47 protein-coding genes, 2 tRNA genes and 2 pseudogenes (1 of these 51 running past the window's edge) are annotated in these 57,671 nt (G+C 46.7%); 11 read left to right on the top strand and 40 right to left on the bottom strand.

All coding sequences use genetic code 11. The annotated features are described in order from the left end of the window. Positions 1-270: the beginning of a hypothetical protein gene (locus E7027_03775; GenBank protein ID MBE6421233.1), read on the bottom strand. 492 nt of this gene lie to the left of the window's left edge; 270 of the gene's 762 nt are visible here — the first part of the coding sequence; the start codon lies at positions 268-270; its stop codon lies beyond the left edge, outside the window. 139 nt (positions 271-409) lie between these two features. Between E7027_03775 and recO the strand changes: the two genes are divergently transcribed. Then, on the top strand, positions 410-1,105 hold the full coding sequence (gene recO / locus E7027_03770) for a DNA repair protein RecO (GenBank protein ID MBE6421232.1): 696 nt from the start codon (positions 410-412) through the stop codon (positions 1,103-1,105). A 64-nt stretch (positions 1,106-1,169) separates the two neighbouring features. Here recO and E7027_03765 read toward each other — a convergent pair whose 3' ends face one another. Further along, a complete protein-coding gene (locus E7027_03765; protein MBE6421231.1) occupies positions 1,170-1,829 on the bottom strand; it encodes an HAD family phosphatase in 660 nt (219 codons plus the stop codon). 89 nt (positions 1,830-1,918) lie between these two features. Here E7027_03765 and E7027_03760 point away from each other — a divergent pair, with 89 nt between their 5' ends. The 4 genes from E7027_03760 to E7027_03745 all read left to right on the top strand — a co-directional run bounded on the left by E7027_03760 (position 1,919) and on the right by E7027_03745 (position 6,445). Continuing rightward, positions 1,919-2,782, top strand: a complete 864-nt coding sequence (locus tag E7027_03760; protein ID MBE6421230.1) for a glycine--tRNA ligase subunit alpha — start codon at positions 1,919-1,921, stop codon at positions 2,780-2,782. Continuing rightward, complete coding sequence (locus E7027_03755; GenBank protein ID MBE6421229.1) at positions 2,782-4,872, top strand: glycine--tRNA ligase subunit beta; 2,091 nt, start codon at positions 2,782-2,784, stop codon at positions 4,870-4,872. Before E7027_03760 ends, E7027_03755 begins: the two co-directional genes overlap by 1 nt. Before the next feature lie 162 nt (positions 4,873-5,034). After that, positions 5,035-5,604, top strand: a complete 570-nt coding sequence (locus E7027_03750; GenBank protein MBE6421228.1) for a hypothetical protein — start codon at positions 5,035-5,037, stop codon at positions 5,602-5,604. A 154-nt stretch (positions 5,605-5,758) separates the two neighbouring features. Then, the gene (locus E7027_03745) at positions 5,759-6,445 is read left to right on the top strand and encodes a hypothetical protein (GenBank protein MBE6421227.1); all 687 of its coding nucleotides are present in this window, start codon (positions 5,759-5,761) and stop codon (positions 6,443-6,445) included. A 930-nt stretch (positions 6,446-7,375) separates the two neighbouring features. Here E7027_03745 and E7027_03740 read toward each other — a convergent pair. Together E7027_03740 and lipA are read right to left on the bottom strand one after the other, a co-directional pair. Beyond that, positions 7,376-7,744 carry a hypothetical protein gene (locus E7027_03740; protein MBE6421226.1) on the bottom strand — a complete coding sequence of 123 codons (369 nt, stop codon included), beginning with the start codon at positions 7,742-7,744 and terminating at the stop codon, positions 7,376-7,378. 15 nt (positions 7,745-7,759) lie between these two features. After that, positions 7,760-8,650, bottom strand: coding sequence for a lipoyl synthase (gene lipA / locus E7027_03735; protein ID MBE6421225.1), 891 nt, complete (start codon positions 8,648-8,650; stop codon positions 7,760-7,762). Positions 8,651-8,717: 67 nt separating this feature from the next. On the opposite strand from lipA, the gene E7027_03730 reads away from it, so the two are divergent. Then, positions 8,718-10,793: a SpoIID/LytB domain-containing protein gene (locus tag E7027_03730; GenBank protein MBE6421224.1), complete on the top strand. Its 2,076-nt coding sequence runs from the start codon at positions 8,718-8,720 to the stop codon at positions 10,791-10,793. A gap of 97 nt (positions 10,794-10,890) precedes the next feature. Here the strand turns inward: E7027_03730 and E7027_03725 are convergent, their stop codons facing one another. The 6 genes from E7027_03725 to E7027_03700 form a co-directional block, all read right to left on the bottom strand. Further along, entirely contained in the window at positions 10,891-12,687 is a 1,797-nt protein-coding gene (locus E7027_03725) for a hypothetical protein (protein MBE6421223.1), read from the bottom strand. Between the two features lie 3 nt (positions 12,688-12,690). Then, entirely contained in the window at positions 12,691-13,743 is a 1,053-nt protein-coding gene (locus E7027_03720) for a hypothetical protein (GenBank protein MBE6421222.1), read from the bottom strand. Between the two features lie 164 nt (positions 13,744-13,907). Continuing rightward, complete coding sequence (gene aspS, locus E7027_03715) at positions 13,908-15,656, bottom strand: aspartate--tRNA ligase (protein ID MBE6421221.1); 1,749 nt, start codon at positions 15,654-15,656, stop codon at positions 13,908-13,910. Then, on the bottom strand, positions 15,653-16,882 hold the full coding sequence (locus E7027_03710) for a histidine--tRNA ligase (GenBank protein MBE6421220.1): 1,230 nt from the start codon (positions 16,880-16,882) through the stop codon (positions 15,653-15,655). Before E7027_03710 ends, aspS begins: the two co-directional genes overlap by 4 nt. A 93-nt stretch (positions 16,883-16,975) precedes the next feature. Then, positions 16,976-19,336, bottom strand: a complete 2,361-nt coding sequence (locus E7027_03705; GenBank protein ID MBE6421219.1) for a hypothetical protein — start codon at positions 19,334-19,336, stop codon at positions 16,976-16,978. Between the two features lie 223 nt (positions 19,337-19,559). Next, positions 19,560-19,635, bottom strand: a tRNA-Ala gene (locus E7027_03700). 206 nt (positions 19,636-19,841) lie between these two features. Between E7027_03700 and asnS the strand changes: the two genes are divergently transcribed. After that, complete coding sequence (asnS, locus tag E7027_03695; GenBank protein ID MBE6421218.1) at positions 19,842-21,140, top strand: asparagine--tRNA ligase; 1,299 nt, start codon at positions 19,842-19,844, stop codon at positions 21,138-21,140. 454 nt (positions 21,141-21,594) lie between these two features. Here the strand turns inward: asnS and E7027_03690 are convergent. The 3 genes and pseudogenes from E7027_03690 to E7027_03680 all read right to left on the bottom strand — a co-directional run bounded on the left by E7027_03690 (position 21,595) and on the right by E7027_03680 (position 24,341). Then, positions 21,595-21,672, bottom strand: a pseudogene (locus E7027_03690) (prepilin-type N-terminal cleavage/methylation domain-containing protein). A 111-nt stretch (positions 21,673-21,783) separates the two neighbouring features. Continuing rightward, a complete protein-coding gene (locus E7027_03685; GenBank protein ID MBE6421217.1) occupies positions 21,784-23,046 on the bottom strand; it encodes a type II secretion system protein in 1,263 nt (420 codons plus the stop codon). 83 nt (positions 23,047-23,129) lie between these two features. After that, positions 23,130-24,341 (bottom strand): hypothetical protein, encoded by a 1,212-nt coding sequence (locus E7027_03680; protein ID MBE6421216.1) that lies wholly within the window; start codon positions 24,339-24,341, stop codon positions 23,130-23,132. Between the two features lie 138 nt (positions 24,342-24,479). Here E7027_03680 and E7027_03675 point away from each other — a divergent pair, with 138 nt between their 5' ends. Beyond that, complete coding sequence (locus E7027_03675) at positions 24,480-25,835, top strand: acetate kinase (GenBank protein MBE6421215.1); 1,356 nt, start codon at positions 24,480-24,482, stop codon at positions 25,833-25,835. Positions 25,836-25,958: 123 nt separating this feature from the next. On the opposite strand, the gene E7027_03670 is transcribed toward E7027_03675, so the two are convergent. The 4 genes from E7027_03670 to E7027_03655 are packed head-to-tail and all read right to left on the bottom strand — an operon-like array spanning position 25,959 to position 29,519. Then, entirely contained in the window at positions 25,959-27,164 is a 1,206-nt protein-coding gene (locus E7027_03670; GenBank protein MBE6421214.1) for a PLP-dependent aminotransferase family protein, read from the bottom strand. Between the two features lie 18 nt (positions 27,165-27,182). Next, positions 27,183-28,019, bottom strand: coding sequence for a carboxylating nicotinate-nucleotide diphosphorylase (gene nadC, locus E7027_03665; GenBank protein ID MBE6421213.1), 837 nt, complete (start codon positions 28,017-28,019; stop codon positions 27,183-27,185). Beyond that, on the bottom strand, positions 28,016-29,161 hold the full coding sequence (gene nadA, locus E7027_03660; GenBank protein ID MBE6421212.1) for a quinolinate synthase NadA: 1,146 nt from the start codon (positions 29,159-29,161) through the stop codon (positions 28,016-28,018). The genes nadC and nadA overlap by 4 nt, the downstream gene beginning before the upstream one ends. Further along, positions 29,064-29,519: a hypothetical protein gene (locus tag E7027_03655; protein ID MBE6421211.1), complete on the bottom strand. Its 456-nt coding sequence runs from the start codon at positions 29,517-29,519 to the stop codon at positions 29,064-29,066. Before E7027_03655 ends, nadA begins: the two co-directional genes overlap by 98 nt. A gap of 178 nt (positions 29,520-29,697) precedes the next feature. On the opposite strand from E7027_03655, the gene E7027_03650 reads away from it, so the two are divergent. Continuing rightward, the gene (locus E7027_03650) at positions 29,698-31,182 is read left to right on the top strand and encodes a sodium:alanine symporter family protein (GenBank protein ID MBE6421210.1); all 1,485 of its coding nucleotides are present in this window, start codon (positions 29,698-29,700) and stop codon (positions 31,180-31,182) included. 46 nt (positions 31,183-31,228) lie between these two features. On the opposite strand, the gene E7027_03645 is transcribed toward E7027_03650, so the two are convergent. The 8 genes and pseudogenes from E7027_03645 to E7027_03610 form a co-directional block, all read right to left on the bottom strand. Next, positions 31,229-31,708 (bottom strand): prepilin-type N-terminal cleavage/methylation domain-containing protein, encoded by a 480-nt coding sequence (locus tag E7027_03645; protein ID MBE6421209.1) that lies wholly within the window; start codon positions 31,706-31,708, stop codon positions 31,229-31,231. Between the two features lie 196 nt (positions 31,709-31,904). Next, on the bottom strand, positions 31,905-32,183 hold the full coding sequence (locus tag E7027_03640) for a hypothetical protein (GenBank protein ID MBE6421208.1): 279 nt from the start codon (positions 32,181-32,183) through the stop codon (positions 31,905-31,907). A 36-nt stretch (positions 32,184-32,219) separates the two neighbouring features. Next, a complete protein-coding gene (locus E7027_03635) occupies positions 32,220-33,452 on the bottom strand; it encodes a hypothetical protein (GenBank protein MBE6421207.1) in 1,233 nt (410 codons plus the stop codon). 106 nt (positions 33,453-33,558) lie between these two features. Next, positions 33,559-33,632, bottom strand: a tRNA-Met gene (locus E7027_03630). A gap of 74 nt (positions 33,633-33,706) precedes the next feature. Further along, on the bottom strand, positions 33,707-34,306 hold the full coding sequence (locus E7027_03625; GenBank protein ID MBE6421206.1) for a tetratricopeptide repeat protein: 600 nt from the start codon (positions 34,304-34,306) through the stop codon (positions 33,707-33,709). A gap of 285 nt (positions 34,307-34,591) precedes the next feature. Further along, the gene (gene lon, locus E7027_03620; GenBank protein MBE6421205.1) at positions 34,592-37,159 is read right to left on the bottom strand and encodes an endopeptidase La; all 2,568 of its coding nucleotides are present in this window, start codon (positions 37,157-37,159) and stop codon (positions 34,592-34,594) included. Between the two features lie 595 nt (positions 37,160-37,754). Then, positions 37,755-37,862 (bottom strand): annotated as a pseudogene (locus E7027_03615) (prepilin-type N-terminal cleavage/methylation domain-containing protein). A gap of 124 nt (positions 37,863-37,986) precedes the next feature. Further along, entirely contained in the window at positions 37,987-38,574 is a 588-nt protein-coding gene (locus E7027_03610) for an ATP-dependent Clp protease proteolytic subunit (GenBank protein MBE6421204.1), read from the bottom strand. Positions 38,575-38,720: 146 nt separating this feature from the next. Between E7027_03610 and E7027_03605 the strand changes: the two genes are divergently transcribed. Both E7027_03605 and E7027_03600 read left to right on the top strand, forming a co-directional pair. Continuing rightward, the gene (locus E7027_03605) at positions 38,721-39,347 is read left to right on the top strand and encodes a hypothetical protein (GenBank protein ID MBE6421203.1); all 627 of its coding nucleotides are present in this window, start codon (positions 38,721-38,723) and stop codon (positions 39,345-39,347) included. Between the two features lie 21 nt (positions 39,348-39,368). Then, positions 39,369-40,166 carry a hypothetical protein gene (locus tag E7027_03600; GenBank protein MBE6421202.1) on the top strand — a complete coding sequence of 266 codons (798 nt, stop codon included), beginning with the start codon at positions 39,369-39,371 and terminating at the stop codon, positions 40,164-40,166. 247 nt (positions 40,167-40,413) lie between these two features. Here the strand turns inward: E7027_03600 and E7027_03595 are convergent, their stop codons facing one another. From E7027_03595 to E7027_03525, 15 genes are all read right to left on the bottom strand, one after another. After that, the gene (locus E7027_03595) at positions 40,414-42,057 is read right to left on the bottom strand and encodes a hypothetical protein (GenBank protein ID MBE6421201.1); all 1,644 of its coding nucleotides are present in this window, start codon (positions 42,055-42,057) and stop codon (positions 40,414-40,416) included. A gap of 8 nt (positions 42,058-42,065) precedes the next feature. Next, complete coding sequence (locus E7027_03590) at positions 42,066-42,485, bottom strand: hypothetical protein (protein ID MBE6421200.1); 420 nt, start codon at positions 42,483-42,485, stop codon at positions 42,066-42,068. A gap of 8 nt (positions 42,486-42,493) precedes the next feature. Beyond that, entirely contained in the window at positions 42,494-43,186 is a 693-nt protein-coding gene (locus tag E7027_03585; protein MBE6421199.1) for a type II secretion system protein, read from the bottom strand. Continuing rightward, complete coding sequence (locus E7027_03580) at positions 43,183-43,734, bottom strand: hypothetical protein (GenBank protein MBE6421198.1); 552 nt, start codon at positions 43,732-43,734, stop codon at positions 43,183-43,185. The genes E7027_03585 and E7027_03580 overlap by 4 nt, the downstream gene beginning before the upstream one ends. A gap of 8 nt (positions 43,735-43,742) precedes the next feature. Further along, positions 43,743-44,324, bottom strand: coding sequence for a prepilin-type N-terminal cleavage/methylation domain-containing protein (locus tag E7027_03575; protein MBE6421197.1), 582 nt, complete (start codon positions 44,322-44,324; stop codon positions 43,743-43,745). A 12-nt stretch (positions 44,325-44,336) separates the two neighbouring features. Further along, positions 44,337-44,837 (bottom strand): prepilin-type N-terminal cleavage/methylation domain-containing protein, encoded by a 501-nt coding sequence (locus E7027_03570; GenBank protein MBE6421196.1) that lies wholly within the window; start codon positions 44,835-44,837, stop codon positions 44,337-44,339. Positions 44,838-44,891: 54 nt separating this feature from the next. Then, complete coding sequence (locus E7027_03565) at positions 44,892-45,431, bottom strand: prepilin-type N-terminal cleavage/methylation domain-containing protein (GenBank protein ID MBE6421195.1); 540 nt, start codon at positions 45,429-45,431, stop codon at positions 44,892-44,894. Positions 45,432-45,440: 9 nt separating this feature from the next. After that, positions 45,441-46,673 carry a type II secretion system F family protein gene (locus tag E7027_03560; GenBank protein MBE6421194.1) on the bottom strand — a complete coding sequence of 411 codons (1,233 nt, stop codon included), beginning with the start codon at positions 46,671-46,673 and terminating at the stop codon, positions 45,441-45,443. 24 nt (positions 46,674-46,697) lie between these two features. Beyond that, positions 46,698-48,437 (bottom strand): type II secretion system protein GspE, encoded by a 1,740-nt coding sequence (locus E7027_03555; protein MBE6421193.1) that lies wholly within the window; start codon positions 48,435-48,437, stop codon positions 46,698-46,700. 92 nt (positions 48,438-48,529) lie between these two features. Continuing rightward, entirely contained in the window at positions 48,530-50,125 is a 1,596-nt protein-coding gene (locus E7027_03550) for a hypothetical protein (protein ID MBE6421192.1), read from the bottom strand. A 34-nt stretch (positions 50,126-50,159) separates the two neighbouring features. Beyond that, entirely contained in the window at positions 50,160-51,008 is an 849-nt protein-coding gene (locus E7027_03545) for a hypothetical protein (protein MBE6421191.1), read from the bottom strand. Between the two features lie 3 nt (positions 51,009-51,011). Further along, a complete protein-coding gene (locus tag E7027_03540) occupies positions 51,012-51,680 on the bottom strand; it encodes a hypothetical protein (protein ID MBE6421190.1) in 669 nt (222 codons plus the stop codon). Next, positions 51,670-53,286, bottom strand: a complete 1,617-nt coding sequence (locus tag E7027_03535) for a hypothetical protein (GenBank protein MBE6421189.1) — start codon at positions 53,284-53,286, stop codon at positions 51,670-51,672. Before E7027_03535 ends, E7027_03540 begins: the two co-directional genes overlap by 11 nt. A 53-nt stretch (positions 53,287-53,339) precedes the next feature. Then, positions 53,340-55,286: a hypothetical protein gene (locus tag E7027_03530; GenBank protein ID MBE6421188.1), complete on the bottom strand. Its 1,947-nt coding sequence runs from the start codon at positions 55,284-55,286 to the stop codon at positions 53,340-53,342. Between the two features lie 141 nt (positions 55,287-55,427). Continuing rightward, positions 55,428-57,641 (bottom strand): tetratricopeptide repeat protein, encoded by a 2,214-nt coding sequence (locus E7027_03525; protein ID MBE6421187.1) that lies wholly within the window; start codon positions 57,639-57,641, stop codon positions 55,428-55,430. Positions 57,642-57,671: the final 30 nt, after the last annotated feature.

The following is a 57,671-nucleotide window of genomic DNA, read 5'->3' as shown; positions in this document are numbered from 1 at the left end:
AGGTTTTGAGGGAGTAAAAGAAACAATTTGGTTCTGCTTACCGATACCGTTTACCAAAGGAACTTGAGCGGGTTGTACAAAGCGGGCAGAAGGTATACGGGAAAAGTGCGTTTTAGGAAAAGCCCACGCATTTGGCAAAGAAACAACCGGCCGCGCGGGTTGCTTGCCAAAAGCATTTACAACGGGTCGAAAGGTTCTGGGTCCACGGGCCAAAAGGGCTCCCGGTAAAAGTAAGAAAGTTGCAAAAAGCACGAGTGACAGTTTTTTCATCTTTATTTTCCAACAATTTAAGGTTGTATAAAATTTTCCTAAATTTGAATTCAAACTACAAGGGCCAAAAGGCCCAAGAAGATATAGGCCCTTAAATAACCTCACAAAAAACCGGGGAATTTGCTACCCTTTATATAGAATGATTTTTACTGACGCAGGCATTATTCTTTTCCGCCAAGAATTTCGCGAAACCGACCGCATCGTTTCGCTTTACACCCGCGAGCACGGGCGCTTGAACGCGCGTTTGCCCGGGGTGATGCGCCCTGCCGGAAAATTAAAAGCCGTCAGCGAACCTTTTGCCTGCGCAGATTACCGCATTTATGTGCGCCGCGGCGGGGTTATCGGCACGATTACGGGCGGAAAAATGATTTCCGTTTTTCCCGCTATTCGCCAAGACCTGAAACGCACCGCGCTTGCATTTCACTTTTGTGAATTGATGATGCGGCTGACCCCGTTACACCAACCCAGCGAAGGGAAATTTGATTTACTTTTATCGGCCCTTAGCGAACTGGAAAAAGGCCCTGTTAACCCGGCCTTTCAGGCGGCATTTACCCTGCGGTTGATGGAACAAGCGGGTTATGGGTTAGATCACCCCGTGCTTAAAATATCCCCGGAGTTTTGGCAAAAAATGCACGAAGCCCCTTTCACTTCGCTTACTTTCAGCGAACCGGAAGATTTACTTTCGCTTTCCAAGTGCAACAGTGTTTGCAGACGCTTCTTAAACCAATACTTAACTTATCCGCTCCAAACACTCCAACCTTTCGGTCTGGAAGATGTTTCCATGGATACCTTGGCAGAGGACAATTTACCCCTCCCGGCGGAAATGCCCGCGTGAATTTGCTTAAACAAAAAATATCCCGCCGAAACAGGCGGGATATTTTTTGCCAAACGGAAAATCTCTACGCGGTTAAATCTTCCATATCGCTATAAATATCTTCGAGTGACCTATAAACCTTAAACGCGTTTTGGCGCACAAAGGTATTGGGTTGTTTGATTTGCGGCACCACGCAAGTGCGCATACCCGCCGAAATGGCCGCCGTGGCCCCGGCAATGGAATCTTCAAATACCAGGCACTGCGTAACATCGGTTGCCAATTTTTCGGCCGTTTTTAGGTACACTTCCGGGTCGGGCTTGGGTTTGGAAACATCGTCTGCCGTGGTGACGGAAGAAAAGTATTGGTTGATACCTTTTTTCTTTAGTAAATACTCAACCCATTGGCGGATATTGGACGATGCAAGCGCCACCTTAAAGCCGTTCCGGTGGAAATACTCCACCGCTTCTTTGGCCCCGGGACGGAAATCTACTTCCCCACCCTGTCGGATATAGTCCTCAAAGTGGTCATAGGTGCGGCGGATTAACTTTTGAACATCAAACTCCGGGCCAAAATGATGTTGAATCAAATCGCACGAATCTTCCCCGCTCATACCCACACAGGCTTCAAAAAGTTCGTAGGTAAACTCGCGCCCGTCTTCGGCGGCGGCTTTTTTATAACACTCAAAATAAATAGGTTCGGTGCTTAACAGCAAACCGTCCATATCAAAAATAACGGTTGTAATCATAAAGTTATTGTAATAAATTTCGCGCCCATACGCACGGGTACCCACCGCTATACTTATTTTATATAATATAGATACGTATGAAATATGGTATGAATTTTCAGGATATGATATCCGCCCTAAACAATTACTGGACTAAACAAGGCTGTATTCTTGTTCAGCCCTACGACGTGGAAAAAGGCGCCGGCACCTATAACCCCGAAACCTTTTTCGGCTCTTTAACCACCAAACCCGTTAACCGCGCCTATGTGGAACCGTGCCGCCGTCCTGCCGACGGCCGCTATGGCGAAAACCCGAACCGCTTGGGCAAGTATTACCAATATCAGGTAATCATGAAACCGGCCCCGGCCAATATTCAAGAAATTTACTTAAATTCTTTAAAAGCCATTGGTCTGGATCCTAAACAACACGATGTCCGCTGGATTGAAGACGATTGGCAATCTCCCACTTTGGGTGCTTCCGGCGTCGGCTGGGAAATTTGGCTCGACGGTATGGAAATCACCCAATTCACCTATTTCCAAAACATGGCCGGTTATGCCTTAAACCCCATTACGGTAGAAATTACCTACGGGCTTGAACGCATTGCCATGTACTGCCAAAAAGTGGATAATGTCTTTGATTTGCGTTGGAACGACACGGTCACTTATCGCGATGTTCATCACGAAAACGAACGGCAATTTTCCCACTACTACTTTGAAGAATCTAATGTGGAACATTTGCGCCGCTATATCCAAGAGTGCGAAGAAGAGTGCATGGCTTTGTGCAAAAAGGGCTTATACCTCCCCGCATACGACGACGCCATGAAACTTTCCCACTACTTTAATATGTTGGAAGCCCGCGGGGCTATCAGCGTGTCCGACCGCACCAACAATATCACCAAAATCCGCAATTTGGCCAAAGCCTGTGCCAAAGCCTATGTGGACAGTGTAGAAAAGAAGGAAGAGGAGGCCGCCTAATGACTACTTTGAAAAATGCTTTATTGGAAATCGGGGTAGAACATTTGCCTTCGCGCTTTATGGCTCCCGCCTTAAAGCAACTTGAAACTTTGGCGGCGGAAGTTTTAGCTGAAAAACGCCTGGCCTATAAATCTGTACAATCTTTCGGCACTTACCGCCGATTGGTGTTACTCATTGAAGAACTGGCCGATAAGTCTGCCGATATCCAAAAGGAAGTAAAAGGCCCGCCTGCTAAACTGTTAAAAGATGCAAACGGAAACTTTACCCCCCAATCTGCCGGGTTTGCCCAAAAGAACGGCATTAAGCCCGAAGATTTAACGGTAGTAGAAACCGAAAAAGGGCCGTTTATCTACGCCAACATTAAAATTAAAGGCGAAAAAACCGCAAAACTCCTGCCCGAAATTTTTACCCGTTTGGTAACCGGTTTGGAATTTGCCAAAAATATGATTTGGGAAGACTCCGGCCTGCGCTACGGCCGCCCGATTCGTTCCTTAATCGGCTTATACGGAGAAAAGGTAATTAAATTTAGCGTAGCGGGCGTTACTTCCGACCGCAATACCTACCCGCTTTCTTCCTTTGGCAGAAAACCGATTAAAGTAGCCAAGGCCGACAAAGCCTACTACGCCGAACTCTTGCGCAACCAACCCCAACCCGTGCTGGTTCTGCCGCAAGACCGCCAGGAAGCCCTTATCAAAACGGTTTCCAACGAGGCGCAAATTCGCGGCTACCAAGCCGATTTGGATCCGGCCCTTATCGAAGAAACGGTATTTTTTACCGAACACCCCGTAGCCGTAGGCGGAGATTTTGAAATTAAATTTCTCACTCTCCCCAAAGACCTTATTACCACGGTGCTTAAAAAACAAATCAAAATGTTCCCCGTTACCAACAAAGAGGGTGAACTGCAACCGTATTTTATCGCCGTAAGAGACGGCATTTCCGTCAATCAAAACGAAGTGCGCGACGGGTTCAAAAAAGTTATGTCCGCGCGTTTATCCGATGCGGTATTCTTCTTTGAAAACGATAAAAAAGAAGGCCTCGCGGCGTTTAAGGAAAAACTTAAAAATGTGCAATTTTTGGAAGGCTTGGGTTCGATGCACGATAAATCTGCCCGCACCCAACAACTTGCCAATTGGTTGACTGAAAAACTGGGTAAAACCGCCTTAAAACAAACAGTGGATTATGCCGCTTCTTACGCGTATGCCGATTTAGCCAGCCATGTCGTCTATGAATTTCCGGAACTCCAAGGCTACATGGGCGGTTGCTATGCCGAATTGGAAGGCCATAAAGATGCCGCCACCGCCATGAAAGAGTTTTACTACCCGCTTACTTCTTCCGCCGAACTCCCTGCGGACGAAGTGGGGCAAATCGTTTCTTTAGCCGGGAAAATGGATACTTTGGTGGGCAACTTTTTAATCGGTCAAATTCCCACCGGTAGCGAAGACCCGTTTGCCTTGCGCCGCCAAGCCTTTGGTGCGGTTCGCATTTTGCTGGAAAAGGGCATGAACATTTCCTTAAAAGAATTAGTGGAAAAAACAGCGGCCCTCTTCCCCGAAGGCACGCAGGATAAAGGCTTGAAGGAACTGCCCGGGTTCCTCTTCCAACGCTTGGCTTTGGTGCTTGAACAACGCGGCCACGATGCGCGTGTGTTAAGCGCGGTATCCAACTGGTACGAACTTCCGCTTACCCAAGTGGAAGCGCTCGTCTGTGCGTTGGAAACCGTCAAAACCGGCGAAGAATTTTCTTCGGTGTTGGAATCTGCCAAACGCGTATGCAATATCTTAAAGAAAGCCGAAAATGTGCAGGAAACGGTAAACGAAGGTTTATTTGAACTTCCTGCCGAAAAAGCCTTGTATGACAAAATTCACGAAGTAGATGCCTCTTTGGGTTGCGCCATTAACACCGCCGCCGATAAAGAAACCTACTTACGCGTCTTGAAAACCTACGGTTCCTTTAAGGAAGTATTGGCTAACTTCTTTACCGATGTAATGGTAAACGCGCAAGACCCGGCCGTAAAAGCCAACCGCTTGGCTTTGTTGGCCCGCGTGCGCCGCTACCTTACTCAAACAGTGGCCGATATTACCCAACTGTAAAAATCAGTAATTTCTAAAAAACCTGCTCTTATAAAAGGGCAGGTTTTCTTTTTCCGCTAAGACCTACCCGCGCCCTAGGCCCAAAGACCCTTGCCGAAAACACCGGGCAACGTTAGAATGAGGGTGTAGGGAGGTTGTTCTACTATATACAAGGAGATATTTATGAAAAAAACCGCTATTTTGCTATCTGCTTTATTTGTTCTATCCGTCCCCGCTTTTGCCCAATGGCAAGGCCCCAGCCCCATTCTTGCGGCATTAGGCCAACGCCACGCTGAGCAAGCAAGCAAAAAAACAACAAAAAATATCCAAAAGAAGATTTTTGTTTCATGGGCAAGAGACTTTGTAGAAAAAGAAAATAAAATTCCCCAAGTATCCACCCCGCAAGTAGAAGAACTTTCCGCTACTATGCGTTCCCAAGAAAGGTATAAACTTTTGTTAGAGGCCAAAAAAGGCCATCAACTCTTCAAAAATTATTCGTTAGTTGTTTTGGCCCCCAACGGAGCGTTTTTAGAAAATTTATCTAAAACGGAATGGCTCTTTTTAATGAGTTTCTTAAAACAATCCGTACAGCAAGATAAATTTAACAAAGCCTTGGCCCCGGTCTTTATTTCCGCTGGGAAAGAAGCCTACCTGGCCTGGCAAAATGCCACCCCCGGCGCAAACTATCAAATCCGCATTAATTACGAATCGCGCACCCTGTTCTTGGAAAGCAAGGACGGTCTATACGATTAAAGTTTCTGCTTTTCACAAAAACCACTATCTGCAGATAGTGGTTTTTTTATGTGAGTCCTAAGGCCTATACGCATATAGGTCTTTTGACCCTTTTTTACGGGGACAAATCTTTTTTATAATATTTCATAACTAAACCAATGAAAGGAATACTAGCATGAAGAAAGTAATTATTGTTGCAGTGTTGTTCTTAGGGCTCACCTTGCCCGCCGCCGCCCAAAAAGACTGGACCAGCGGCTACTCCGGCATTACCCACAAAGGGTACTACGCCTATTGGTTGTATGCGGTAAAATCGCAAACCAAAAAAAATGATGCTAAACGCTTTTTGAAAACGGCCTTTTTAGGCTTGGGTACCTCTCATAAATTTGTACCCGTAGGTGCTTACGAAGCCCAAGATGCCGTCCGTACCGAAGTGGAACGCGTCCAAACCGAACGCCAACGCACCTTCGTTAATCAGGCAACCGCGCACCAACACAAAGATGCTATTTTGAAAAATCACTCTTATGTAGAAAGCGTGCTTAAAGATAACGACATTTTTGAAGATTACAAAATCTATGCCCGCAACGCGGATACTTTCTCTCCGATCAATATGTCTTTGGGGCAAGTAACCTTCTTGCGTCTTTTCTTTAGCGCCCCCACCCAACAAACCAAACGCCCGGCGGAACTTACGCCCTTGAAAGCGAGCCTGTTGGAAAACGGAATTATCCACTATACTTTTAAGACGAACTTGCACCTCATCATCAACACAAAATACAAAACGATTGATGTTTGCATCGGTTCCAAAAACTTAAAAGATTTTGAAGAACTAAATTCCCCCGTGGCTGAAGACTTATTGGCCGACTAAAAAGTTTTACCTTCAAACACCCCAAAAGGCATTTGCTTTTTGGGGTGTTTTTTATTTTTCCCCGACGAGAAATTATTTTTTTATTTTACCCCTTGATTTTTTTTCTTTTTCCCTTATACTAGTTTTACGGAAGTTTAATTGAAGGGCCAACGGGTGCCGTTTACCGGAAAGCGGATAAAGCTGAAGGTTAGCGGGGACGGGTACCGTGCCGAAAGATGTGGGCGGGTGTTCCGGTTGCAAGTTTAGAGCGGTTTTGTTACATAACTGTTCGGTGTCTTGCAAGGGCATCAGGCATGACGGTTTCGGCGGCAGAGGAACAGGGCCTTTGGGTTTTGTTTCTTTGTGAAACGGGGTGCTTGTCAAGCGTCGTAAAGCGGTGTAGCGTGGCGGAAGAAGGCCGCGCGGCAAAGCGGAATGACGGTAACTCCTCCGGTTGATGTATTGGTTCGGCCGTGCTGGAGCGCAGGCGGCATAAATCCCGTTAGGTGGCCCGGTTGTAGGAAACATGTAAAAAAGGAGTATAAATGAAGACGCAAAGTTGAACCCCTCGGTTGGAGAAACCGAGGGGTTCCAATTTGTAGGAAGTTATATCAATTCAAAGACCTGTTCTGCTTTGTCAGTAGAATTTCCACCTCCTAAGGATATAGAAATATAATTATCCCCTACTCTTAGTCCACTTTGTGCAAAGGCAACCCCCGTGCCACACAGTAGGATTCCTAGCAAGACTACTATTTTTTTCATTTTTTCTCCTTGTTCTGTTAGGCTCAAGATATAACAAGGAAGCCGAAGAAGCATAAAAAAAACGGCTATTATATTTGAGCCATTCTCAGTAACCCAAATAATAACAGCCATTGTAACTAAACCCACAGGTTTAGGTAAAACAACAACTACTTTTCTTGTGTTGTTATAACACAATTTTATAAAACAAATCTACTCTAATACGCTGGGCAGAGGAAGCCCTTCAACCGACGAATCCGCCGTAAAATCTTCCTCTGTCGGGGTAACGCTTTGGGCGGAAGAATCACCGCTTAATTCCTCGTTTTCTTCGTCCTGCAACGGGGTCAGGGCCATTTCTTCGTAAGATTCGTCTGATACGGAAATGGAAACTTCGGTCGGCTCTTCTTCCATTTCTTCCAAAAGCGCACCCGCTTGGGCGGGGTTAGGTTGTTGCTTTTCTTTAGAAACGGTCTGGCGGCCCGTGTTGGAATAGACATTTCCCGGGTTCCACCACGCAGGCGGATTACCGGCACAAGCCGTTAAAAAACTTAAAACAAATAAACTAAAAATTAGTTTCTTCATAATTTTATTATACTATTATTTTTTTATATTGCTTAACAATGCCTGGCGATACAAAGCCCCCGCGCGGTAACTGCTGCGCACGAGCGGCCCGCAGGCCGCCCCCTTAAATCCCATGGAAAGGGCCTGCTTTTCCCAAGCGGAATATTCTTGCGGCTCGGGATAGCGCACCACAGGATAATGCCCCGCTGAGGGAGCCAAGTATTGCCCGATTGTAATTAAATCTACCCCTGCGTTGCGTAAGTCCTGCATCAAGGTTTTGATTTGTTCTTCCGTTTCCCCCAAGCCTACCATAAAACCCGTCTTGGTAAAAATTTCCGGCGCGATTTTTTTACTGTTTTCCAACAAAGTAAGCGTGCGTTTATATTCGGCACCCACGCGTACGGAAGGGTAAAGTTCCTGCACCGTTTCTACATTGTGTGCAAGCACTGCGGGGTGGGCTTCCAGCACGGTTTTTAATGCGTCTGTATTTCCCTTTAAGTCCGAGATTAACGGCTCCACCTGCACTTTCGGCGTAAGCGTATGAATAGCCTTGATTACTTGCGCAAAATGCGCCGCACCGCCGTCTTGCAAGTCGTCGCGGGTGGGCATGGTTAAAACGGCATATTCAATTTTCCATGCTTTCACCGCTTGAGCAACCCGTTCGGGCTCGTTGGTGTCGGGAGCAAGCGGTTTGCCTTTGGTTACCGCGCAAAAACGGCAACCGCGCGTACAGATATCCCCCAGCACCATAAAAGTGGCATCGCCGCAATTAAAACACTCTCCGCGATTGGGGCATTTGGCGGAGTGGCACACCGTATGCAAACAGTTGTGATCAAGCGAACGCTGGGCTGCCTGCGCTGCGGAAGAATGAAACGCCGCTTTGTTGCGGCCGACTAAATCTTTTAACCATTGGGGAATAGGAAGCATATAAAAATTATACTAAAACGAAGTCCGCCGGGGATATGATATAATAAAATAAAAATAGGGGCCCTTCGTGAAAAAACTACTTTCCGTCCTTCTCTTTTTTATATGTCTTTCGGCCGTTTCCGCTGCCGAAAATAACGCTTCGCTCACCGAAGAACAACGCCTGAAAGAAGCCGGGGATTTATACTTTTCTTACGAGCCCGAAAAAGCCCTCCAAGCCTATATAGCCCTTTCCAAAGACACGCAAAATAAACAAGCGTTTCTAAATGCGGCCTATATTGCCATGGAACGCAATTCCCCCAAGCTGGCGGTAGATATTTCTTTGGCGGGCTACCGCGCCCATCCGCAAGACCGCGAAATTATTGAAACGCTTGCCGAGGCCTACCTGGCGGACGGACAATATGTAAACGCGGAGCGTTTGCTTTCCGAACTTCCGCACGACCCTTTCCGTGCCGAATTTTTACACATCAATTTAGCCCGCGCGCAAATGGGGCTTAACGAAAAAAATTTAGCCAAGTATAATTTCCAAATGGCGGCCCGCGGCAATTCCCACACGGCTCTTTCCAACTATTTACTGGGGCTTTTGTACGAGGAAGAAAAAGATTATAAAAATGCGGCGGAAGTTTTCCAAAAGGCATCCACTTACGACCACCAATTTATCGAAGCCAAAAAACATTACGCAAATGCGCTGGAAAAAATCGGCAATTATAACGAAGCCTACCGCCAATACCGCATGATTTATTCGTCCGATAAAAATAACAAAGAAATCGGCAAGGCCCTGGCCCGCTTGCGTCCGCGCATTACCCGTACGGAAAAGCAACTCTCTTCCGATAAAGAAATAGATTCCCACACGCTTGTAAAGCCCGTTATACTACCCGAAGGGGTTGCCCCGCGCCCCATTAAAATCGGCATCGGTATGCGCCCAAACGGTAAACCTTCCGCCCGCAAGACGGTTCACTTTATTCCGTCGCACGCGTTTGTGGTACTTAATGATAACGGAAAAGTTCTTGTACGCGGTAAAGCCAAAGAAAGTTGGGTAGCCGTACTGGAAAACGGCAAAACGCATCTTTTATCCCCCACCGGTAAAAAATTTCCTTTTCAAAAATCTATTACGGTTTCCCCCTCTTCCAAAACGGAAGGAGAAGGGCACACCATTATCGTAAAAAATGTCATGAGCGGCGCCGGCATGACCTGGGCCAGCGTGGACGATAAAGAATACCGCGGAAAATTACAAGTACTCCACAACCCCAAACTAAATACATTGGTACCCGTCAATGTAGTGGATATGGAAGAATACCTGCAAGGGGTTATTTCTTCGGAAATGCCTACCAACTTCCCCATGAACGCCTTACGCGCACAAGCGGTACTGGCCCGCACTTATGCCCTCAAACACCTCGGCAAACACCGCTCCAGCGGCTACGATATGTGCGACACGCAAAACTGCCAAGTATACGGAGGTGTCAGTGCTGAAAGCGAACGCGGAAATGCGGCCGTAGAATCTACCATAGGGCAAACCATGCAATATAACGGAAAACCGATAGAAAGCGTGTTTTCGGCCAACTGTGGCGGTTTTACACAAAGCGCCAAAGAAGCCGGGTGGAGTTCCACCCCCTATCTGCACCCTGTTTCCGATTATAAAAATTTTGACTTTGAAAAACTCCAGCCTTATCACTTCAAAGAATTATTGCAATATCCGCACGATGCCTTCAGCCGCTACGATAAACATGTCAGCATGGCGGCATACCGTTGGACGAGGGTAGTGGACGAGGAAGAATTACGGGCTGTTATCAAGCGCAAGAAAAAAGACATCGGCCGTATTGTTGCCTTGATCCCGCAACGCCGCGGCCGCTCGGGCTATGTCAGTCGGTTGCTTGTCAAAGGAACCAAGGGAACCGTCACGCTGAACAAAGAAAATGTAATCCGCAATAATTTAAGTTTAGGCATGCTTAGAAGCAGTTATTTTATTGTAGTCCCCCACTATGAAAACCGCCAACTCAAACACTTTGTTTTCTATGGCGGCGGGTGGGGCCATGGCGTAGGTTTTTGCCAAACGGGTGCCGCAGGCAGGGCCGATGCGGGGCAAGATTACAAAGATATCTTAAACCACTATTTTCCATTGGCAGATTTTGTTTCTCCCGAAAATTAAAACTTCGCACACGCTGTTTTTTTCAATAGAAATAATGAAATATCCATAAAAAAACACCCCGAATAATCGGGGTGTTTTGCTTGGTAAAACAATTTTGTTAGATAGCCGAAAGTTGGCGTTGTGCGTCTTCCTGCACGCGTTGCAAGCGGCGTTGTTTTTCATCTTCCGGCAAGTTGGAATTTTGAATTTCATTTGCGCGTTCGTACATTTCGGTTAATATCGGGCGGGCACGCTGTTCCACCGCATCTTTCTGTTCGGGCGAAGCACCCGACATACTGTCCATAATCTGCGACATTTGCGCATCTACCTGACGGGTTACACGCGCTTGTTGTAAGGACGGGTCGCGTTGGATTTGGTCAATTTCGTTATTCACTTCCTGACGCAAATTCATGCTGGCTTCTTGTTTTTCCGTGCGGGAAGTTTCCGGGTCGTTCCAAATACGCATATATTCCTGGTAATAGCGTTGGTAAACGGCGTCCATGCGTTGCGCGCCTTCCGCCCCATACAAGGAATCGGCCGCCTGTACTTTTTCTTTGCGTTCTTGAGAAAGAGAAGTGCCGATAGCCGTTAATTCTTCTTCGGAAGCACGATACACGCGCACTTGTTTTTGGCCGGACTCCTCCGCCTCTAAAGCACGGGCTACTTCGTTTTGTTCCAACTGGTTTTCGGCTTCCAATAAACCACGAGTAGATTTCCCCGCACCGGTGATAACGGCCTCAATTTCCTTGCGGCGGCTTTGTTGGTTGGAGAGTTGCTGGTTATAATACTCCTCGGCAGGCAATCCTTGCCTTGCAAGGAGCATATCTTTTTCGCGTGCGGCATCAATTTTTGCTCCGGCCGCGGCGACAATTTCCGGCCCGTAATGTTTGGAAAGCTCTTCTTTGAGTTGATTGTCTTTGGCAACTCTTTCGGCATAGAATTGTTGAAAGCCGTGCTTTTCACTTACCTTTTGGAGTTTGTCATTATACTTTTGACTGATTTCACGCGTTTTTTGCGCTAATTGTTCTTGCGTTTGACCGGGTTGCGTAAGCGCGGAAGAAAGTTCGTTTTGATAATCGCTCATCACTTGTCCCGCTTCTTTAGCGGCCTCTTTACCAAACGCGTTTCCCATACTGCTGACTACGCCTGCGCGTTGGGCGGCAACTTGTTGGATAACCCCGGCAAACGGCCCGGCGGCTACGGCTTGCGGGGAAGCGTTTCTGTTCAGGTATTTTTCGATATTGGCATCTTTTTTACTTTTAGGAAGTAAAGCCTTCGCCAAGGCGCGTTCCACCCCAAGAGTGACGGCATTTAATTGTTGTTGTAATTTTTTGGCACGGTCTTTATTAGTTAAAGAAGCCATATACGGCGCAAGTTCGCGCGCTTGCTGCTCCGCAACAGTCGGTTGATAAACCCCTGCCGCGCGGGCGGCACCTTCTCCCCCCGCCACAGTTCCCCCTGCGGAAGTTCCCGCAGAAGACGAACCGTATTTATTGTAATTGATATTGGAAAGGCCTTTGGGGTTAAAAGAGTTTTGCGGTAAATTTCCCACAGAAGCCCCATGACGACCGCCTAAGGCGTACGGACGGCCGGAAGGAAGGGACATATCGGCAGAGAGATTCGCCGCAGTTGAAGACCTCGGCCCGGCAGGAACAAGACGACCGTCGGGAGTTCTTACATATCTCGCTCCAGTACGCGGCGAAGAAGGGGCCAGCCCCAGCATTTCTTGCTTTTTCAAATTCTCAAAAGAAGGTTCGCGAGTCGGCGGTTGTTGGGCATAACCCGAAGAAGTGCGGGCCTTGTTATAAGAGTGGGAAACTCCTTCCTCGCCCGACCAACGCAACGCCGCCAGGCCGGCCCCCAGCAACACGATAATCAAAATGCTTAATTGAAGAAGCAAAGATTTTTTTTCCATATTTTATTCCACCGTGGCCGATAAACGCCGGGCCATGGCGCGGCGTTCAAAATCACTGTTCAAGCGAACTTGCAACGAGGTGATTTCTTCGCGGAAGTTGCCTTCCAATCTTTCCAACTGTTCTTGTTTGCTACTCAGACGACTCGGCTTGGAAAGAAGGGTTTGAAGCCCGTTTTGGTAGGATTCAAAAATGGGTTTGGCTTGGGAAACAGCCCCCAACCCATATAATTTTTCAAATTGTTTTTCCAATTCCGTGTACGAAGCCGCTGCTTCGGCAGAAATGGCGGAAATTTCTTCCTGCTTAAAATGGACGGAAGGATTCCCGTATTTTTTCAATACTTCGTTAAAAGCGCTGTCGGCTTCCGCGGCCACGCGTTTTAATTCTTCTTCCACATCTTCCGTAGTGGGTGCGGAAGAAAGCACCAAGCAGGAGTCGTCCCCCGCTTTTTTGAGAATCGGCAAGGCTTTTTGAGCGCAGGGCAATCCGTAATCGCGCAGGATATCGTTATAGAGCACTCTGGAAGAGTCTTCTAACATCTGTTGAGAATACGCAAGCAATTTTTTATCGGGAATATTCCAAGTGTGGGTTTCTTCTTCCTGCGTTAAAGCGGTTAAGGCTTTTGTGTTTTCGTCGTTCAAAGCGGCTATTTTTTCTTTTAATTCTTGCGGAGTTTTAGCCTCTTTGGCAGTGGCAACCACTTCATTTCTGAATTTGGTAAGCAACTTGCCGGCTTTGTCAGCCACGCGCGCAGCGGAAGCCGCCCGCACGGAAGCAGACAATTTTTTTTGGTAATCGGTCAAAAAAGCGGAAAGGCGGGAATCTTCCTGTAAGTGCAGTTTTGCAAACACATCTGCAGACAAAAGCGGTTTAGATACCAACGGCTTAGAACGGGCCAATGCCTGCGCACGCAAATTTTGCGCTTTAGAAACATAATGCTTTAAGTTAGCCGAACGCTGAGAAGGGCGTTTGGGGTGTACTTCCTCTTCGGGAGGAGTACAAGAAACAAGCGCACCAAGCGCAAACAACAAAAGAAATAAAAAAGAATTTTTTTTCATAATTTTACCACGATGAGCGTAGGGATCACCTCTAGAATATGTTACTCAATTTACTTCGCGGATACAAGGGCCTTTAGACCTATTTTCTATTCCTTCAAAAGACCTATTTTGCTTATAAAAAAAGAGAGCCCGGTTAAGGGCTCCCTTCTAGATTGTTCAAACAACTATTTTTTGCTGATTTCAATTCCCAATTCTTCCAGTTGTTTGTCATCAACTTTATTGGGAGATTCCGTCAGCGGGCAGACGGCTTGTGCCGTTTTGGGGAAGGCAATAACTTCGCGGATAGAATCTTCCCCGGCTAAAAGCGCGGTAATGCGATCCAACCCAAGCCCGATTCCGCCGTGAGGAGGAGCTCCTGCCTCCAAGGCATTTAACAACATACCAAAGCGAAGAGCGGCTTCTTCCTTGGAGTGTTTCATTAACGCCAAGATGCGTTCCTGCACTTCGCGGCGGCAGTTGCGTACGGAGCCGGAAGCCAATTCGTTCCCGTTTAACACGAGGTCAAACTGATAAGAACGCACGGAGCCGGGGTCGGTTTCCAATTTCGACAAATCTTCTTCCACGGCTGCGGTGAACGGGTTGTGGGCGGCGTCCCAACGGTCTTCTTCAGGGATATATTCCAACAACGGGAAGTTAGTAATCCACGCAAAAGCCCAATCGCTCGTTTTGGTTAAACCTTTAAGGAGTTCTTTGCGAAGCGCACCCATGAAGTTTTGGCAAGTGCGTTTAACTAAATCGCTCCCGACTAAAATAACATCGCCGTTTTGGGCACCCACGGCCGTTTGCAAGGAAGACATTTCTTCCTGCGTGAAAAATTTGCAGGTAGGGCCTTCAAACGCCCCTTCTTTCACTTTTATCCACACCAAGCCTTTGGCACCGTTCTTTTTAGCCAAGTCGGTCAGTTTATCGAGTTGACCGCGGGAATAGGAAGCGCCGCCTTCCCCGCGCAAGGCATAAATGGCACCGCCGGCGGCGAGGACATCTTTGAACACTTTGAATTCCGTTTTGGCAAAAACACCGGCTACATTTTTCAGTTCCAAGTTATAGCGCAAGTCCGGCTTGTCGGAACCGAAGCGTTCCATGGCTTCTTCGAACGGAAGTTTAATAAAAGGAGTTTGCAATTCTTTACCGGCCGTTTTGAAAATTTCCTTCATCATGCCTTCCACTATTTCGTGGATATCGTCGATAGTAACAAAGGACATTTCCATATCGATTTGCGTATGTTCGGGTTGGCGGTCGGCACGCAAGTCTTCATCGCGAAAGCACCGCGCCAATTGGAAATAGCGGTCGATACCGCTGGCCATCAATGTTTGTTTGAACATTTGGGGGCTTTGCGGCAAGGCATAAAAATCGCCGTGGTGAACACGGGAAGGCACTAAATAGTCGCGCGCGCCTTCGGGCGTGGAGCGCGTAAGCACCGGGGTTTCCACCTCGATAAAACCTTGTTCGTCCAAATAACGGCGAGCCGCTTGGGCGATGCGATGGCGCAGATGGAGGTTGGCAAACATTTGCGGGTTTCTTAAATCTAAGTAGCGGTATTTTAAGCGAATTTCTTCCGCAACCGAGCGGGATTTTTCCACATCAAACGGGAGCGCAATAGAAGTATTTAATACTTTTAATTCTTCCGCCACCACTTCTATTTCACCCGTTTTCATATTCGGGTTTACGGCTCCTTCGATACGGGCTTTTACCGTACCCGTAATTTCCACTACATACTCGTTGCGAAGGCCGTAAGCCGTTTCAAAAAAAGGGCTGGAAGGCTCTACCACCACTTGGCAGATACCGGTGCGGTCACGCAAATCTAAAAATAATACTCCCCCGTGGTTGCGGTAGCTGTTTACCCACCCGCAAAGGGTTTGTTTAGTACCGAGCAGGGCAGATGTAATTTCCCCGCAATAATTGGTTCTCTTCATACTAATTTTTTTACCTCGTCAGTTAAAGCGTCAAAAGAAATCCTTTTTTGTTCGCCGCTTTCCAAATCTTTAAGCGTAACTTCGTGTGCGGCTAATTCGTCCGTACCCAAAATAAGCGCGTAAGAAGCACCGCAACGGTCGGCTTGTTTCATTTGGCCCTTGATGTTTTTATCAAAAAGGCCGCCTTCGGTGCGCACGCCCGCCGAACGCAAAGATTGCATTAAATTGAAAGCCGTTTCGTTACAGGTTTTATCCATGGACACGAAATACACACTCTTGGGTTTTTCCGCCGCCACTTCTCCGCGAGACATAATCACCCGTTCCACACCCATGGCCCAACCGATGGCAGGAGTAGCAGGCCCCCCCATATTTTTTACGAGCGTATCGTAACGGCCGCCGGCGGCAATGGCATTTTGCGAAGCATCTCCCGCTTGAAATTCAAACACGGTTCGGGAATAGTAATCTAACCCGCGCACGAGCATGGGATCCACTTCAAAATCAATTTTTCCTTTCAGCAGGGCTTGCACTTCGTCAAAGTGGACTTGGCAATCTTCACAAAGGCACATAGTAGGCACGCGACCCGCAAAACGGGCTCCGTCCAATTTACAATCTAATACACGGAGCGGATTTTTTTCCAAACGGGTCTGGCAATTTTCACACAAAGTGTCTTTTTCTTTAGAAAGAAAATCAATAAGAGCCTGGCGATAGAGCGGTCGGCATTTATCGCACCCGAGACTGTTGATTTTTACCTTATAATTTTTAGCCCCGAATTTGGCCACAATATCTTTGAGCATTAAAATCACTTCCGCATCGGCCGCGGGAGCGGAGTTACCCAAATACTCAGCGCCGATTTGCTCAAACTCGCGGTAGCGGCCCGCTTGCGGGCGCTCGGCACGAAACATATTACCGATATAGTAAAGTTTCTGCACCGGTGCGTTTTGCACAAAATTATTTTCCAAATAGGCACGCACCACCCCGGGGGTTCCTTCGGGGCGAATAGCCAGTTGGCGATGGCCGGCATCTTCAAAAGCATACATTTCTTTTTGAACAATGTCGGTCGTTTCGCCCGTAGATTTAATGAAAAGTTCTTTCAACTCTACCGTCGGCAAACGAAGTTCGCCGAAACCATAGAGGGAAAACACGCTTCTTGCGCAGTTTTCAAGTTCCGTAAAATTTTTAGATTGGGGTTCGAAGATATCCCGAAACCCGCGTACAAGTTTAGCCATATACTTAATTTTAGCATTTTATAAGTGTTTAAGGGATAGCGGAGGTTTGAAAAAAGGGGCCAAACGGCCCCTTTCGGTTTCTTGATTAGAGTTTTACTTCGTTTTTTTATCCAAAACGGCACATTGTTGGGTTATTTTGAAATTTTCCAACAGTTGGTTATACTGCCGCAACAAGCGTTCCTGTTTTTTACTCAGCACTCCCCCTGCAGATTTTTTATTTTCCGCTTTGGTTAGGGCGCGTTTGTTTTCCTGCTTAAAAAGATCCACATCTGCTTGAGAAACATTCATATAAAAACGGCACTTTTCCCGCAAGGAGGCCTGCTCGCTTTCGGCACGGCGAGAAGCCTGTTGTTCTTGCAATAAGCGATTTTGAGTTTCCTGTTGTTGGGAAATATAATTTCGAACATCGGCCACCGTAATTCCCAAAGAACGCATATCAGCCTTAGCCTGCACGACATCTTGCGGCACATGTAAGAAATAAAATCCTTCGTAGCGGGCTAAACTTTCCGCATCAGTTTTATGATACTGGGTAAAAGCGCGCAAGGCACACTCCCCCTTTTTATGAACATGTTTACTTTGCGCGAAAGAGTGATAGGCTCCCTCTTCCATTTCTTTCCCGCACACATAGCATTTTGCTTTTGCTTTACTCGAAGATTCCGGGCGGGTGGCGGGTGTTTTACGCACCGGTTTAGATTCCGGCGCAGCAGGCAACACCTTCGGTTTTCCTTGCGGTTTAGTAGACGGTTGCTGTCTGGTATCTTTAGGCGCAGAAACCTGCTTTGCAGAAAGCCCCCCCTTAACGGGCGTACTTGCAGCAGGCGGCAATGTTTCTTTAGCGGAATGAGTGGCAAATACATCTATATCCGGCACCGCGGCCGATTTGGCCACCTCTTCTAACGGAGGAACCGACACCATGGATAAAGCGGGAGAAGCAGACATAGAAGCCACTTGAAAGTCTATCCCTTCCCGCAACGCTTTTTTATACAATTCCGCATACGAAAGTATAGGAGCCTTTGTTTGCTCGCGGTCGTAACGGTATTTGCGGATATATTCCTGAGATTGAGAAGCTTTGGCCCGTCTGGGGCAATCCTCGTGGAAATAGAACACATGCCCTCTGGAAACAGAGGAAAGTTCTTCGTCCGGTTCAATTTCTTTCCCGCAAGACAGACACACATGTTTTTTCTTCTCTACTGCTGCATACAAATGGTATTCGTAAGGGGTGGCCCGGGCCAATTTTTCCGGGTTGTATAAGGGTTTACCGGGGGCAATATCCGGGTCTTGCGCTATAAGGGCTTGGACTTTGTCGTACACACCCAAAAAACCTATCTTATCATTATCATCCATCTCGTTCATGCTGGAATAAATGATACCGACTTTCTTTTGACGTTCCGCTAAATAATTCATACGGGCCGAATCCATTAAATCAAGCGTGGTTAAAACACCTTGTTCGGAGGCTGTTTCCAATTTTTTATTTAAACGCGCGATTTCGTCTCCCAAGCGCTCATACTCTTTCTGCCACTCCAAAGCGCCTTTTTCGAACCAATTGATGGCCTCTATTCTGCGTTTATTGGTGTTTTTTTCTTCCTCGCTGCGGTAGGGTTGCCCGTAGGCATAGCGAAAGTTTTTGGCTTGGTATGCCGGGCAGAAACTTGTCCAGCCTTTTTCCCAACGGGGAGAAGTTTTCCCTTGTTTGGCAAGCAACACATCCCACATATTGATAATGCCGTCCAAATCATCACAACGCACGGAATAATTTGCTTGGGCGGTAGTCATGACGGAATATTTTTCCATTTCGTAAGTAGAAATCCCCACGGACAGGAGCGAAAATTCTTGGGTGATATTGGAATCATGATTTAATTTATTCCAATACAAATCTGCCAAGCCCATCAAGTGCCCCACCTCATGCGTTACTACAGATTCCGGAGGACACCCCCTAGACGATAAAGAATAACCGCCTCCGTCGTGGAAACGATAATTAAAGGTGTACCAACGGATTCTGTTTTCCAAAGCATTGGCATCAGCACATGTAGAAACTCCCCCGCTGGAAAGATAAAGGGCCAGATTTAAGCATTGCGGGTTAGAAGGAGTGTTTTTATCTTCTAAAAATACCCGCACCCCATTGGGATAAATGTTCAAAAAATCTGCAAACTCTTCGGCACGGCCCGCCTGAACAATTTGGGAACGAACCGGGCCAAACCAACGATGGAAGGCTGCGCTTAAATCTTTAAGGGCAACCTGAGAAATTTGTTTTAATTCCTGCGCGGAAACTCCTTCCACCCGGGGCCCTTCCAACTTAACGGAAATGCAAGGATAATTCCCCGCACGCGATAATTTTTCAACAAAACAACGCTTATCTTGGCTGACGCGGGCCAAACAAGGCTCCATAATCCCCCAAGAAAAAGCAAGGGACGGATAAATAAAGAGTAGTAAAAACAATAAGGTAATTTTTTTCATATTAAATAAACAAATCGTCAATCATAGAATAAAGGATTTCCAACAAAATTCAAGAAAAGCACTATGGATAAAGTATATAAAATTAAAAACCCCGCTCGGGCGGGGTCTAAATGGTGGCAAATTATACCGTATTACCCGACGACCTTCGGCGAACTCGCGTAAAACGGCGCCAAAATTCAACATAAAAAAACCCCGCTCGGGCGGGGTTATTAGAATTATTAAATGGTGGACGTGATCGGGATCGAACCGACGACCTCCTCGTTGCGAACGAGGCGCTCTCCCAGCTGAGCTACACGCCCGATAAATCGGTTTACGGCACCGCCGTAACTAGGACTTATTTATTATAGCATATCCAAGAGAGAAAAGAAAAGGTTTCTCTCGTTTACTTAATTTATGGTGGGTTTTCTACGTGTTTTTCTCTCTCATTATAAAAACACGATTTCATTTTCTTTATTAAAAAGATAGAATATATATATTCATTTTACTATTATTTACGAGGGAATTTATGGCTAGCAAAATAAGAGTCAAAGATGTCGGCCAATACTTAGGCCAAGAAATTACGTTAAAAGGTTGGCTCTATAATAAACGCTCCAGCGGGAAATTGCACTTTTTGCAACTGCGCGACGGAAGCGGCATTATCCAATGTGTTATGTTTAAGGGCGAAGTGTCGCCGGAACTGTTTGACTTGGGGGACAAAGTAACCCAAGAATCTTCCATCATCGTTACCGGTACCGTACGCGAGGACAAACGCTCCCCCTTGGGTTTTGAGTTGGGCGTAACCAACCTGGAAGTAGTCCAGTTAGCCAAAGACTACCCGATTACCCCCAAAGAACACGGCCCGGACTTTTTGATGCAGCACCGCCACCTTTGGTTGCGTTCTGCCCGTCAAGCGGCTATTTTGCGCGTGCGCGACGAAATCATCTTTGCTATCCGCGAATACTTACATAAAAACGGGTTTATCCTGTCGGATTCCCCCATTTTAACCCCCGCCGCCTGCGAAGGCACCAGCACCCTTTTTGAAACCGATTATTTCGGCGAAAAAGCCTTCCTCTCCCAAAGCGGACAATTATACGGGGAAGCCTCTGCCATGGCCTTGGGCCGCACCTACTGCTTTGGGCCTACCTTCCGTGCAGAAAAATCTAAAACGCGCCGCCACTTGACGGAATTTTGGATGGTAGAACCCGAAGTGGCTTATAACGATTTGGACGATAACATGGACTTGGCCGAAGACTTTATTAAATACATTGTAGGTCAAGTACTTAAAAATTGTGCGGCCGACCTAAAAACCTTAGGCCGCGACACTACCAAACTCCAAGCCACGGTGGAAAAACCCTTCCCCCGTATCGACTACACGGACGCCATTGAAATTTTACACAAAAAAGGCAACGATACCCCGTGGGGCGGAGACATTGGCGGGGACGAAGAAACCCTTCTCGGGGAAGATTACGATACCCCTATCATGATTCACCGCTACCCCACCGCTATTAAGGCCTTCTACATGAAACGCGACCCCAAAAACCCGAAAGTAGTGTTGGCGGTTGATGTAATCGGGCCCGAAGGCGCGGGTGAAATTATCGGCGGAAGTGAAAGAGAAGCCGATTACGATGTTTTAGTGGAACGCATCAAAGAACAAGGCCTCGACCCCGAAGGATACAGTTGGTATTTAGATTTACGCAAATACGGAAGCGTGCCGCATGCCGGATTTGGCATGGGAATTGAACGCATGGTTCGCTGGATTTGCGGACTCCAACACGTGCGCGAAACAATTCCGTTCGCCCGCATGATGGATAAAATCCACCCCTAGTACAAAATCTTACAGGAAAACCCCACTCAAAAAGTGGGGTTTTTTATTTTGCCAAATCGCCTAAACTCTTACAGATTTTCTTTCCTCTGTCTCCGGTAGATACACACCCAGGATAATAGGTCCCTGTCGGGTGATCGAGCACTACGGTAACGGTAGCCATTTTGTTTGCGTAGCAAGCGGTACTTCCTGTATTGTATCCCGGGCATAATGCTACACGTATTGCTCCCGTAGGTAAATTATTCGCACTCACAATATCGATAAAATATCCGTCGGGGCATTGCCACTCATTGACATAGGCTAAGGTACAGGCGTGGGAATAATCAATATCCAAGTCGGCCAAGTGACGCGTGTAAGTGCCGTTGGCCATATAGTATATTTCTTCCGCTCTTTTTACGCTCCTTGCCAGAGAAAGATAATTCATAAAACGGGTTTTATCCACCGCCACTTGGTACTGCGGGAGTGCCACCGCCGACAAGATGCCGATGATTAACACCACTACTAACAGTTCAATTAAAGTAAAACCTCTCTGCATAGAAACTCCTTAAATAGGTTAATGGTCAATAAAGCGTTCCTAGGAAATTGTACAAAAAAAACAGGCGCCGGGGGTTACCGGCGCCTGCTATTGTGATGCTTTTATAAAAAATTACAACTGAAGGGAAGGAATATCTTCGAGGACAAGTTCCTTATCTATATCAACATCCTCAAAACGGTCAGAAAAATCCGTTCCTTCTCCCGGGGTCGGCTCATAATCGTCCGGCAACGGTTCCTCGTCTCCAGTCGTTTCCATCATCATAGAACAACCAAGACAACTTTCGCCTGCAATGTTTTTACACTCCCAAGTCCACTTATTACACTGCTGTCCTTGGGGGACATAACCGCAAGCTTGTTGTACATTCACGGCAGTCGTACAGCAGGACGGGTGAGATTTCATTTCCGTTTTGCAGCAAGTCTGTTTATGTGCATTAAAGAAAGAAGGGTCACTGCAAGACGGTATTTTACACCCGTCGCAAGCATTACCGGCCCCGTCTTTACACTCATATCCAGAAATATAATCTATATACACATAGTCTCCAAAAAATTCACCGCCCCCATCATAACCACTAGGGGGAGCATCGCTATGATATTTACTGTAAACAGGCGTAGCCTTACAGGAGCATTCCGCCGTTGTTTTGCTGCAGGTACTCCAACTTCCGGCGCTCCACTCGCCGGTGGAAGTATTACAAGTTACCGTTCTGGTTTGAGTACCGCAAGAGTTACAAGTTTGCGAGGTAGCCGGTTTGGTACCTGTACATTCACACTCATCTGCAACAGTACACGCACTCCATTCACTCCACTCACCGGTAGAAGTATTGCAAGTGCGCGTTCTTTCTCCCGCGTTGTTACAGCCGCATTTTTCGGTGGCAGAACCGGGACATTGGATTACGGGCGGAACAGCAGGTGTTGTCGTCCCCGCACAAGCCTTTCCCTCGTCATAATCTGCCTTGGCAATCAGTTCACTGCATAACGGATAGTCTTTATTTAATTTCAAACACTCCAACTCCGTTCTGTTTGCACAACAAATGCGTCCGTCCGCATAAGACGGCATCTGCAATTCGTACTTATATTTCCCGTTGCTCTCAGCCTTAATACCTGTGTCGGTAAGGGAGTAATTAAAGTTTTTGGTATTGGTAGAAGTTAACACATCGGTTAACTTGTCGCTATCGGTTAAATAATTCTTATCCAACGCACAGCGTTTTTCCTGTTCCGTGCGTACCGCCGCCATCAGTTCTTCCGCTTCCGTCGTTTTGCGGGTTTCCACAATTTTGTTAAACTTGGGAAGCACCACGGCAGACAATACCCCGATGATAATTACTACCACCAAGAGTTCCGTTAATGTAAATGCTTTTTTCTTTTTATTTAATTTCATATTGAATTCTCCGGGGAAAATTATTTCCCTTATAATAATTATACTAGAAATAATCGGTTTTTCAAATTTTTTAGAATTATTTTTCATTTCCCAATACCGAACAAAACTTGTAAGAAATTTCGTTCGTCCGGTTGGGCCGCTCCCGTTCCGTACGCATGATGCGTAACCGGAGCATCCACCGTGGAAATACGATGTACCCTACGAATTAAATTATTGCCCGTATCCACAAAATAAAGCATATCGTGCGGAGTAATAAACAAAGCCCCCGGGTAGGCCAGTTCCGCGTCCCATGCGTCCATACTGTCACCATTATAGCCGCGTTTACCGTTACCGACCACCGTTTCTACTTTGCTATCCATACGGCTTTCTACCACTAAACGGCGAATTCGTTGATTGTCCGTATCGGAAATATACAAACGCCCTTTTTTATCTACAGCTAAACCTGTGGGGTTGCTGAATTGGCTGTCCGTACATTTTCTGTCTCCCTCTCCCGAAAAACCGCGGCGCCCCGTACCGGCTATCACAAAAGTAAGTGTTTTGCGGGGCTCTATCCAACGAACTTGGTGGTTTCCTGTATCGGCAACAAACAGGTTCCCTTTATCATCAAAAACAAGAGAGGAAGGGCGGTTTAAGCGCGTATTGGAAGCCAACTCGCCGTCTCCGTCGTTTCCGCGTTCACCGGTACCTACCACATTTATAAGCGTACCTGTTTGACGGTCTATTTTACGCACCAAGTGGTTGCCGGTATCCGAAAAATACACTTCCCCGCGCGGGCTGACGGCCACCCCGGTGGGATTTCTAAGACTGGAAGCCTTAGGACGCATGCCGTCCCCATTGTATCCTTTACGCCCGTCTCCCGCTACGGTATATAAATAGCCGTTGGGGGTTAGCATACGAATACGCTGGTTTCCCGTATCGGCGATATATAAGTTCCCTAATGTATCAAAGGCTATTCCCGTCGGGCCGTTTAAGGTAGCCATTTCGGCATTACCGCCATCATTTTTGAACCCTTTTTCCCCCGTCCCTGCCACGGTTTCTATCCGTCCGGTGCGTTGATCCACCTTACGGATACGGTGGTTGAGCGTGTCCGAAAAATAGATATTCCCCCGTCTGTCAACTGCCACCCCCAGGGGATTAGCCAAGCGGGCGGCAAGAGAATCCCCCCCGTCTCCGGCAAAACTGCGTTTACCGGGTGTACCGGCCACATCTTGAATTTGGCCCGGCGCATAGAAACTTTGGGCTCCTAAAAAAACGGATGATAAACTCATCAAAAGAAAAGTAATTGTTTTTCTCATAAAAACTCCTTTTGAGTATGGTAACAAACCCGAAAACAAAGTGCAAGAAATTACGGTTATTTTCGTGCTGTATTTTTGCTACAATGATAGTGAGGAAAATTTTTTTCCGTTTACATATTTTGACGAGGAAAATAAACAATGATTATTTTATTTTTGAATTGCGGAAGTTCGTCTGTAAAATACAGTGTCTATGACTGGGACAACAAAAAAAGCCTTTGTGCCGGTGTGGTAGAACGCATTGCCATTAACGGCTCTTCTATTTCGCATGACAGACCCGGCCTCCCTGCCTTTGAATTACAAAAGGATTGTGCCGACCATAAAGATGCCATCAACCTGGTAATTGAAACCATCACTCACCCGGAACACGGCGTCATTGAAAATATCAATGTAATCAGCGCGGTGGGGCACCGCATCGTACACGGCGGCAAATTTGCCAAATCTGTTATCGTGGACGATAAAGTAGTGGAAGAATTAAGAAACATTGCCGATTTAGCCCCCTTACATAACCCGGCCCATATCATGGGTATTGAAGCGGCCCGCGCCCTGTTACCCGAAGTTACCCACGTATGTGTAATGGATACGGCTTTTCACCAAACCATGCCGGCTTCCTCTTATATGTATGCGTTGCCGCGCAACTGGTACACCGAACACCATATCCGCCGCTACGGCTTTCATGGTTCTTCCGTTCTTTATACCTCCCGCCGTGCCGCCGTATTGTTAGACAAAAATGTAGATGAAGTAAACACCATTGTCTGCCATATCGGCGCGGGTGCCAGCGTAACGGCTGTAAAAAACGGCCAATGCTTGGATACCAGCATGGGATTAACCCCCCTTGAAGGACTTGTAATGGGTACCCGCAGCGGAGACATGGATCCGTCCATTTGCTTCCACATGATGAAAAAACTTAACATGTCCCCGGAAGAAATGTATACCATTTTGAACAAGAAGAGCGGTATGTTTGCCCTCACGGGAGATCGCTTTTCCGACCAACGCGATGTACGCAAAGGGGCCGCCAACGGCGATGAACTGTGCAAACTCGCGTTAGATGTACAATGCTACCGTATTAAAAAATATATCGGGGCGTATATGGCCGCCCTGGGCCGTTTGGACAGTATCGTCTTTACCGCCGGCATCGGGGAACGCGCCAGCAATGTGCGCGCCATGGTGCTTAAAGGGTTAGAAAACTTCGGCATTATTATTGACGAAGAAAAGAACCTTTGCGCCGAAACCAATAAAGCCGAATCTTGTATTTCGGCCGATAACTCCAAAGTAAAAGTATTTGTTATCCCCACCGACGAAGAAATCGTAGGGGTGCAGGATATTGTGGCCCTCTTGGCCGGAACTTACGATGTTTACACCAAGTTCCGCTATATTTTCCAAGAGAAAGATTACCGCAACAAACTACGCGATGCAGCCTTTATTGAAGATGCAAAAAAGAATCCGCAACTCTTAAAGGCCGCCGTTAATCTGCCCGAAGAATTGAAAAACAAATAGTGCTTACAAATCAAAAAGCCCGCCTTATAAAGGCGGGCTTTTTCTGTTTCTATATACCGTAAAAAACCCCTCTTAAAGAGGGGTTCTAAAACAAAAGCACAGTCGTTTCGTTTTCGCACGCAATTAAAGATTTTCTTTAATCGTTTGTGCCAAGCGTTTCAAACCTTCCACTATTTGCTCCTTAGAGGAGTAGGAAAAGTTCAAACGCATATCGTTATACACATCACCCGCCGGGTAGAAATCTACCCCCGCCACAAACGCCACTTTGTTTTCGATGGCTTTGGGCAGCAGGGCCGTTGCGTCCATATGCTTAGGCAAAGTAAGCCACAGGAAAAGCCCCCCTTCCGGGCGCGTCCAAGAGATATTCTTCGGCATATACTCGGCCAAAGTTTTTAACATCAGGTCGCGTTTTTCGCGGTAGGAATCAATAATTTTATTCACATGGGCTTGCAGTAAGCCGCGGCGCAGGTATTCTGCCGTGGCCAACTGCAAAATGGGCGAAGTACACAAATCAATTGCTTGTTTCAAAATGACATATTTGCGGATAACTTCTTCGGGCCCGAGGATAAACCCAAGGCGGAAACCCGGCACAAACACTTTAGAAAAAGTGAACATGGTAATTACATTCCCCTGCCCGCCGTCTATTTCGTAAAAAGTACGGGGAGATTTCCCTTCAAAACGCACTTGGCGGTAAGGAGAATCTTCCAAAATAAAGGTATCGTATTTTTTTACAATTTCTAAAATTTCCTGACGGCGTTTTTCGGGAATAGTCGTACCCGTGGGGTTTTGAAAATCAGGCACCAAATACACAAATTTACATTGTTTTCCTTGGTTTTTAAGCCCTTCCAGTTTAGCCTCTAAATCTTCGGGCAAAATGCCATAAGCATCGCTTTCCGCCCCCACGATATGGGCCCCTACTACCTGAAAAGCCTGCAAAGCCCCCAAATAGGTAGGAGAAGCGGTAATGATGCTGTCGCCGGGGTTTACAAACAGGCGGGCCGTCATATCCAAGGCTTGTTGCGAAGCCGAAACCACTAATAACTGTTCGGGTTTGGCATCAATATTTTCGGTTTCCTTCAAAAGTTTTACGAGTTCTTTTTTTAAGGTTCCTTGCCCTTCGGTCGTACCGTATTGCAAGGCTTCTTTCGGCGAAGTTTTTACCACTTCGGCCATAATATCGGCAACATCTTGGGTAGGGAATAAATCAGGATCCGGCAATCCCCCCGCAAACGAAATAATCTCCGGGCGGGAAATAACTTTTAACAATTCCCGGATAGCAGAGGCTTTGGAGCGGGAGACCACCAAAGAAAAAAGTTTATTATAATCCATGCATCTTCCTCTAATTCTTTATTTAATATATTGTACTATTTTTAGACTTAAATCTTTAGCCGGTACCGAGTGAGTAAGCGCACCCATGGAAATAACATCTACCCCTGTCTTGCAGTAACTTTCCAGGTTATCTTTATTCACCCCGCCGGATACTTCAATAATGGCGCGGCCTGCAATTTCCTGCTTGCAAACCAAAATTTCTTCCGGGGTCATATTATCCAACATAATGATATCCGCCCCGGCGGCCAAGGCTTCTTTTACTTCGTCCAAATTAGTGGTTTCCACTTCCACTTTAGGGGTATGCCCGATAACCGATTTAATTTTGGCAACGGCCGCGGTAATGGAACCGGCGGCGGCAATGTGATTATCTTTAATCATCACGCTGTCGGCCAAACTGATACGGTGATTGCGTGCCCCGCCCACGCGCACGGCATATTTATCTAAGCGTCTTAAGCCGGGCTGGGTTTTGCGGGTATCCACAATCATCACGCCGTATTTATTGCCGATAGCGGCATATTCGCGCGAAGCCGTGGAAATACCGCTCATGCGTTGCATAAAATTAAGCGCGGTGCGCTCGGCCTTCAAAATAGAAAGAGCCGGGCCTTTTAAGAGAAGCACTTTTTCGCCTTTGGATACAAAATCCCCCTCTTTTTTAAGCGGTAAAAATTCTACGGCAGGATCCACCGCGGCAAAGACAGTTCTGGCCACTTCCATACCGCACAACACCAAATCTTCCTTGGCGGTAATGGCGGCTTCGGCCCGGGTTTCGGGCGTAAAAATCGTGTCGGAGGTAATATCCCCCAAACTTAAATCTTCCTGCAAAGCAAGTTCTATAATTTTATCCAGAATCATCATTGGGCTAACTCGAACATTTTATCAATAGATTTTTTGGCGGCCAGGGCAATTTTTTCGTCCACCTGCACCAATTGCTCGGGGCGCGGATCAACAAGCGCTTCCAAAGTGTTTGCTAATGTGTTTTGCTTCATGTAACTGCAAGTGCCAAACGGCCAAATAAATTGTTTGTCCGGGTGTTCGGCCTGCATACGGTTCACCAACCCGAACTCCGTTAACATACCAAACAGTTTCCCGTCGCTACCGGCTACATACGAGGCCATGCCTTTGGTACTGCCCACATAATCGCACTTTTCGCATACGGAAATGGGGCATTCGGGGTGGGCTACCACGCGGATACCGGGGTGTTCGGCACGCAACGCGTCCACATTTTCGGCCGAATACTTATCGTGTACGCAACAAGTACCGCCGGCAGAGATAATTTTTTTAGGCGTTCCGCGGCGTTTTAATTCGGCATCTAAATTTTGGGCCATCAAGGTATCCGGCACAAAAATAAGTTCGTCTCCGGGCATTTTTTGGGCAATATCATAGACATTGCCGGAAGTAACGCAACTGTCGCACTGGGCTTTTACCTCGGCGGTGCTGTTAATATAGCACAGGCAAGGCACACCGGGGTGCGCCGCGCGCAATTTTTTTACATCTTCCCCCGTCATGGAATCAGCCAAACTGCACCCGGCATGACCGGCCGGAATTAACACCGTTTTGGAAGGGTTAATGATTTTAGCCGTTTCCGCCATAAACCATACCCCCGCAAAAATGATGATATCCGCCGAACACTCGCGCGCTTTTTGTGCCAATTCGTAGGAATCGCCGCGATAGTCCGCCACGCCGTAAACCAAATCGGGAGTGGTATAGGAGTGGGCTAAAATGACGGCATTTTTTTCCTTCTTAAAACGGTTTATGGAAAGGGTGTAAGGGGCAGCCGCCAAACAATCTTCGTAAGTCCAGTTGGCGCAGTTCGTCTTGGAAACAGAGTTAAGAAGCCCATATAGTCTATGGGCTTCTTGAGTCAGTTGGGTTTCTTTTTCTAAAGTTTCTAACATACGCTTACAGCGTGTCCGGGAAATCTTCCGGCAATACCTCGTTAGAGGAGTAGGTAGTTTGGGTGGTTGTGGTGGAAGTATCCGGGCCGGAACCGTCCACATAGTAAATGTTGGTAGTGTTAATTACCTTTTTACTCTTCGTTACATTGGTGTTGGAAGATTCTTCCGTCTTTTTGACCGCAGTTTTTTTAGCAGCCTTTTTGGCGGGTTTTTCGGTGCCTTTCAATTTCACTTCGGCGGGAGGCAAGTAAGAATCGCCGCAGGCTTGGAGTTCATAAGCGGGTAAAGTATCATAATCGGTTTCCGGCGCCAAGAGATTGTCAAATTCCTGGTCGATAATTTGATATTTGGCATCTTTGGCAGAAACATTAGAGGCCTGCGCCGTTTTAACATTAGATTTGTTGGACGAACAAGCCGCACACAATACGGCGGCCGCAACTACAGTAAAAATTTTTTTCATAACCCGTCTCCTTAATGATATGCGCCTTACACACGCGCGTAATAACACTACTAAAATTATATATCATATTATGCGGTTTTGGAAAGTTTTTTTCCGTCAAAATCATTTTATTTTTACTATCTGACTTCTATATTTGATAAAATCTTAAGTTGTACCATTTTTTAGGAGAATCTTTACTATGCAAAGTTTGCTTAATTTATGGAACGCCCTTTCGGCGTTCTTGGCGGAACCTTCCGTACAAAGTGCGTATGATGTGATGAACGGATTTAACGCACTGATTTGGGGCCCTCCCATGATTTTTCTTCTCTTGTTTTTAGGAATTTATTTTACCGTTCGCTTAAACTTTCTGCAAAAATATACGTGGCCTGCCATGAAATTATCCGTAGCCAAAGTAGATTCCGAAGGCATGGTAAGCAGTTTCGGTTCTTTGGCGGTGATGATTGGTGCCACCGTAGGAACGGGCAGCATCATCGGGGTGACCACCGCCGTAGCCGAAGGCGGCCCGGGGGCTTTATTTTGGATGATAGTAGCCGGTTTTTTCAGTTTTGCCATTAAATACTGCGAGTGTTTAATTGCTTTTAAGTACCGCGTCAAACTGGCCGACGGGGAATATGTCGGCGGCCCGATGTATTACTTGGCCAATGTCTTGAAATACAAGTGGTTGGCCGTTGTGTTTGCCGTGGGAACCTTGTTAATGGGATTGACCGCCGGAAGCGCCTTACAAAGCAACTCCATTGCCGATGCCTTGCGCGAAGGCTACAATTTGAACCCGTGGTATATCGGGGTAATTGTTGCTTTCCTTTCCGGCATTGTAATTATCGGCGGTGTAAAAAGAATTGCCGCTTACTCGGAGTGGTTGGTGCCGATTATGGGCGGGCTGTACTTACTGCTTGCCTTCATTGTAATTGTGATGAATTTCTCTGAAGTTCCGTCTGCGATTTTAGTGGTAATCAAAAGTGCATTTACCGGTAAAGCCGCCGTTGGCGGTGCGGTGGGTGTAGGAATTATGGCGCTGGTGCAAAGTATTATCCCCGCTATTACGGCCGGGTTTACGCGTGCCGTACTGGCTACGGAAGCGGGCTTGGGGAGTGCCTCCATTGCGGCGGCGGCAGCCAAAACCCGCAGTGCTACGCAAATGGCCATTGTGTCGGCTACTTCTGTTTTTTGGGCGATTTTTATTTGCTCGCTTACGGGTATTGTAATTGTGCTCGCGGGCGATTGGCAAAACCCCAATGTGTACGCGGCTAACCTGTGCAACAGCGCGTTCAAAACGGTGCCCTATATCGGCACGCCGATTCTTATTTTTTCGCTCGTAATTTTCTCTTTTACCACGATTATCGGTTGGGGATATTACACGGAAAAAGCCCTTCAATTCTTGTGCAAAGGAAGCAATAAACTGATTAAACCTTCCCGCGTGCTCTTTATTGCGCTGGTATTTATCGGGGCATGGATTGGAACCAGTTTCTCGTGGGACTTTTTCATCACGGACTCTTTAACCCGCACCGCCGAGGCTAATGTATCCACCCGCTTTATGTGGGCTTTGGTAATTTTGACCATGACCATGATGACCCTTCCCAATATTTGGGCGTTGTGGTGCTTTAGAAAAGTAATTGTTAAAACCACGGCAAAAAACTTAAAAAATATTGTCGGAAAAAAGAATTAAAAAAACCTTACTAAAAAACCCCGCTGATTAGGCGGGGTTTTTTATTTTACAAATTCATATTTTTACACAATTTAGTTCCCATATCGGTATATCCGGTGCAAGTGGTTGTGTTTGGATTATTTGAATTCGCAAACCACACATCAATTTCTAAATCACCATTCATTGTATTATCAAACCCAGAAGCAAAAAAATTAAATTTTATACGATTAGAAGACCCAGTAGATACCGCCCCGACAAGATTATCAAATCTAGCAAATTGGCATAGTATCATGCTTCTATCTTCCTGCGAGGGCATATGACATACTTGTGAATAATCTATATCTAAATCATCTAAATTTACAGCATAAGAACCATTAGCCAGGTAGTAGATTTCTTGTCCTTTTTTTACGCCATACGCAATTTGCAGAGAATCCGTAAGGCGACTTTTCGCCACTGCCATATTGTACTGAGGCAACGCCACCGAAGACAAGATACCGATGATTAACACTACGACTAAAAGTTCTATCAAAGTAAAACCCTTTTTCATACAAAACCTCTTATAAATAAGTTTTCGGCAAACAAACGATATTATATTTTCTTCTGCCTGCCGATTAGGTACATTGTAAGAAAAAAAAAAACGGGTCAAGCCTTGGGCGAAAAACACCTCTTTTAATTCCCTTAAAAAAGAAAAAAGAGAACAAGCAATAACTTGTTCTCTTAAAAAGTTTAATCAGGCAGTTAACCTAAAACTCTTCTTCCTCTTCGTCGTAATCGCGCACAAAAAACACAATGTAGGCAAGCCATGTGGCTCCAAAGAAGATAAAGAAACAGTAAGAAAACCACCACAATTTGTTGAGCGGGTTATAGTCCAGCAACATGGAATCAAAAAATAAAGTCGCCAAAATTACCGACAGATAACACCACACAAACAAGGCCGCTAATTTGACTAACAAATCAAACGTCCCAACGATAAACCCTTTTTCTGCATACGGTCTTTTGATAAAAGTAAGTATCTTTTGCATAAGTTAATTCTAATCTCCAAAGTGTGTTTTGTCAAGTTACGGTTGCATGGCGGGATCCGTGGCATTGTAGCCAAAAGATTCGTTGCCCGTTAACAAATCATCATCCGTGAAATCTTCCGGCATGGAATAGGCCGAAGGATCGGGAAGAGAAACCGGATTGTTTTCCAACGCTTGGGCCTGGGCCAGTTCGGCGGGCGGAGTATCCGTCGGGTACGAGGGAGTTACCGGTTGCATATCGCCATACGCATCGGCAGGAGCGGCGGCCGGGGCCAGTTCTTGCGGTTGCGGGGCCACTTCCTTCATCACGCGTTTAGGCTTTTGCTGGCGGGCCGCATAGTTGCGTTGTTCTTCCAAAGCGGCATAAACAGCGGCCTGCTCCGGATCTACTTGCGGTTCTTCCAAAAGGGGTTCTTCCTGCGGTTGGGCAACTTGAGTTTCCCCTTCGGTCGTTTGCGCTACAGCGGGCTCCTGTGTTTTCGTTTCTTTTTTGGCAGGAGCAGGCTTAACGGGCGGCACGATTTCCGGCAGGGGGCGAGCCACTAATTCGTCAGGGTATTCTTCATCGCCGTAAGGGCTTACGATAGCGCGTTCCACCAGTTCGGTGTAGGAAGATGCATCAGTGGGGCGTTCGTAAATTTCCTCTTCTTGGGCAATGGCCGCCGGTTTGGAAGCATAGCGTTGCAAAATTTCTTTTTGGGTAGCCGTCGCGGGATAGGCAGGCTCGGCTTGGGCCACGGGGGCGGATACGGAAGCCGTTTCGGGCGTAATGGAAATAACGGCAGGCACAGGTACTTCGTTCGTCGCGGCAGGGGTATCCAAACGGCGCGGAGCGCGGGCTGTTTTTTCCTTTTTAGCGGACAACGCATCTTGTTCTTGGGCTTTAGAATCTTGTAAGATTTGTTTTTTCTCGGCGGCTTCCAAAGCCATGCGCTGTTGTTCGCTTAAAGTATCGTTGGTGAACACGGGAAATCGGCGGGTGTCCACAAAATCGTTGGAAACGGCTACTCCGTCTTTATCAAAATACATTTGTTTACGGGGTTTAGCGGTTTCGGCTTTTTCTTCCTGCGGTTTAGAAGAAGAAACCCCATAATAAACAAGTTCCGGCCCGGCAGGAGCGGGCGGTTCGGCTTCGGGGGTTAAACAATGGGCCACACGCTGACGGGTGGTAGCGTCCTGGTGGCGATCCACGCGGGTTTCGCAGGTGGATGCACAAACAGCCGGCAAAGCGGCCACAAATAACACAAAAAGAGAAGCGAAGGTTTTTTTCATATTTATCTCCGTATTTTAATGATAGTACATTTTGGGATTTTTTGCACGAATATTAAGGGAATATTTTTCCATAAAAAAACCCTCCGCTTGGGAGGGTAATAAAAAATGTCACCGGGTGGGCTCGAACCACCGACCTATTCCTTATGAGAGAATCGCTCTAACCAACTGAGCTACGGTGACTTAAATCTCGTACATTTATTATAGCAAAAGAAATATCTTTCGTGCAAACTTTTTATTCTTCTCGTCGGGGAAAGTTAATCTATCATGGAATAAATATTTAATTTTTCCGGTATTCCCCCCGCTTTTGCGGTATCAAAATCGGCCTGGGCTTTTTCGTTTTCGCCCATCTTCAGGTATACCGCACCGCGCGCGTTATATACATCTCCCGCCGGATAAAGGTTGAGGACGGAAGTGTAATCGGTAATGGCTTCCTGATAGTGGCCCAACATAAAGTTTACGCCCGCACGCGAAAAGAAAATCTCCGGCTTACGCTGATTTAAGCGTATGGCCAAATTTAGAATTTCGAGCGCGTTTTGATAATCGCCTTTGGCGGCCAATGTACTGGCGTAGGCCGTGTAAGCATCGGCTTGATAGGGATTTACCTTTAGAACATGCACAAAATCGGCTTCCGCCAAATCGTAATGACCCTGAAAAAAATGTACGCTTCCGCGCGAAGCGTAGGCTTCCAAATTATCGGGGTTTAATTCAATGGCGCGGTTGTAGTATTTCAACGCCTGTGCGGCTTTGCCGTCTTTGAAATAGCCGTCCGCCCGCAACAAACACTCGGTAGAAGTAGGCAAAGTAACACACCCCGCCATTAAACTTAAAAGCATTAACAAAATCGTTTTTTTCATCGTCAAATTATCCTCCAGTCCTAGAAAATTATACAATAAAAGTCCTAATTTTTTCTAGGTACAAATTTTTTTTGCATTGGGCCCAAAGACCCTTTTTTTTACCAGCGGCAATTGATATTCTAGTAATATAGAGAACATTTTGATTTTATCCTAAACCGCTACAGTCCCAAACCCTGCTGTGGCGGTTACCCCTTTTATACGGGATATTTTAGAAGGCCTTTCTTTTACACAAAAAACCGCCCGGTTTGTTTTTACCGGGCGGCTAACGGAAAAGTTAAGGCTTTTTTATTTGCGTTTTTTGACGGCTTTTTTAGCCCCGTTCTTTTTCCCAAACACCGGCACCGATTTTTTTACCGTTTTTTTAACGGTCTTTTTGACGGGTGCTTTTTTGGGAGAGGCCTTTTTGACGGCAACCTTTTTTGCGGGTTTCACCGTTTTTTTGGCGGCCTTCTTGGCAGGCTTTGCCGTTTTTTTGGAAGACGCTTTTTTAGCGGAGGTTTTTTCCTTTTGAGCGGAAAACTCCTTCCACCCTTCCAACGCCAAAGGCAACACTTCGTCGATGTGTTTTACGGGAATAAGGGTGAGTTCCTTGCGTACCCGTTGCGGAATTTCGGACACATCTTTTTCGTTGGTGTGCGGATAGAGAATCGTTTTGACCCCTTCGCGGTAGGCGGCGAGGAATTTTTCCTTAATACCGCCGACGGGAAGCACGCGCCCCGTAATGGTTACTTCGCCGGTCATGGCCAAGCGTTTCTTTACGGGAAGCCCCGTAAGCAAACTGGTCAACGCGGTGGTAATAACACTGCCGGCAGACGGGCCGTCTTTCGGCACAGCCCCTTCGGGGAAGTGGATATGGAAATCCAATTTATCAAAATCTAAGTCCGCTCCGTAACCGCGGCTGCGGGCATAAGTTAAAGCGGCACGCACGGATTCCTTCATCACATTTCCAAGCATACCCGTTAAAATAAGTTGCCCTTTGCCCGGCAATTTGGTGGCTTCGATAGACAAGGTTTCTCCGCCCACGCTCGTCCAGGCCAGGCCCGTAGCAATACCCACGCCGTTTTCTTCGGTGGCAAAGTTGGAATACTTGGGCACACCTAAAAATTCGTGCAGGTTTTCGCGCGTAACGGAAACTTTTTTCTTACCTTCCACCAACATCTTGGCGGCTTTACGGCACAAAGAACCGATTTCGCGGTCCAAGTTGCGTACGCCCGCTTCGCGCACATAATCGCGCATCAAAAGGGCGACCGCTTCGCGGGCTACTTCCAACTGACCCGGTTTTACACCGTGAATTTTCATTTGTTTAGGAAGCAAATAATTATCCACGATATCGTGCTTTTCGTATTCGGTGTAACCGTCGAAATCAATGATTTCCAAGCGGTCGCGCAAGGTGGTAGGAATATGCGACAACGAGTTGGCCGTCGTAATAAACATAACCTTGGATACATCAAACGGAACATCTAAAAAGTGATCGCTGAACTCTTTGTTTTGTTCAGGGTCCAATAGTTCCAATAAGGCCGCCGCCGGGTCTCCGCGCCAGTCCGAACCCATTTTGTCAATTTCGTCCAACAAAAACACAGGGTTGGAACTTTTGGCTTTGCTGATGCCTTGGATAATACGCCCCGGCATAGAACCGATATAGGTGCGACGGTGCCCGCGAATTTCGCTTTCGTCCCGCACGCCGCCCAAACTCATGCGCACAAATTTGCGCCCGATGGCACGCGCAATCGACTTGGCAAGCGAAGTTTTACCCACCCCCGGGGAACCGGCAAAGCAAAGCACCGGCCCGCGTAGGGAGTTTGTCAATTTGCTGACAGCCAAGTATTCCAAAATACGTTCTTTGGGTTTAGCAAGACCGAAGTGGTCTTCGTCCAAAATCTTTTTGGCTTCCTTTAAGTCCAGCACATCTTCGGTGGTTTTGTTCCACGGCATGTTGAGAAGCCAATCTAAATAAGTGCGCGAAACGGTAGCCTCGGGAGAGAAGGGCGCCATTTTGGCCAAACGATCCAATTCTTTTTGGGCGGCTTCTTTGGCGTGAGGAGGCAAACCGTTCTTTTTGATTTTGGCGCGCATATCGTCGAGTTCTTTTTGGAAGTCGTCCTTTTGGCTGAGTTCTTTTTGAATCGCTTTCATTTGTTCGTTCAAATAGTACTCTTTTTGGTTTTTTTCGATTTGCGCACGAACTTTGGAGTGGATTTTTTCTTCCAGTCCCAAAATTTCCACTTCACTGGTAATAAGTTTTAAGATTTTTTCCAGTCTGTCTTTGATGTGTACGGCTTCCAAAATTTCTTGGCGTTGGGCCGTTTTTACCACCATGTTGGAGGCTACGGTATCTACCAATTTGGAAGCATCGTTGATTTGACGCAGAAAAGACACCCCTTCCACCGCAATACGGCGGGATACACGGGCATAGTGGTCAAATTCATCAAGCACTTTACGCATCAAGGCTTGCACCACCGGGGAATTATCATCTTCTTCTTCGATATAATCGACGGTGGCAAACCAAGAGTTAGCCGCCAGGTTCATTTCCAGTTTATGCACTTGTGCGCGGGCCAATCCCTGAAGAAAAATCTTCATGGAGCCGTCCGGCATTTTCAGGTTTTGGGTAATTTGCGCAATCACACCGAAATGGTAAATATCCTGTTCGCGCGGATCATCAATATCCGCATTTTTTTGAGATACGGCCAAAATGTATTTTTCCGGCGTATTAAGTGCCAGTTCCACCGCGGCAACAGATTTTTCGCGGTCTACCGAAAGCGGCAGGCTCATCCCCGGGAACATTACCACATCGCGTATGGCAACAGCCGGCACTACCGTCGGTAAAGAAAGTGTAGTTTTTTTAATTTCTTCCATTATTTTACCCTCTTTCGTATGGGCTCTTTTACTTCCAAGCCCGGTATTACTTATGTATATTGTATCAAATCGTTCTAAAATTAGCAAGAAATTAAAAAGAGTGCTAATTTTAATTTAACAATAAAAAAACTTCCAAGCCTGTTGGCCCGGAAGCAACTTTTAAATCGTATTGTTTTTATTCCGCCCGAATCGGCACTTTCGTGCCCGTATAGCAAGAACCGACAGAAGTAGTCGGGCCTTTGTTTGCCCGGCAAAATTCTCCGAATTTGGCCGAAAACTGTTCTGTCCACAAGCAACAAAATACGCCGGGATTGGTTTTATTGCGGCTCGGGATAGAATAAAAGATAGCCCCTTTACCATATCCGCCACCCAATTTGGTATTCCACGCGGCGATGGAAGCAGTTCCCCGGGGTTGCTTGAGGTTGGGCCACAAAGAACTTTCGCCCCCGGTTGCATTGACGAGTTCATATTGCCAATCGCCCTGCGGAACGGAAATATCCAAGTCTTCCAAAGCGGTAGGCCAAGTACCGTTAGCCAAATAATACGCTTCCATACCTTGGCGAATAACCCGGAACCCATTAAACACATCACCTATGCGGGACTTATATACCGCTTTTTGGTATTGAGGTAGCGCCACGGCAGATAAGATACCAATGATTAGCACTACGACTAAAAGTTCTATCAAAGTAAAACCCTTTTTCATCAAATCTCCGTAATTTGGAAAGTTACAGATAGAAATAGTATATAGGTAAAAAGAGAAACATTCAAGCCTTGTATATAAAAGGAGGCAATTTTTTCTTTTGCCTCCTTTTTATCTCAAACAAAGACTATTTTTTCAGTTCCAACACTTCGTCGATCAATCCGTATTCTTTGGCTTCTTGAGCGGACATATAATAGTTGCGTTCGCTGTCTTGACGGATTTTTTCCTTATCTTGGCCGGTGTGTTTGGCTAAGATATCAAGCAAGTGTTCTTTGCTGTCGCGCAGTTCGCGGGCTTCAATTTCGATATCCGTTACTTGACCGGAAATCCCCCCGCCCCAAATGAGGGGTTGGTGAATCATAATGCGGGAATGCGGCAGCGCATAGCGGCGCCCTTTGGAACCGGCGGCCAACAACACGGCGCCGAAACTCATGGCCTGGCCCATACAAATGGTAGTAATGGGGGCTTTGATAAATTGCATGGTATCGTAGATGGCAAGGCCGGCCGTTACCAAACCGCCGGGAGAGTTGATGTAGAGGTTGATTTCCCGGTTGGAGTCTTCCGCGTCCAAGTACAAAAGTTGGGCAATAATCATATTGGCACTGGCGGTGTCCACCTCGCCTTCGCGGCCGCCTACAAAGATGATGCGATCTTTAAGCAGACGGGAAAAAATATCATAACCGACGTTTTTTTCAATAATAGTAGGTATAATCATATTGTATATTGTAGTACATTTTGAACGAAAAGGGCCCATAATTTTTATAGGTCTTTTTTCTACGGCAATTAGGTCTAAAGACTTATTGGTTTTTAGCGGTTTATTTATTATGATTATAGTAAGAAGGACATTTTATAGGAGGATTTATGAACCTGAAAAAACTAGTTATCACCGTCGTAGCCGCCTTAACCGCTACTATGGCTTTTGCACAAAGCCCTATTAGTGAAGAACAAATTATTCAAACGGAAACCCAACAAGCCGTTGGTGTTTTCTTTCAAGAATTTTCCCAACGCATAACGGACAAAAAAACCACCGCTTCCGATAAAGACATTATTCAAGCGATGGAAAATCATGTGGCTGATCCCTTGAAACGCTTGGGATCCTTTTTGGTAAAAATTCAAAATGAAGAAGAAGTTTCCGATGAAGAATTAGAAGCCACCTTGGTACCGATTGAAAATGCTTTAGAAGCGGGCTTGAATACCTTAACCGAAACGATTATTCAATCCTTGGATTTCAACAAAATTAACGAAGCCGGCCCGGAACAACTCCAAAGAACAGTTGCGTTGTTGATTGGTATGGGACAATTAGATTTAGATACAAAACTTAACTATATCCAACTTACTCCCAACAATATCAGCCAAGAAATCGTTAAACTCTCTGCCTTCATGACTTCTTTGGGCTACTTGACTGAAACCGGCAAATTAACCGAAGAAGAAGTTTCCCTTATCTCCACCGTCTTGATGGGTGGTCTTACGGGAGAAGAAGGTTTTTAAATTTTAAATTAGGGTAAATATATGAAAAGAATTACTTTAGTTTTAGTTTTATTGTTAGTGGCCTGTGTAACCGTTAAGGCCCAACTGGTATCCCCCGCTCTTCCGGTCGGAGTAGTGCGTGCCGTAGCTCAAAAAGCAATGGAAGCCAAGAAAAAAGCCGATGAAGCCAAAAAAGCGGTTTGCCATGCGTGTGGGCAAGAAATTACCCATGCAGGACAACACTGTTCTGCAAAAAATCATACGGGTTTATGTTCGCCTACCCCTGAACAAGAAGGCGTAGTATATACAAATGCCAACATTACCCACTGCCCCAAATGCGGAGAAAAATTAACCATTGACGACGAAAGATTCCATGGTTGCAAACATTATTGCAAACAAACCAAAGAAGAGAAATCCTATTGTTACAGATGTGGGGAAGAAATCGTTGAAGACCACCAACACTGCAGTGCCACCGGCCATGTTGCCCTCTGCTCTGCCACCCCGGAAGAAGATGATAGCACGGAAGTAGAAATGCCGGCCACTCATTGCAATAAATGCGGTGCTGAGTTAACCGTTGATGAAAGATTCCATGGTGTACCCCATACCTGCCCGCAAGCAAATGCAGAAGAAAAAGCTCCCGTTTGCCACAGATGCGGCCAAGCCATTACCGAACCCGGACAACACTGCGATGCTACCCACGGAATCGGTCTTTGCTCTGCCACCCCGGTAGCAAAAGATAACACGGAAGTTAAAATGCCCGCCACCCATTGTGATAAATGCGGTGCTGAGTTAACCGTTGATAAAAGATTCCACGGCGTACCCCATACCTGCAAAAAATAATCCTTCTTAATACATAAATCTTCCCTCCCCGCCCAAACGGACGGGGAGTTTTCTTTTGTTAAATAACCGCCAACAGACACATTATCGGGGAACCGCTATGTACAGGAGTTTATCCTAAGAGGGCACTTGCCCCTTTCCCGTACATATAAGAGGATACCCCCCTTTTACTTGCTACTCCAATGCTCTCCATACATACAAAAAAGCCCCGCAGGTTTAAGACTGCGGGGCTTTAGAAATGCAAAAAGAATTATTCGCGGCCGGCCCATCGCCAGAAATTATCTTCAAAATTGGCGATTGTTCCGTAACGGTAGGCTTTTCCCAGTGCTTTTTCTACCGAGTAAGGCTCGTAAACCGTTTTACCTTTTGAATCTTTTACCAAAAACCCGGTAGAAGGATCGCGCACGGCTTCGCCTTGGGACAAAAGACGCGTAAACTGTTCAAATTGCATACGGTTGGAAGGAGAAGCCCCCCCAGCCGGATTCAACAGGAAACGCACCATTGTGTAGGCTTGAAAATACCAATCTTGTGTTTTTCCGCGTCCTTCGGCCGCCTCTAAGGAACCTTCCTGCATAAAGGCTTCAAACGAGGTAAAATAAACGGGTTTACCGGCTCGTTTGGAAGTAAGGCGTTTGCCTTTGGAAGGGCCGAACATGGAGGTGGAACCGAAGCTGGCTACCTGACCGGAGGGGTCACGCTGGAAATTAAGGGTCTTAAAATCTTGTGCCCACGGGCCACCCTTCATGCCGTTATAGGCTTGGTCTTCCAGTAAAACAGCCAAACCTTCGTCCAGCCAAGTAGGTGTCATAATACGCCCGGTTTTATGTTTATCAAAAAATTGCTGTGTAAAAATGTGGGTAAGTTCGTGGGTAAAAACTTCTTTTAATTCTTGGTTTTTGCCCGGCTCGTCATATACCACAATTTCTCCGCGGGTAGGATACGCAAGCGCGCGCGTCCAAGCTTTGGCATTGGGCTCGTGGCGCAGGTAAGATTGGTGGTCTTGGTACACAAACACACGCACCCGACCGGACATCATCCACGGAATAAATCTCCGCAAGGTTTGGTAAGAAGACTCAAAAGTCATGGACATATTGGAAGAACTGATGCCCGAAGAACGTTTTTGCGTGTAGATATCAAAATGAGTGCTTTTACTGGCTTGCCAAGTAACCCCGGGGCGGAAGGCATTGGGGTTAAATTTCTTGTTGGGCGCGGGAACTTTGTTCGGTTTATTTTGGGCGGCAGACGGCGGGATATACCGATCAGCCGCGGCCATGGCCTCGCGCGATTTTTCCAACATACGAACCGCATATTCCAATTCCGCATCGGCGGCGGCCTCTTCGGCAGAATCTTCTTCCGGTTCGGCGGCAGGAACCTGTTGGGAAGGAGGCAAAAGGGAATTAGAACGCTCGATATCCTTCTCTAACGGCGTAGGAGTAGGCTTTTTTGCCTTTTTTTGGCCCGCCTCGCGTTTTTGTTTGGCTTGTTCTACCCGTTTAGCCGCCTCGGGTGAAAGTTGCTTTTTAACGGGTTCTACGGTCGTTTGCACACTTTGCACCGAACCGCCCATTTCAAGGGGCATATCCAATGTGTTCGGGGTCGAAACAACCGCACGAACCGCAGAGGCGGCAGAAGCGGACGCGGAAGCAGGCGAAACAGCAGGTTGTGTAGTGGCAGGAGAAGGCTTAGCGGAAGAAGCCGGCGCATTTTCGGCCACACCGGCTACTTGACCGGAAGACTGTAAAGATTGTTTTAATAAATCAATATTGGACTGCGGAGCCTCCACCGCGGTAGAAACCCGAATAGAAGAAGATACCCCGGGTGCGGCGGACTTACGCTGAGCAAAGGAAGAAACCGCCAATCCACTTAAAAGCACAAGCAGGAGATACTTTCTCATACAAATCCCTATAAGTGGGCAAGAGAGGAGTTGGTAGGAATTTTGTATTCCAATCTGCAGCGGCCGTCAGGAAGATTTTCGATAAATTCAGCCTCCACACCGTTTTCACAAGTATAACTTTTCACCTGTTTTGCGGCAGCACAGACAGAAATAGCACCGTTCCCGTCCGGGTCGGCCCCGTCCGCGCAGTGCATAATGCAGGCTTGCATATCACGCGCATAGGCTTCGGGACTTTTGAGCGTCCAGAAGGTGTTTACTTCTGCCATACAAGCATTGATGTAAAGTTGGGAGGACACGGAACGGCGCGTTTGGCGGGCACCGGAAGTGCGGGATAAACTGGCACGCAACAACATGGTAGCCATACCGGCAAGCACTACCGTAATTAACAAAACTTGAAGCAAAGCGGCACCTTTTTGATTTTTTAGCATAACCCCTCCTAATTCATACTAAAACCGTTACGGACAACCAAATCTTCCTGAATTACATCATTTACTACAGGATTACTGGGAAGTTCCGTGATAATATTTACATAAATAACAGAACCTAAATCTCTTCTGACGGAATTAGAAACTGTAGGAATATATCTCGGCCCGATATACGGAACAGGATATTCACTGGAAGACGGAATATATTTTACATTACTTAAAATTTCTTCTCCGCCGCTACTGGGGCAATTCGGCTCGCCCACAGAAACAGAATAACTGGCATAGGGTACTTCATAACGATAAATGGAGCCGCCGTCTTTCGATCCGCTCGGCACTACCGTAGCGCCGGAAGTGGTTTTTGTAATGCTCCCGGGTTGGAAACAGTACAACACAACTGTAGGAGCGTTGTCACCTACTTGTTGCCCGCGCAAATCTACATTTTGCCCTAATGCAAGAAGCGGCACCTGAGAGGTTCCGCCGGAAACTTCTCCGCTCTTGTAAAGCACGCGGGTGGTATTCTGCACATCTAGACGCATCATACGCATAAAAAGGGATAAGTTGTTGCGCATCATCACTTTGCTGCGCCCAATCCCGGATTCACGGGAGGCTGCCGTCGTCAAAGAAGCAAGCGCCACCCCGATGATGCCAACAATCATCACCGCAAGCAAAATTTCCGTAAGCGTAAAACCTTTTTTATTCATCATAAAGTAAACCCGTTGCAAGTAATGGAAAATTCAATTTTTCTTACCGGAGCAGTAGAAACCCCCGCAGAACCACCGGCCACCATGCCTACCATTTCATATCCATAAGCAGATGTAGTCGTATAAGAATTAGCATAACTACGCTCCGCCACGGAAACCGTATTGCTGGTAACACTATAGGTAAACGAAGAATTAGAAACATCGCAAATAGCCGGAAGCATACATTTAATGTCATGAGTGGTGTTGGAAAGAGGATTACTATCGACCACCCGATTCACACTCGCATTTCCGCAAAGGCCGTTAGCTAAAGAAAATTCAACCCCCCTGGCTGATTGTATTTCAGACGCATACATTTGCAGTTGCTCGTGTGCGCGTTCCACCGCCCACACCATTTCCTCACGGATATCCGGGCTGGAGGCTTGACGGGATATGGAAAGGAGTACCCCGAACGTCCCCGAGGCCACCAACGCCAAAAGACCCAAAGAAATCAAGCCTTCCAAAATGGTTACGCCTTTTCTTTTGCGAAAAATACGCTTCAAAAGTTTTTTCATAAACACCCCTAATCTAAGTTATCCAAAGCACGCATATTGTGATCCACATAAATGTGGTATCCGCCTACGGCTTTATCATTATTATTAAATTTAGAACCGGCCGCTTTACCCGCTCCATACGCCACTACATACGGTTTTACCGTAGAAGTAAATTCCGACACCGAACAAAAAGAACTCTGTCCCGAGGGAGACAGCGTCGGGTTACAAGTGCAGAAATGGTACGGCAAAGAGGCAAAATCTTTAAAAGACAAATACCCGCAAGCAAACAGTTGTTCCAGATCCGCCGCTGTGGTGACATTTTTATTGGGAATCCCGGTAGCGGAATCTAAATTACAATCACTTGCTTGAGTAAGAATAAGCTGATTACCCGTCGTATCAGTAGGGTTAAAACAGGCAGATTCCACCAAGCGCCCTCTACTGGATTGATAAAAAGAACGCATGGATTCAGCCAATTTTTTGGCCGCCGCTTTGGCTTGGGAGTTTTTCATTTCGTAACGAACCGTACGAAACACAGGGACGGACATAGATACAATCACCGCCACTACCATCACTACTGCCAACATTTCCATTAACGTAAAACCTTTCTTCATAAGAATTCCTTTTTAACTGGCACTGCTTAAACGTTCTTTCGGCCCGGTAATTTCACCGATGCAATATAAGTAACCTTCGTACTGCTCAGGAATTTTTTTATTCAATGTAGAGCTTGTTTGTAAACAAGCCAAAGCATCATCCATCAGCTCACGACAAACCGAGGGCGGATTATTTTTGCGGCACGGAACGATGTCAAAATATTCCGTGTTCCAATTTCCTTCTTCTAAGTAACCGCAGTTAACCAAATCTTGCGCATTGGTGGAAGCACCGGGATTTTCGGGACAAGTTCCTCTTTTAGTATTAAGGATAGCACCGCTCATACTGGATCCCGGATAATCCATATCAAAACGTTGGAAGGCGTTGGCCACCGTTTCGGTACGAGCCTTGGCTTCTGCCAAACGCGTTTCAAAAATACTGTTGCGGTAAGAAATGGTAGCATACATGGCAAGCGTACCAATAATGGTGGCCGCAATTAACAGTTCCAACAATGTAAAACCTTTTTTATTACGCATAGAATTTCCCTCTATTTATAAGTATTGCAAGCATTTGGGCGCTTGTCAAGGCGCTTAGTTGCTTTGCGTAATGGAGCCGTCTTTATGATACCGGGCCCACTGATAGTTCGTGGAACTGGTATTACGGGTACAAGCAACTACAGTGGAATCTCCCCCGCAACAATAAGAGGAAGACGAAGTAGTTTGCGGACACAAGAAAAAAGTATATCCCTTAAAAGTGCTCCCGGAAGTAAACGGAATAGGAGCCAAATACTTGCGCGTAAACATGGCGGCTCCCATAGCAGCATTAGTCGTAAGGGAAGACAAATCCCCTTCTTGGGTATTTTTTTGCCAAGAATAAGCCAACTGCACGGCAGTCGTGGAATAAGGGAAAGTTTTGACGGCAACGTCGTTAGATATACAGTCAATTTTCAAATCTTGGCGGAAGGTACGCACAGCATTTCCCAAATCCATCAGCACCCCTTGGGCCGCCAAATAGCGGTTGCGTTCCTGGCTTTTTTTATAAGCCGGAACGCCAAACGCCGCCACAGATACGGCAATGACAACAACAATTAAAACTTCCAGTAGAGTAAAACCCTTGTTAGATTCTCTCATACAATCTCCTTATTGTCCGCCGATTTGGGAAAGTTTGAAAATCGGCAAGAAGATGGACGCTACAATAATACCGATTAACGAACCGATACCGCAAATAAGAATCGGGTCGATTACTGCGGAGAAACGCGCAATAAACTGATCTACGTTATCGGCATAGAACTTGGAAAGCGTCGCAACAATGCTGGGCAATTTACCGGACTCTTCACCCATCAGCATCATTTCCGTCATCAACCCCGGGAAAACCCCCGTGGCACGGAAAGATTCGGAAATAGATTTACCGGCCGCCACTTCGGCACGTACATGTTTAAGCGCATTTTGAATAATGACATTGCTATCAAAAGATTCTTCCAATACCAAAATAGCGTTCAAAATGGTTACACCGCTTCTTAACAAAGTGGACATGGTAGAAAGCATGCGGTCGTAGTAAATGTTCTTCAAAAAGTTTCCAAAGAGCGGCATGGAAATGAGGAACGAGTGCCAGCGTTTTTTACCGTCAGTCGTTTTGATATAGAAACGGAAACCGACGATAGCCCCGATCGTACCTACAATAAGCAGTACCGCATGGTTAATAAGCAAGCTGGAAACATTGAGTACCAAAACGGTAATCAACGGCAGTTCGATGTTAAAATCTTTGAAGATTTGGGCGAAGGTCGGTACGATCCCGACAATGAAGTACACAAGTACGCCCACGGAAGCAAAACCCAACACCGCCGGATAGGTAATAGCGGTAATAATTTTACCCTTCATACCTTCCTGCGTCTTGGTGTAGAGAGCCACCTGCATCAAAGTATCGGCCAACTGACCGCCCACTTCCCCGGCTTGTACCAAGGACAACCAAATATGGCTGAAGGTTTTGGGATGCTGAGAAAGGGCCGTATGTAAGGACTGACCGCCGGCAATATCTTTAGCAACTTGGGAAAGAACAACCCCCAAGTTCGGGTTAGAAGCATATTCCCCTAACAACGAAACCGCACGCACGAGCGGAACACCGCCCGCGATAAGCGTGGAAAGTTGTTCGGCAAAGAAGGCAAGCACGTGGCCGGGTACTTTCCCCCCACGCTTGCGGGGAGAAGATCCACCCCCGCCACCAAACAAACCGCCGCCGGTGCCTTCTTTTACATCAAGCACCAGGTAGCCTTTATTCTGCAAGGCTAAAATCACTTTTTCTCTGTTGTCCGCTTGGATAGAACCTTTTAGAGTTTTACCGTTCGCGTCCCTTACTGTATATGTATATTTTTGCATAAACCCTCTTCTTACTAACTAAAATTATTCGTCGTCCGACGTAGTAATACTCAAGATTTCATCAATAGTTGTCTGCCCGCGGATTACTTTGCGCCAACCGTTTGCGCGCAAGTTAAGCGCCCCGGAGCGGACAGCCGCTTGTTTAAGGGCCACCAAATCCTGCGTTTTATAAATGATGTTACGCATTTCTTCGGACATACGGTACACTTCGTAAATAGCACGACGACCGCTAAACCCGGTACCGAAACAACGCGGACAACCTACTGATTTGAAAAAAGTCCAGGAGTTTTGATCGCGCGGATTTAAATGCCCTTCTTTAATAATACGGGCCAAAGTGGCCGGATCCGGGATATGCGGCACTTTGCAATACGGGCAAAGCATACGCACCAAACGCTGCGCCGCCACCAAGGCTAACGAACTGGCTAACAGGAAGGGTTCCATGCCCATGTCAATCAAACGGGGAATAGCACCCAACGCTTCGTTGGTGTGCAAGGTGGAAAGCACCAAGTGACCGGTCAACGCGGCTTTCAAGCACGCTTCGGCCGTTTCGTTATCGCGGACTTCCCCCACCAGAATAACATCAGGATCCTGACGAAGGAAGGAGCGAAGCCCCGCCGCAAAGGTCAGCCCGATATTGGCTTTTACCTGCACTTGGCTGATACCGTCCAATTTGTATTCTACCGGGTCTTCCAAGGTCATAAAGTTGAGTTCCGGAGATTTAATGGTGGTAAGTACCGCGTTTAAGGTAGTAGATTTACCGGAACCGGTAGGCCCCGTCAAGAAAATAAGACCGTGCGGTAAGTTGGAAGCCTCCAAGAAGGCTTTTTTCTGTTCCGGTTCGAAACCGAGTTTATCTACCGTCATGTTTCCCGTCCCTCTGTCGAGTACGCGGAGCACGAGTTTTTCCCCATATACGGCGGGACAGACAGACACACGGACTTCGATGGAACGGTTTTGATAACGGATGGTAAAACTTCCGTCCTGCGGCAAACGCTTTTCAGCGATGTCTAATTTGGACAAAATTTTAATACGTGAAATAATGGCGTTTACAGATTCCTTCGCCGGGGCGGAACGCTCGTACAAAGAACCGTCAATGCGGAAACGCAACGAAACGCGTTCGTCAAACATTTCCAAGTGAATATCGGAAGTATGCTCGGCAATGGCCTGGCGCAAAATGGCGTTTACCTGTTTTACATACGGGGAAGAGTTGGCATTTATTTTATCCAAGTCCAAGTAACCGGAAACATCTACATCGTCGTCGGTTCCTTCGGCAGATCCGGCAGCTTCGCCTTTGGCGGCTTCGTTCATGACTTCTTCCAAAAGGTTTTTATTGGAATAGAACGCATCCAACACATTTAACATTTGGCTCTTACTGGCCAAGAAGGGCTGCACTTGCTTGCCGGACATCATTTTAATGTTTTCAAGCAAGAATACGTTGGTGGGATCCAATACGGCTACAGCCAGTTCGTCCTCTTCCACGAACAAGGGGATAACCATATTTTCACGCGCAAATTTTTCGGGAATAATTTCCTGCAGGTTTTGTTCCTTTTCGGGAACCAAAATTCCATTTTCTCTAGAAGCGTAGGGAACCGCAAAATGTTTAGAAAGCGCAGCCGTTACTTGTTCTTCGGTCGCGAAACCAAATTTTACGATGGCTTCCGCCACGGTTACGTTATTCTGTTTGGAAAAGAGCTGAACGCGCTTTACTTGTTCTGCGTCCAAAATACCCGATTCCATTAAAATTTCTGTCAACTGTTTTGCCATTTCCTAATCCTCTTAAACCCTTGTATTATACGCTACGTGCCTGTCCCCGTTTGAAGCCGGGGACAGGGCACATTTTACAAAATAAACTACTGTTATTCCGCCAAGATGGTCGGTGTGATGAAGATAACCAAGTCGGTGGTGCTTTTAGATTTCGTTTTGCTGGTGAACAACCAACCAAGTATCGGAATATCACCCAAAAGCGGAACTTTGCGGGTTTGATCCGTTTCGCGGGAAGTCAACAACCCACCGATAACCACGGTTTGACCGTTTTTCACACGAACGAGCGTGGAAGCGGCACGCGTGGTGGTGTCTTTGGAGTAGTCGAAGCCGGAGCTGACTACATCGGAGTAAGAAGGTTGCACGTAAAGGGTTACATACCCTTCGCGGTTTACCTGCGGAGTAACTTGCAAGGTAAGACCTACGCGTTTTCTTTCCGCAGAAGTGGTGGTCATACCTTCACCGGAACCACTGCCGGATTGGCTCATGGTTTGACCGACGGTCGCATCGGTAGAGGTGGTGATGGTAGCCGTTTTGTTGTTTAAGGTTACCACTTTCGGTTTACCTAAGTATTTGGCTTCACCGCGGGTAAGCAAACTTTTGAGCACGATGTTGAAAGCAGAGAAGTCCAACAAACCGCCTTCATCTTCGCCCTCATCGCTGGAAGAAGAAGAAGAGGAACTGCTGCCGGAATCGCCGCCCATGCCACCGTTGCTGTTTAATTGTTCTTTGGTCGGGAAAATGTAGTTCCAACCTTTTACACCTTGGCCTTTGATGTATTCGTAGTCCACTTTGCGTTTGGGACCGGTCATCGCAACCATGGTGCCGCCGTCGCCGCCGTATTCAAAACCGAGGCTTAAACCGCTGGTTTTGCTGACTTCGACGATTTGGGCTTCAATCAAAATTTGCGGAGGTTTGATATCCAATTCGGCCAAGATGTTTTCCACTTGCGGGAATACTTCGGCCACGTCCGTAATGATGAGTTTGTTGGTGCGGGGATCAATCGCAATACGGCCCACGGGAGAAAGCATGCTTTTAACGATAGCAGTAATTTCCGCACCGCCGCTGTAAGAATCCGTACCGCCGGCACCACCGGCACCCATACCGCCCATACCACCACCGGCAGACATATCGGCAGAACCGGAGGAAGAAGAACCACCGCCGGTAGATACATCTTGCGGCATAATGCTGTTAAGTTCGCTAGAAGCGGAACCAATGCCTTGCAAGGAAATGTAGCTAAGCGTATAGATCTTGGTGATCGTATCCGGAGCATCGTTGGAGCGTTTGGTTACTACGTAACTGTCGCTCTTACCAATGCGCTGATAAGCAAGACCATGAACACGAAGCAACGTATCCAACGCCTCACGCACAGACACGCGAGTCAAAGAGGCGGTAACTTTTTTATTCGCGAATTCTTCGCTCATAATGAAGTTAATTTTAGCCTGCGTGGTAATACTGTTCAAGAAAGCCGATATCGGTACATTGGAAACACGAATGGATACCGTGCGATCCAACGGGGAAGAAACTTCCGTTTCTTTGTACAGATCGGTTTCACCGGACAATTTTACCGTTGTTTTTTCGGTGACGGCAATGGTGTTGTCGCTGGGAAGGGTTTGGGTTTGGGCAAAAGCCGTGGAACCTACTCCAAGCACAGCCACACCTGCCAACACAACTGCTAAACGATTTATCATCTATCCTCCTGTGAATTACCTAAATGTGAAACTATTACTTCATTCTACGAACAAATTTATGCCCTTTATAAGAGAATACCACTTCATCGGGGCGAACTTCAACAATCTTAGCACCCAACACGCGGTTGCCGATTGTATATACTTTACTGCCAATGAACACTTCCTTCCCGATAATACCACCGATATGAATACGGTGGCGTACTTCGCGGGTGGGATCTTTCAAGCGGGCCAATTCCAGTTGACGCAAGCGTTCGGCTTCTTCGCGTCTTCTTCTTTCTTCGGCCTCAGCACGCTCGCGGGCCGCTCTTTCGGCTGCCAAGCGTTGCTGTTCACGATACTGCAAAATCAAGAAATCGTCCGGAGACAACATCGGGTCGCGGCGCGTAATCGGGTTGAATACCACACGCGGCGCTTCCACCGGCTGTGCATTTTCCGCTACGGGTTCGCGCGGAGCCACTGCCCCTTCGCCGGGGGTATTGTCCGTATTCGCCGTAGCAACGGCAATATCGGCTTCCAAGGCCGCATTTCCGGTTTGTCCTTTTGCAACAGGAGCTTTCGCAGGAGAAACCGATACTTCTGCCTGAGCATCTAACGCTTTTTTGGCTTCGGGAGCCACCGTGCCGGTTAAATTAGCATTAGCGGAGGCTTTTCTTCTACGGGAAGAACGGCGTGCTCTCTTTTTGGCAGGAGCCGGTTTGGGAGCAGGCACAACTTCCGCAACAGGAGCAGGAGCCACTTCTACCGGGGCCGGTGCAGCAGCAACGGCAACTTCCGTTTCTTCCGCGATTTCAAAAGCGGGCATTTCCGGAGCGACGGCTTGCTGAGCCGATACAAACGGAGCGGCTAACAAACCCGTAAGAATTAACATGGATAGTTTTCTCATGATTTATTTACCCCCCTTTTTGGCAGCTTCTTCTTCCTGCATCTCTTTTACAAGTTTATCATAATCTTTGAACAAGTTCTTGGCAATTTTCTCTTTCGGGAAAATCGTATTAAATTTTAAGGAAATTTTATTTTTTCCTAAATTTTCCGGGGCACTATCTTTATCGATAGAAACCTCCGTTACTTTTAGAAAATCCTTTCTGTTTTCAATACGGGCCAAAAATTCGGCAAAGGAAAGAAAGTCCATTTCCGTGCTGGCACCCAACGAAGTAATCACATAAGTGGCATTGCTGGTATCTTCGGTTTGGTTATTTTCTACTTGGGGTGTTAAATTTTCTGCTTTGAAAATTTCCAAGATTTTGGTAACCAAGTATTCGTTCTTGCCGGAAATATCCGGGAAACGCGGCTCCAATCTAATCAGTTTGCGTTTGTTGGTTTCATATTCACGCTCATTGGTTTGTTGGAGACGGATGGCTTCCATTTGCCCTCTCAAATTATTCTCTTTTTCCAGGAATTTACCGGTTAAAAATTTGAAGGCAAAGAATACCAACACCACAGCCACCAATTGTTTGGCAAACAACTTAAAGTTGCCTTCTTGGGCTACGGTTTGAATATCCTGGAAACCTTTTTTAAGGTTTTCCACGTGTTTATTATTCTTTAGATTAGCGGCCATAGGTGCGACCTCCTTCATTGGAAGAGCAGTTCAACACGAAGGTTGTTTGCTTTAACGCATTTTGATCTTTATCATCATCATCACCGCCGGAAGAAGTATTTCCTCCACCGCCGCCGGCAGTACCGGCAAAAGTTTTGAAGCGCACGGCTTCTTCTTTGTTAGCACAAACGGCTTGAAACAACGGTTTGGCTAATAAGTCATCTTTGAAGCGGTTGGCTAAAGCAATATCCGCGCGACCGTCCTTCCCGGTTTCAATAGCCCCTTCCATCACGATACTGCGGGTTTCGCCGCTACCTTTGGCAGGGAACTGATCCGAATAGGAAAATTTGGTAATCCAGATACCTTGCGGAATCGTATCCACCAACTCCACCAGCAACGGAGTAATTACTTTATCGTAAGAATCCATCGCTTGTAAGTTCGAGTTTTGGGTTTTCATTTTTTCCAAATTGGCCTGGATTTGACTGGCCGTCAATCCCGCAAAATCGGCAATCGTTTGGGTATTGGTAGCCTGCACCTGGCGAAGTTCTTTTTCCGCCTTCTTTACACCCAAGAAATTTTTACCGATTAAAAGCAAAAGGATGACAACAGCCACAGCGGCCACTTTCCACGCGGTCAAACTGGCGTTAAATTCATATTCACTTAAGCGGTTTCCTTTGGTAAAGTCGATATCCGGCGTTTTATGGTCATAGAACTTGATGCTTCCGCCAATAGCGGAAATTTCCCCGGCAGAGCGGGTATCGATGCCATACACTTCGCTTAAATTCCATTTACGAACGGGCTTTTTGGAGTCGGCTTCCAAAGCAGGAATCCATTGATCCACTTCATGCCCGACGATGACGGCTTCTTCAAACGGGTCTTTTTCCAACTGCTTGGCAATAAATTCCGTGCAGTTAGTAATTTCGAAACGGCGGCGTTCGGCCGGTAAAGAACCGGAAATTTCCACATCGCGTAAAAGAACAGGGGCGTTTTCGTTTAAGAAAACGAAACTGGCCATATCTTTACCGAAGAAGGAGTAAATCCGTCCGCCTTGACCGACGGCTTCTTTATCGCTGTCGTTAAACGCACGTCCCATCGAAAGGCTGGAAGGTTCCACGGAAATCAATTCCAAACCGATAGATTTAAGGCCTTTTTGTAAGCGTTCGATAATGAGTTTGGTGGTCAAAGCAAACACCACGCCCAAGCGTTTTTGCTTGGTAGCGGCGGTTTCAAATTCATATACATGGTAGGCGTATTCTGCTTTTTCAAACGGGAAATGAATATACTTACGCGCTTGGAGCGGAATAGAACTTTTCCACATTTTCCGTTCAATGGCAGCCGGAATTACAAAGTGACGAAGCAAGCAGAAGGCCGGAGCCAAACTGATTACCACGCGATTTGTTTTCCATTTTTTACGGGTGATTACTTTTTTAAGCGTTTCCACCCAGTTGTCCATGGAGAAAAAAGTCTCGTTCAAATCAAGCGGTTTTAAGTTGCTTTTATCCACAGAGTGAATCGGCACACGCACCAAAGATTCCAAAACGATACCACTATCTTTCTTGGAAGTTTGGGCCACATAAATTTCATCAAGACCGATATACACACCCAAGCAATCCGGGTGGGTATTCATATTTTGGCCAATTAGCGTTTCTGAAAGATTCATATTATTTATATCCCCTTAAATTAATTGGCATTATATTCTTCGTACGGCATATCATACGGATTGTTTACCGGTTGTTGCGGTAACGGAGCCATCGCATCGTTCATGGCGTACGGGTCAGCCCCTAACGGATCCATCAAGTCTTGCGGCGTGGCATCGGTAGCCGGGGCCACATTGGCTAACGGATCGGCAGTTACTTCCGTAGAAGCAGTTACGGCAACCGGTTCAGCCGCAGGTTCTTCAACGGTAACGGCTTTCATCGTGCGACCGGGTTTTACCCACAAGCGAGCGGTTTTGTAATCGCATTTGGGGCAGATATCGTCGGCAGATTCTTTTTTAGCCGAACAAGAACCGGTGGAACAAGAAGAGGTTTTCTGTTCCGAGCATTTTACTACTACACGGCGGCGCAAAGTTTGTTTTTCGCCTTTCAAATCCGTCGCGGTTAATACTAAGGTATATTTACCGCAAGGAAGTTCCGGCCCGATGATGCCTTTGCGGCCGTTCCATAAAATTTGGTGATAAACGGGCGAAAAGCCTTCCAACTGACGAACGACATAAAATTTACCGTCGCGTCCGTGTTGTACCACTTGTAACATCCAGTTATCGATAGGGCTAATGGTTTCCAATACGGAAAAATCGATAGCAAACGCTTCACCCAAAGAACGATCAATCGCGTGGCACAACGGAACAACGGCCATGCTAAGAAGCGGGGCTTTTTCGTTCTTTTCGTTTTTCTCTAAATTAGTGGGTAATTTGGCGGTGTAATCAAACACGATGGAAAGACCGTGTAAGTTGGCAAACTGAGCCGGCGGTTCTTCGTCCACCAAACCCATATTGTAGTGCAGTTTCCCTTCGGAAATACCGCGGTTAATTAAATAAGAATTCAACGCCATCGCTTGACGGATACCGGGCAAAGTTACATCGTCCGTGTAAGAACCGGGAGGCAAAATGGTATAACCGGCTCCTTGAGTAAGAGCCAAAAGTTCATAAATGTTATTGAGTAAGGGCAAGGATTCGGTGCGGAATTTGCTACCGTCAAAAATTACTTCGGGGTCAATATCCAACGCATCGGGTTGGTTATCGCGGAAATACAAATGCACGCCTTCGGTCGCGTTAATTTTTTGGATAGCGGCTTCGGTCATGCTGGCGATTTTTTGGCGTGTGTAAATTTCACGCGCTTCCACTGCGTCCGGAGTCGTCAAATCTACAAAAGTAGAAGTGGCCGTTTCGGCGGGCGCGGCAGAGGTGGTCAACACCCCTTCCTGCCGCGGCGTTCCGGCCGCGGAGGATTGGGCAGCATCTAAAACGGAAGAGGTTTGTTGTTCTACGGCCTTCAAATCGTCTTTGGCGGTTTGAGTCAGGCCGGCATCACCGACGGTAGCCGCAACGGTGGCGGCTTCCAAAGCGGCTTCGTTTACATCAGCGGCTTTTTGCAAAGCGTCTTGGCGGTTGGATTCGGCACGGTCCAACGCAGCTTGGCGTTGTGCTTCGATGCGTTCCGTTAAGGCTTGTTGTTGCGCATCTACGGCTTCCAACACTTCTTGTTGTTTTGCCAAGGCAGCAGCTTCGGCCTGTTCCTTAGCCGCTTGGGCTTTGGCAGCAGCTTCGGCAGCGGCGGCTTCGGCCTGTTGTTGGGCTTCCACGATGGCAGCTTCGGTCACTTCATCCAAAGATTTTACTTCCCCTTCTTTGAAGTGAACATCAACTTCCACGGGAGTTTGAATCCCACCAATGCGGTTGTGAATCAATTCCACATATTTGTTGGCTTCGGCTACTTGTTCTTTATTTCCACTGACAAGAACCTCAATGAAATAATCCATAGCCTCTTCGGTTTTGTTTTTCTCGTATAGAGAAATACCTTTTGCCAATTGCTTAGCAGGGCTGGCAGCAAAAACAAAATTTCCGCTTACCAACGAAAAGCAAAAAAGAAAAACAACCAAATAATTGAAGTATTTATTTGTTTTTATCATTCGGTAATCCTATCCCTTACTGTGTACCGTCCTACATCTTTGCAATAACACAGATACTAGAATTATAGCAATTTAGCGCGCTTTGTAAAGAGACTTTTTTTTATTTTTTTCACGCGCGTACGATTTGAAGATGTTTTTTACTTATTTTTTCACCGAAATTGCCTTCATGCGCGCCAACGCCACGGCATTTTGCGGATAGTAAAAAAGGGCATCTTCCAAACAGCGTTTGGCATTTTCCACATCTTCCGCCTTGTAAAACAAGGTGGAAAGGGCCAGGTTGGCCCACAAATCGTCCGGATATTCCCGCAGGACACTTTCCAACACTTCCTTGGCTTTAATATCGTTTCCGGATAAAGAAAGCACCCGTGCCAGCAAAATTTGTCCGTTCGTATCTTGCGGATAAGTGGATATATAATCTTCGATATCCGCACGCAAGCGTTGCTGATAGTAGGGCGACATTTTGGCAAATTTATCTGCCTTGTCGCTGTGGCGTTGCAAACGAGCGGCTTGAGCGATAACGGCGGGTCTATCCAAAGATCCGCTGGGATACAACGCTTCCAAGCGTTTTAGCAGTTCCTTGTCCAAGGTATCCACCGTCAGTCCGCGTTTGTAGGTGTTTTTGGCATATTCGGTTTCCCCGAGTTTGCTATAAATTTCCCCCGCCACGCGCCACAGACCCGTCTCGTAGGGGAAAAGGGTCAACCCGCGCTCCATTAACGCCAAGGCGTCCGCATCGGCGTAAATAACATCTTCGTAAAGGAGTTCGCTTAAGAGGCTGTAGGCTTGCAGATTGTACGGATGCAAACGCAAATTTTCCATTAAATAGCGAACGGCTTTTTTATTATCCTTGGCTCCTAATGCGGCCAAAGCGGCATGGAAATAAACTTCTTCGTAATACGATGCGGCGGAAATAGTTTTTTCAAAGGTAGCCAAGGCTTCCTTGTATTTTCCGTCGGCAAGAAGAACATTACCCAAACGGAAACCCGCCTCGGTGTTGGCCGGGTAAAGATTCAGCGAAGCGGATAAATTTTCCACAGCGGCCGAATAATCTTTTTCCGCCACATTTTTTTGCCCGGCAAAAGAACGGTATTCACTTTCAAACCAGAGTCCCTGCCAAAAAATAATGGCTACGCTTACACCCAAAATCGCCAAGGCAACCGTTTTGGTAACGGGGTTAGCGGTAATAGGAACCCGGCGCTCTTCCTTCCCCACACCGCTTACTTCCGCCCCGACGATCCACCAAAACAGAAACGCCGGTACAACGGCATGCAGAGAAATATTTAACATATTGTCCGCCAGCATACCCAAAATACCGCAGAATAAGGCTTGCAGAAGTTGTTTTTTATCCCCCTCTTTTTTGTGAGCGGCAAAATCGCGCACTTCCAAAAAGAGAACCATAAACATGAACAGGAAAAGCCCCAACCCCACAATACCGCCTTGTGCCAACTGGAAGAAAAGTTCGTTATGCGGCGCGTGCGTGAGGGTTTTTAATTCGCGCAAATTGGGATGGCGCAACAAAGTTTTGGGTTGGTTTTGTTCAAATGCCATTTGGAAATTTCCAAGTCCGCTTCCCAAGACGGGTTGGCTAAGAAAAATTTCTTTGGAAACATCCCACATAAACAAACGCTGGTGGAGCGATTGGAAGATGTTTTTTCTATCTACTTTCAATGTAATATTGGAGGGCGTTACCTGCGTTAGTTCCACCGCGCGTTTGGCTACCGGGCTGGGCGCATCTTCTCCGTCCCAATACACGGAACCCCAGCCTACGCCCACGGCAAGAAGAGCAAGTAAAAAGACGCGGCCTTTGCGGCTCCAAATAAGCGAACGCAACGTGCCGAACATCCACATCATAAAAAGTCCGCAGGCGGCCCCTATCCAGCAAGAACGCGCCAACCCGAAGGACAAGAATAAAATATAAACCAACACCAATAGGCCGTAAACAAATAAATCTTTTTTACTGTTGGTACGCATATAGTAAACAAGCAAAGCAGGCAATAACATCACAACGGCAGAAGACAGAAAGTTCGGATTGCCGAAAGTAGAAAACGCTTTGGTAGCAAACTGGTTGATTTCAAACGGCCATAAAAACTCTAACCCGAGCGCCTGAATCACCCCGTAACAACAGGCCAAAAATACGGCTACGAACATGAGTACCAAAATATTTTCCTGCGTTAATTTTTTCAACACCCGTACGCCCAAAAAGATACCCAAAAGCCACATAAAAAGGGCATACCAATCGAAAATATGCGAAAACAATCCCTCGCCGGAAAGATTGGTTTTAAGAGCCGGGAATAAAAGCCACAAACCGCCCCATACCAAGAACAACAAAATATAGTTGGTTTTGCTTTCAATCATGCCGGAAAAAACCACATTTTTACTGATTAT

Origin of the sequence: Elusimicrobium sp., from assembly GCA_015062115.1 — a bacterium.
Lineage (GTDB): Bacteria > Elusimicrobiota > Elusimicrobia > Elusimicrobiales > Elusimicrobiaceae > Avelusimicrobium.
This window is presented reverse-complemented; position numbering and strand designations above follow the sequence as displayed.

Coding starts and splice junctions, on each gene's coding strand:
- E7027_03535 (MBE6421189.1), bottom strand. CDS start 53,286: ATGAATACCCACCCGGATTGCTTGGGTGTGTATATCGGTCTTGATGAA.
- E7027_03575 (MBE6421197.1), bottom strand. CDS start 44,324: ATGAAGAAAGGTTTTACGTTAATGGAAATGTTGGCAGTAGTGATGGTA.
- E7027_03550 (MBE6421192.1), bottom strand. CDS start 50,125: ATGATAAATCGTTTAGCAGTTGTGTTGGCAGGTGTGGCTGTGCTTGGA.
- E7027_03685 (MBE6421217.1), bottom strand. CDS start 23,046: ATGAAATTAAATAAAAAGAAAAAAGCATTTACATTAACGGAACTCTTG.
- E7027_03540 (MBE6421190.1), bottom strand. CDS start 51,680: ATGGCCGCTAATCTAAAGAATAATAAACACGTGGAAAACCTTAAAAAA.
- E7027_03590 (MBE6421200.1), bottom strand. CDS start 42,485: ATGCTAAAAAATCAAAAAGGTGCCGCTTTGCTTCAAGTTTTGTTAATT.
- E7027_03600 (MBE6421202.1), top strand. CDS start 39,369: ATGAAAAGAATTACTTTAGTTTTAGTTTTATTGTTAGTGGCCTGTGTA.
- lon (MBE6421205.1), bottom strand. CDS start 37,159: ATGGAAGAAATTAAAAAAACTACACTTTCTTTACCGACGGTAGTGCCG.
- E7027_03625 (MBE6421206.1), bottom strand. CDS start 34,306: ATGAAAAAAACGATTTTGTTAATGCTTTTAAGTTTAATGGCGGGGTGT.
- E7027_03545 (MBE6421191.1), bottom strand. CDS start 51,008: ATGAGAAAACTATCCATGTTAATTCTTACGGGTTTGTTAGCCGCTCCG.
- E7027_03645 (MBE6421209.1), bottom strand. CDS start 31,708: ATGAAAAAGGGTTTTACTTTGATAGAACTTTTAGTCGTAGTGTTAATC.
- asnS (MBE6421218.1), top strand. CDS start 19,842: ATGGCTAGCAAAATAAGAGTCAAAGATGTCGGCCAATACTTAGGCCAA.
- E7027_03640 (MBE6421208.1), bottom strand. CDS start 32,183: ATGCAAAAGATACTTACTTTTATCAAAAGACCGTATGCAGAAAAAGGG.
- E7027_03670 (MBE6421214.1), bottom strand. CDS start 27,164: ATGGATTATAATAAACTTTTTTCTTTGGTGGTCTCCCGCTCCAAAGCC.
- E7027_03720 (MBE6421222.1), bottom strand. CDS start 13,743: ATGAAAAAAAATTCTTTTTTATTTCTTTTGTTGTTTGCGCTTGGTGCG.
- nadC (MBE6421213.1), bottom strand. CDS start 28,019: ATGATGATTCTGGATAAAATTATAGAACTTGCTTTGCAGGAAGATTTA.
- E7027_03530 (MBE6421188.1), bottom strand. CDS start 55,286: ATGATAAAAACAAATAAATACTTCAATTATTTGGTTGTTTTTCTTTTT.
- E7027_03680 (MBE6421216.1), bottom strand. CDS start 24,341: ATGAGAAAAACAATTACTTTTCTTTTGATGAGTTTATCATCCGTTTTT.
- E7027_03705 (MBE6421219.1), bottom strand. CDS start 19,336: ATGAAAAAAATTACCTTATTGTTTTTACTACTCTTTATTTATCCGTCC.
- E7027_03740 (MBE6421226.1), bottom strand. CDS start 7,744: ATGAAGAAACTAATTTTTAGTTTATTTGTTTTAAGTTTTTTAACGGCT.
- E7027_03595 (MBE6421201.1), bottom strand. CDS start 42,057: ATGAGAAAGTATCTCCTGCTTGTGCTTTTAAGTGGATTGGCGGTTTCT.
- E7027_03560 (MBE6421194.1), bottom strand. CDS start 46,673: ATGCAAAAATATACATATACAGTAAGGGACGCGAACGGTAAAACTCTA.
- E7027_03650 (MBE6421210.1), top strand. CDS start 29,698: ATGCAAAGTTTGCTTAATTTATGGAACGCCCTTTCGGCGTTCTTGGCG.
- E7027_03585 (MBE6421199.1), bottom strand. CDS start 43,186: ATGATGAATAAAAAAGGTTTTACGCTTACGGAAATTTTGCTTGCGGTG.
- E7027_03675 (MBE6421215.1), top strand. CDS start 24,480: ATGATTATTTTATTTTTGAATTGCGGAAGTTCGTCTGTAAAATACAGT.
- E7027_03565 (MBE6421195.1), bottom strand. CDS start 45,431: ATGAGAGAATCTAACAAGGGTTTTACTCTACTGGAAGTTTTAATTGTT.
- E7027_03760 (MBE6421230.1), top strand. CDS start 1,919: ATGAATTTTCAGGATATGATATCCGCCCTAAACAATTACTGGACTAAA.
- nadA (MBE6421212.1), bottom strand. CDS start 29,161: ATGTGGACGGTTCCGGCCCGGATACTTCCACCACAACCACCCAAACTA.
- E7027_03745 (MBE6421227.1), top strand. CDS start 5,759: ATGAAGAAAGTAATTATTGTTGCAGTGTTGTTCTTAGGGCTCACCTTG.
- E7027_03605 (MBE6421203.1), top strand. CDS start 38,721: ATGAACCTGAAAAAACTAGTTATCACCGTCGTAGCCGCCTTAACCGCT.
- E7027_03725 (MBE6421223.1), bottom strand. CDS start 12,687: ATGGAAAAAAAATCTTTGCTTCTTCAATTAAGCATTTTGATTATCGTG.
- aspS (MBE6421221.1), bottom strand. CDS start 15,656: ATGAAGAGAACCAATTATTGCGGGGAAATTACATCTGCCCTGCTCGGT.
- E7027_03555 (MBE6421193.1), bottom strand. CDS start 48,437: ATGGCAAAACAGTTGACAGAAATTTTAATGGAATCGGGTATTTTGGAC.
- E7027_03710 (MBE6421220.1), bottom strand. CDS start 16,882: ATGGCTAAACTTGTACGCGGGTTTCGGGATATCTTCGAACCCCAATCT.
- lipA (MBE6421225.1), bottom strand. CDS start 8,650: ATGCTTCCTATTCCCCAATGGTTAAAAGATTTAGTCGGCCGCAACAAA.
- recO (MBE6421232.1), top strand. CDS start 410: ATGATTTTTACTGACGCAGGCATTATTCTTTTCCGCCAAGAATTTCGC.
- E7027_03765 (MBE6421231.1), bottom strand. CDS start 1,829: ATGATTACAACCGTTATTTTTGATATGGACGGTTTGCTGTTAAGCACC.
- E7027_03610 (MBE6421204.1), bottom strand. CDS start 38,574: ATGATTATACCTACTATTATTGAAAAAAACGTCGGTTATGATATTTTT.
- E7027_03635 (MBE6421207.1), bottom strand. CDS start 33,452: ATGAAAAAAACCTTCGCTTCTCTTTTTGTGTTATTTGTGGCCGCTTTG.
- E7027_03655 (MBE6421211.1), bottom strand. CDS start 29,519: ATGAAAAAAATTTTTACTGTAGTTGCGGCCGCCGTATTGTGTGCGGCT.
- E7027_03525 (MBE6421187.1), bottom strand. CDS start 57,641: ATGATTGAAAGCAAAACCAACTATATTTTGTTGTTCTTGGTATGGGGC.
- E7027_03750 (MBE6421228.1), top strand. CDS start 5,035: ATGAAAAAAACCGCTATTTTGCTATCTGCTTTATTTGTTCTATCCGTC.
- E7027_03570 (MBE6421196.1), bottom strand. CDS start 44,837: ATGCGTAATAAAAAAGGTTTTACATTGTTGGAACTGTTAATTGCGGCC.
- E7027_03580 (MBE6421198.1), bottom strand. CDS start 43,734: ATGAAAAAACTTTTGAAGCGTATTTTTCGCAAAAGAAAAGGCGTAACC.
- E7027_03755 (MBE6421229.1), top strand. CDS start 2,782: ATGACTACTTTGAAAAATGCTTTATTGGAAATCGGGGTAGAACATTTG.